53 protein-coding genes, 2 pseudogenes and 1 riboswitch (2 of these 56 only partly in view) are annotated in these 56,200 nt (G+C 70.8%); of the genes and pseudogenes, 18 read left to right on the top strand and 37 right to left on the bottom strand.

What is annotated here, in order from left to right:
* Together AB0J87_RS57025 and AB0J87_RS57020 are read right to left on the bottom strand one after the other, a co-directional pair.
* A protein-coding gene (locus AB0J87_RS57025; protein WP_363983145.1) for an NUDIX domain-containing protein crosses the window boundary here: on the bottom strand, positions 1–215 show its 5' end (the start). Its footprint begins 298 nt before the window's first position; the window shows 215 of its 513 coding nt (coding positions 1–215); it begins with the start codon at positions 213–215; its stop codon lies off the left edge, out of view.
* A gap of 667 nt (positions 216–882) precedes the next feature.
* A complete protein-coding gene (locus tag AB0J87_RS57020) occupies positions 883–1,968 on the bottom strand; it encodes a GRAS family protein (protein ID WP_363983142.1) in 1,086 nt (361 codons plus the stop codon).
* Between the two features lie 715 nt (positions 1,969–2,683).
* On the opposite strand from AB0J87_RS57020, the gene AB0J87_RS57015 reads away from it, so the two are divergent.
* From AB0J87_RS57015 to AB0J87_RS57005, 3 genes and pseudogenes are all read left to right on the top strand, one after another.
* Positions 2,684–3,736, top strand: a complete 1,053-nt coding sequence (locus tag AB0J87_RS57015) for a hypothetical protein (protein WP_363983139.1) — start codon at positions 2,684–2,686, stop codon at positions 3,734–3,736.
* 21 nt (positions 3,737–3,757) lie between these two features.
* A pseudogene (locus tag AB0J87_RS57010) lies at positions 3,758–3,897 on the top strand (IS630 family transposase); the annotation flags it as partial.
* A gap of 196 nt (positions 3,898–4,093) precedes the next feature.
* Positions 4,094–4,516 carry a hypothetical protein gene (locus tag AB0J87_RS57005; RefSeq protein WP_355211232.1) on the top strand — a complete coding sequence of 141 codons (423 nt, stop codon included), beginning with the start codon at positions 4,094–4,096 and terminating at the stop codon, positions 4,514–4,516.
* On the opposite strand, the gene AB0J87_RS57000 is transcribed toward AB0J87_RS57005, so the two are convergent.
* Genes AB0J87_RS57000 through AB0J87_RS56990 form a run of 3 tightly spaced genes read right to left on the bottom strand, consistent with a single transcriptional unit; the run spans position 4,495 to position 5,502 of the window.
* A complete protein-coding gene (locus AB0J87_RS57000; RefSeq protein ID WP_363983135.1) occupies positions 4,495–4,983 on the bottom strand; it encodes a hypothetical protein in 489 nt (162 codons plus the stop codon). The genes AB0J87_RS57005 and AB0J87_RS57000 overlap by 22 nt on opposite strands.
* A gap of 18 nt (positions 4,984–5,001) precedes the next feature.
* The gene (locus tag AB0J87_RS56995; protein ID WP_363983243.1) at positions 5,002–5,205 is read right to left on the bottom strand and encodes an LLM class flavin-dependent oxidoreductase; all 204 of its coding nucleotides are present in this window, start codon (positions 5,203–5,205) and stop codon (positions 5,002–5,004) included.
* Positions 5,206–5,262: 57 nt separating this feature from the next.
* A complete protein-coding gene (locus AB0J87_RS56990; RefSeq protein WP_363983132.1) occupies positions 5,263–5,502 on the bottom strand; it encodes a hypothetical protein in 240 nt (79 codons plus the stop codon).
* Between the two features lie 57 nt (positions 5,503–5,559).
* Here AB0J87_RS56990 and AB0J87_RS56985 point away from each other — a divergent pair, with 57 nt between their 5' ends.
* Positions 5,560–5,811, top strand: coding sequence for a hypothetical protein (locus AB0J87_RS56985; RefSeq protein ID WP_363983129.1), 252 nt, complete (start codon positions 5,560–5,562; stop codon positions 5,809–5,811).
* 445 nt (positions 5,812–6,256) lie between these two features.
* On the opposite strand, the gene AB0J87_RS56980 is transcribed toward AB0J87_RS56985, so the two are convergent.
* The 5 genes from AB0J87_RS56980 to AB0J87_RS56960 form a co-directional block, all read right to left on the bottom strand.
* On the bottom strand, positions 6,257–7,120 hold the full coding sequence (locus AB0J87_RS56980) for an NBR1-Ig-like domain-containing protein (protein ID WP_363983126.1): 864 nt from the start codon (positions 7,118–7,120) through the stop codon (positions 6,257–6,259).
* Between the two features lie 252 nt (positions 7,121–7,372).
* Positions 7,373–7,888, bottom strand: a complete 516-nt coding sequence (locus AB0J87_RS56975; protein WP_363983123.1) for a hypothetical protein — start codon at positions 7,886–7,888, stop codon at positions 7,373–7,375.
* 96 nt (positions 7,889–7,984) lie between these two features.
* Positions 7,985–8,506 (bottom strand): hypothetical protein, encoded by a 522-nt coding sequence (locus AB0J87_RS56970; RefSeq protein WP_363983120.1) that lies wholly within the window; start codon positions 8,504–8,506, stop codon positions 7,985–7,987.
* A 279-nt stretch (positions 8,507–8,785) separates the two neighbouring features.
* On the bottom strand, positions 8,786–9,106 hold the full coding sequence (locus AB0J87_RS56965) for a hypothetical protein (protein ID WP_363983117.1): 321 nt from the start codon (positions 9,104–9,106) through the stop codon (positions 8,786–8,788).
* 43 nt (positions 9,107–9,149) lie between these two features.
* Positions 9,150–10,841: a hypothetical protein gene (locus tag AB0J87_RS56960; protein WP_363983114.1), complete on the bottom strand. Its 1,692-nt coding sequence runs from the start codon at positions 10,839–10,841 to the stop codon at positions 9,150–9,152.
* Between the two features lie 620 nt (positions 10,842–11,461).
* On the opposite strand from AB0J87_RS56960, the gene AB0J87_RS56955 reads away from it, so the two are divergent.
* Positions 11,462–15,178, top strand: a complete 3,717-nt coding sequence (locus AB0J87_RS56955; RefSeq protein ID WP_363983111.1) for a helix-turn-helix domain-containing protein — start codon at positions 11,462–11,464, stop codon at positions 15,176–15,178.
* Between the two features lie 33 nt (positions 15,179–15,211).
* Here the strand turns inward: AB0J87_RS56955 and AB0J87_RS56950 are convergent, their stop codons facing one another.
* Positions 15,212–15,922, bottom strand: coding sequence for an alpha/beta hydrolase (locus tag AB0J87_RS56950; protein ID WP_363983108.1), 711 nt, complete (start codon positions 15,920–15,922; stop codon positions 15,212–15,214).
* Positions 15,923–15,959: 37 nt separating this feature from the next.
* Entirely contained in the window at positions 15,960–16,499 is a 540-nt protein-coding gene (locus AB0J87_RS56945) for a DinB family protein (RefSeq protein ID WP_363983105.1), read from the bottom strand.
* A 186-nt stretch (positions 16,500–16,685) separates the two neighbouring features.
* Between AB0J87_RS56945 and AB0J87_RS56940 the strand changes: the two genes are divergently transcribed.
* The 3 genes from AB0J87_RS56940 to AB0J87_RS56930 are packed head-to-tail and all read left to right on the top strand — an operon-like array spanning position 16,686 to position 18,021.
* Entirely contained in the window at positions 16,686–17,168 is a 483-nt protein-coding gene (locus tag AB0J87_RS56940; protein ID WP_363983102.1) for a phosphoheptose isomerase, read from the top strand.
* A complete protein-coding gene (locus tag AB0J87_RS56935) occupies positions 17,156–17,392 on the top strand; it encodes a HypC/HybG/HupF family hydrogenase formation chaperone (RefSeq protein WP_363983099.1) in 237 nt (78 codons plus the stop codon). Before AB0J87_RS56940 ends, AB0J87_RS56935 begins: the two co-directional genes overlap by 13 nt.
* On the top strand, positions 17,389–18,021 hold the full coding sequence (locus tag AB0J87_RS56930; RefSeq protein ID WP_363983096.1) for an SIS domain-containing protein: 633 nt from the start codon (positions 17,389–17,391) through the stop codon (positions 18,019–18,021). Before AB0J87_RS56935 ends, AB0J87_RS56930 begins: the two co-directional genes overlap by 4 nt.
* On the opposite strand, the gene hypE is transcribed toward AB0J87_RS56930, so the two are convergent.
* From hypE to AB0J87_RS56870, 12 genes are all read right to left on the bottom strand, one after another.
* A complete protein-coding gene (hypE, locus tag AB0J87_RS56925; RefSeq protein WP_363983093.1) occupies positions 18,004–19,077 on the bottom strand; it encodes a hydrogenase expression/formation protein HypE in 1,074 nt (357 codons plus the stop codon). The two genes, AB0J87_RS56930 and hypE, sit on opposite strands and share 18 nt — an antisense overlap.
* On the bottom strand, positions 19,074–20,231 hold the full coding sequence (gene hypD, locus AB0J87_RS56920; RefSeq protein WP_363983090.1) for a hydrogenase formation protein HypD: 1,158 nt from the start codon (positions 20,229–20,231) through the stop codon (positions 19,074–19,076). The genes hypE and hypD overlap by 4 nt, the downstream gene beginning before the upstream one ends.
* 12 nt (positions 20,232–20,243) lie before the next feature.
* The gene (locus AB0J87_RS56915; RefSeq protein ID WP_350737797.1) at positions 20,244–20,516 is read right to left on the bottom strand and encodes a HypC/HybG/HupF family hydrogenase formation chaperone; all 273 of its coding nucleotides are present in this window, start codon (positions 20,514–20,516) and stop codon (positions 20,244–20,246) included.
* Entirely contained in the window at positions 20,494–20,877 is a 384-nt protein-coding gene (locus AB0J87_RS56910; protein ID WP_350737794.1) for a hydrogenase maturation nickel metallochaperone HypA, read from the bottom strand. Before AB0J87_RS56910 ends, AB0J87_RS56915 begins: the two co-directional genes overlap by 23 nt.
* A 121-nt stretch (positions 20,878–20,998) precedes the next feature.
* Complete coding sequence (locus AB0J87_RS56905; protein WP_363983085.1) at positions 20,999–21,820, bottom strand: hydrogenase maturation protease; 822 nt, start codon at positions 21,818–21,820, stop codon at positions 20,999–21,001.
* Entirely contained in the window at positions 21,817–22,734 is a 918-nt protein-coding gene (locus tag AB0J87_RS56900) for a hypothetical protein (protein ID WP_363983082.1), read from the bottom strand. The genes AB0J87_RS56905 and AB0J87_RS56900 overlap by 4 nt, the downstream gene beginning before the upstream one ends.
* Before the next feature lie 6 nt (positions 22,735–22,740).
* Positions 22,741–23,379: a DUF6084 family protein gene (locus AB0J87_RS56895; RefSeq protein ID WP_363983240.1), complete on the bottom strand. Its 639-nt coding sequence runs from the start codon at positions 23,377–23,379 to the stop codon at positions 22,741–22,743.
* The gene (locus AB0J87_RS56890) at positions 23,379–23,597 is read right to left on the bottom strand and encodes a hypothetical protein (RefSeq protein ID WP_363983079.1); all 219 of its coding nucleotides are present in this window, start codon (positions 23,595–23,597) and stop codon (positions 23,379–23,381) included. The genes AB0J87_RS56895 and AB0J87_RS56890 overlap by 1 nt, the downstream gene beginning before the upstream one ends.
* Complete coding sequence (locus AB0J87_RS56885; RefSeq protein ID WP_350737779.1) at positions 23,594–24,229, bottom strand: DUF5947 family protein; 636 nt, start codon at positions 24,227–24,229, stop codon at positions 23,594–23,596. The genes AB0J87_RS56890 and AB0J87_RS56885 overlap by 4 nt, the downstream gene beginning before the upstream one ends.
* Positions 24,226–24,681, bottom strand: coding sequence for a hypothetical protein (locus AB0J87_RS56880; RefSeq protein WP_350737776.1), 456 nt, complete (start codon positions 24,679–24,681; stop codon positions 24,226–24,228). The genes AB0J87_RS56885 and AB0J87_RS56880 overlap by 4 nt, the downstream gene beginning before the upstream one ends.
* The gene (locus tag AB0J87_RS56875) at positions 24,681–26,486 is read right to left on the bottom strand and encodes a nickel-dependent hydrogenase large subunit (RefSeq protein ID WP_363983075.1); all 1,806 of its coding nucleotides are present in this window, start codon (positions 26,484–26,486) and stop codon (positions 24,681–24,683) included. The genes AB0J87_RS56880 and AB0J87_RS56875 overlap by 1 nt, the downstream gene beginning before the upstream one ends.
* 16 nt (positions 26,487–26,502) lie before the next feature.
* Entirely contained in the window at positions 26,503–27,549 is a 1,047-nt protein-coding gene (locus tag AB0J87_RS56870; RefSeq protein WP_350737770.1) for a hydrogenase expression protein HypE, read from the bottom strand.
* 110 nt (positions 27,550–27,659) lie between these two features.
* Here AB0J87_RS56870 and AB0J87_RS56865 point away from each other — a divergent pair, with 110 nt between their 5' ends.
* Positions 27,660–28,181, top strand: a complete 522-nt coding sequence (locus tag AB0J87_RS56865) for a hypothetical protein (protein ID WP_363983072.1) — start codon at positions 27,660–27,662, stop codon at positions 28,179–28,181.
* A gap of 1 nt (position 28,182) precedes the next feature.
* Here the strand turns inward: AB0J87_RS56865 and hypF are convergent, their stop codons facing one another.
* The 4 genes from hypF to AB0J87_RS56845 all read right to left on the bottom strand — a co-directional run bounded on the left by hypF (position 28,183) and on the right by AB0J87_RS56845 (position 34,520).
* Positions 28,183–30,531 (bottom strand): carbamoyltransferase HypF, encoded by a 2,349-nt coding sequence (gene hypF / locus AB0J87_RS56860; RefSeq protein ID WP_363983069.1) that lies wholly within the window; start codon positions 30,529–30,531, stop codon positions 28,183–28,185.
* Entirely contained in the window at positions 30,528–31,760 is a 1,233-nt protein-coding gene (locus tag AB0J87_RS56855; protein WP_363983066.1) for a cytochrome P450, read from the bottom strand. The genes hypF and AB0J87_RS56855 overlap by 4 nt, the downstream gene beginning before the upstream one ends.
* Positions 31,761–31,795: 35 nt before the next feature.
* Positions 31,796–33,403 carry an FAD-dependent oxidoreductase gene (locus tag AB0J87_RS56850; RefSeq protein ID WP_363983063.1) on the bottom strand — a complete coding sequence of 536 codons (1,608 nt, stop codon included), beginning with the start codon at positions 33,401–33,403 and terminating at the stop codon, positions 31,796–31,798.
* A gap of 97 nt (positions 33,404–33,500) precedes the next feature.
* Positions 33,501–34,520: an aminoglycoside phosphotransferase family protein gene (locus AB0J87_RS56845; RefSeq protein ID WP_363983060.1), complete on the bottom strand. Its 1,020-nt coding sequence runs from the start codon at positions 34,518–34,520 to the stop codon at positions 33,501–33,503.
* 116 nt (positions 34,521–34,636) lie between these two features.
* Here AB0J87_RS56845 and AB0J87_RS56840 point away from each other — a divergent pair, with 116 nt between their 5' ends.
* Complete coding sequence (locus AB0J87_RS56840; RefSeq protein WP_363983058.1) at positions 34,637–36,427, top strand: PA14 domain-containing protein; 1,791 nt, start codon at positions 34,637–34,639, stop codon at positions 36,425–36,427.
* A 25-nt stretch (positions 36,428–36,452) separates the two neighbouring features.
* Here AB0J87_RS56840 and AB0J87_RS56835 read toward each other — a convergent pair whose 3' ends face one another.
* Complete coding sequence (locus AB0J87_RS56835) at positions 36,453–37,025, bottom strand: TetR/AcrR family transcriptional regulator (protein ID WP_363983055.1); 573 nt, start codon at positions 37,023–37,025, stop codon at positions 36,453–36,455.
* 80 nt (positions 37,026–37,105) lie between these two features.
* Between AB0J87_RS56835 and AB0J87_RS56830 the strand changes: the two genes are divergently transcribed.
* The gene (locus tag AB0J87_RS56830; protein WP_363983052.1) at positions 37,106–37,516 is read left to right on the top strand and encodes an organic hydroperoxide resistance protein; all 411 of its coding nucleotides are present in this window, start codon (positions 37,106–37,108) and stop codon (positions 37,514–37,516) included.
* Here the strand turns inward: AB0J87_RS56830 and AB0J87_RS56825 are convergent.
* The gene (locus AB0J87_RS56825) at positions 37,506–38,219 is read right to left on the bottom strand and encodes a TetR family transcriptional regulator (RefSeq protein ID WP_363983049.1); all 714 of its coding nucleotides are present in this window, start codon (positions 38,217–38,219) and stop codon (positions 37,506–37,508) included. The genes AB0J87_RS56830 and AB0J87_RS56825 overlap by 11 nt on opposite strands.
* A gap of 113 nt (positions 38,220–38,332) precedes the next feature.
* On the opposite strand from AB0J87_RS56825, the gene AB0J87_RS56820 reads away from it, so the two are divergent.
* Positions 38,333–39,502, top strand: a complete 1,170-nt coding sequence (locus AB0J87_RS56820) for an acyl-CoA dehydrogenase family protein (protein ID WP_363983046.1) — start codon at positions 38,333–38,335, stop codon at positions 39,500–39,502.
* Between the two features lie 149 nt (positions 39,503–39,651).
* A pseudogene (locus AB0J87_RS56815) lies at positions 39,652–39,840 on the top strand (hypothetical protein); the annotation flags it as partial.
* A gap of 128 nt (positions 39,841–39,968) precedes the next feature.
* Here the strand turns inward: AB0J87_RS56815 and AB0J87_RS56810 are convergent.
* Complete coding sequence (locus AB0J87_RS56810; RefSeq protein WP_363983043.1) at positions 39,969–40,694, bottom strand: flavodoxin family protein; 726 nt, start codon at positions 40,692–40,694, stop codon at positions 39,969–39,971.
* 337 nt (positions 40,695–41,031) lie between these two features.
* The gene (locus AB0J87_RS56805; RefSeq protein ID WP_363983040.1) at positions 41,032–41,226 is read right to left on the bottom strand and encodes a hypothetical protein; all 195 of its coding nucleotides are present in this window, start codon (positions 41,224–41,226) and stop codon (positions 41,032–41,034) included.
* A gap of 125 nt (positions 41,227–41,351) precedes the next feature.
* Here AB0J87_RS56805 and AB0J87_RS56800 point away from each other — a divergent pair, with 125 nt between their 5' ends.
* The 3 genes from AB0J87_RS56800 (at position 41,352) to fdhF (ending at position 46,935) form a co-directional block, all read left to right on the top strand.
* Positions 41,352–42,197: a universal stress protein gene (locus AB0J87_RS56800; RefSeq protein ID WP_363983037.1), complete on the top strand. Its 846-nt coding sequence runs from the start codon at positions 41,352–41,354 to the stop codon at positions 42,195–42,197.
* 422 nt (positions 42,198–42,619) lie between these two features.
* Positions 42,620–44,263, top strand: coding sequence for an NAD(P)H-dependent oxidoreductase subunit E (locus AB0J87_RS56795; RefSeq protein ID WP_363983237.1), 1,644 nt, complete (start codon positions 42,620–42,622; stop codon positions 44,261–44,263).
* Positions 44,260–46,935, top strand: a complete 2,676-nt coding sequence (gene fdhF / locus AB0J87_RS56790; RefSeq protein ID WP_363983034.1) for a formate dehydrogenase subunit alpha — start codon at positions 44,260–44,262, stop codon at positions 46,933–46,935. Before AB0J87_RS56795 ends, fdhF begins: the two co-directional genes overlap by 4 nt.
* On the opposite strand, the gene AB0J87_RS56785 is transcribed toward fdhF, so the two are convergent.
* Both AB0J87_RS56785 and AB0J87_RS56780 read right to left on the bottom strand, forming a co-directional pair.
* Positions 46,930–47,772: a universal stress protein gene (locus AB0J87_RS56785; RefSeq protein ID WP_363983031.1), complete on the bottom strand. Its 843-nt coding sequence runs from the start codon at positions 47,770–47,772 to the stop codon at positions 46,930–46,932. The two genes, fdhF and AB0J87_RS56785, sit on opposite strands and share 6 nt — an antisense overlap.
* Before the next feature lie 61 nt (positions 47,773–47,833).
* Positions 47,834–48,571, bottom strand: coding sequence for a universal stress protein (locus AB0J87_RS56780; protein ID WP_363983028.1), 738 nt, complete (start codon positions 48,569–48,571; stop codon positions 47,834–47,836).
* 164 nt (positions 48,572–48,735) lie between these two features.
* Between AB0J87_RS56780 and AB0J87_RS56775 the strand changes: the two genes are divergently transcribed.
* Together AB0J87_RS56775 and AB0J87_RS56770 are read left to right on the top strand one after the other, a co-directional pair.
* Positions 48,736–51,327 (top strand): GNAT family N-acetyltransferase, encoded by a 2,592-nt coding sequence (locus AB0J87_RS56775; RefSeq protein ID WP_363983025.1) that lies wholly within the window; start codon positions 48,736–48,738, stop codon positions 51,325–51,327.
* A gap of 216 nt (positions 51,328–51,543) precedes the next feature.
* Complete coding sequence (locus AB0J87_RS56770; protein WP_363983022.1) at positions 51,544–52,188, top strand: hypothetical protein; 645 nt, start codon at positions 51,544–51,546, stop codon at positions 52,186–52,188.
* 272 nt (positions 52,189–52,460) lie between these two features.
* Here AB0J87_RS56770 and AB0J87_RS56765 read toward each other — a convergent pair whose 3' ends face one another.
* The 3 genes from AB0J87_RS56765 to AB0J87_RS56755 form a co-directional block, all read right to left on the bottom strand.
* Entirely contained in the window at positions 52,461–53,141 is a 681-nt protein-coding gene (locus AB0J87_RS56765; RefSeq protein WP_363983019.1) for a CBS domain-containing protein, read from the bottom strand.
* Between the two features lie 288 nt (positions 53,142–53,429).
* Complete coding sequence (locus AB0J87_RS56760) at positions 53,430–53,864, bottom strand: Hsp20/alpha crystallin family protein (protein WP_363983016.1); 435 nt, start codon at positions 53,862–53,864, stop codon at positions 53,430–53,432.
* Between the two features lie 288 nt (positions 53,865–54,152).
* Positions 54,153–55,004, bottom strand: coding sequence for a universal stress protein (locus AB0J87_RS56755; protein WP_363983013.1), 852 nt, complete (start codon positions 55,002–55,004; stop codon positions 54,153–54,155).
* A 1,061-nt stretch (positions 55,005–56,065) separates the two neighbouring features.
* A riboswitch (TPP riboswitch) is annotated at positions 56,066–56,200 on the top strand; it runs 10 nt beyond the window's last position.

Raw genomic sequence — 56,200 nt, 5'->3', positions numbered from 1 at the left:
TCGCCCACGTCCACGGCACCGCCGACCATCACGTCATAGTGGCCGGGAAAGCGAGTGAGCTGTTCAGCTCGGCGCAGCACGAGGATCCGCCGCATCGGATCGCGACAGATCGTCGTCGCGATCCGATGCATCCATCGCCGACGCTCCGCCTCTGCCCGGTCCGCGACCCCCAGCACGCGGTCCCGTTCATCCACCCGCTCGACCAGCTCGCCCACGCAGGACACGATCGCAGGCACCACCGACAATCTGCTCTACGAGCACCCCAAGCCAGTGATCTGCATCACATGACCTACTCGGAAACGCAACACGAGCGACGGCCCCCAGCGCGAACACCCCGATGGAAAGCCACCTGCTCGATCGCCACACGAACACAACCGCACACAGCGAGTGCGGGCAGAAGGCGCATGTCTGCCGCCAGCACGCTGGTACGCGGGATCAAGGCGGTCGCTCGGCGACATCAAGAGGCCATCTGGGCCCGTCAGCAGACGGTCAACCGGCTGCGCTCGCTGTTGCGTGAGTACTATCCGGCCGCGCTGACCGCGTTCCCCGTTCTGGCCCACCGGACAGCCCTGGCGGTGCTTCGGGCCGTACCCGACCCGCGAAGCGCGGCCAAGCTGACCGCCGGGGCGGGTAGAGGCATCGTTGCGCAGGGCCGGTCGACGAATCGACGCCGGTCTGCCTCAGCGCCTGACCACCCAACTCCGCCAACAGCAACTCCGTCAACCCGAGGAGGTAGAGCATTCCTTCGGAGTGTCATTAAGGCCATGAGCAGCGTCATCGATGCGCTCGAGGAAGAGCTGGCTGTCCTATGCGCCCGCCACGAGCAAGCTGCGATCATCACCAGCACGCCTGGCCTGGGCACGGTTCCCGCGAGGTCGCCGGCTACGTCCGCGCGGGCACCGCGTACAGGACGGAGACGAGTGACTCGCCCTCGAATCCGATGCGCACGCTGTCCGGATCCTGACGGATGGCGGCGGGAGTAGCGGCTTCCGGCACCGCGGACGGGGGCGCCGGCATCGGGTGGAACCCGGCCTCACGCAGCCGGGCGAGCCAGGTGGCGGTCGGCTCGTGACGTTCGTAGCGCTCCTTGTCGTCGGCTGTGCCGACGATGTCGGCCACCTCGCGGCGGAAGAACAGCTTCATCGCGTTGCGGTCGGCGGCCGTCACCTCCAGCGCGTCTATCAGCCGGAAGACGGCGTGGAAGTGCTCCCACGAGTTGTGGAAACGCTCGGGGAGCGACACCCGATGATGGTCGGAGTCCGGCTCGCACAGCACCACGACGTCCGGTTCGGCCGCGCGCAGGCTTTCGAAGAACGTGTTCCGCTCGTCCACGCCGGACGTACCGTCTCGGAGGTGGTGCAGCGCGAACGCGGCGTTCATGACCAGCGGACGTGGCGCACGGCGTACCAGGTCCCAGTCCTCGCCGGTCATGTGTTCGGCGAGTCGGGGCACTCCGTGGAAGTCCAGCGTGACACCGGTGTCGCGGATGGCTTGTTCGGCCTGGCGGAGGCTGGCCGACGCGGGGTCCACCCCGATGACCGTCAGCCGTCCGGGTGCCTGATCGCGGTCCGCGAGCGTCCGCAGCACCGCCGCCTCCTGGCCGCCTGAGCCGATCCCCACCGACAGCATGGTGGCCTCGTCCTGACCGGCGAGATGCCCGGCGAGGAGCGCTCCGCCGATGCGACCTGCCAGATTCACGATCGGCAGGTGTGCGGCCACCAGGTCGAACAGCTGGATCTGCGGACGCTCGAAGCTGCGGAGATAGAGATTGTCCCGCTCGTCTTGGCACGTTCCATGCCGGGCGGCCAAGGCGTCGTGATAAAGCAGATAGAGGAAGTCGTCGCCGCCTGCTTTCTCGGGGTTGATCACACTGCGGAGCTTTTCCAGCCAGCGCCCCGCCGTGTCGGCGCGGCCCGCGTCCGTCTCCTCGACGGCACGGCACAGCAGGTCGAATGCATGGGAATTCACGTTCAAGCCCTCCTTCGACGTCGGTAATGATCGATGATGCCGCGATGCTCTTGTCGTCAACTTGGGATGCGCTTGACGGTCAGGAATGGACGAGGACGCGCCCGCGCGACGACGTCGGCGTGGCCGGCGGGCACCGGTCTCGCCCTCCAGGCCCGTCAGCGGGACCGCGCACCGAGTTCGCGGGCGAGAGCGCGCAGCGCGATCGTGTACGCCTTCTTGGTGTTGGCACGCAGTCGCAGGTTTAGCCGACGGCACATCAAGAGAATCTGAGCTGATTTCCTGGGATGGCGAGTGTTATCCGAGGGATCCGTGTTGTGGACCGACAGGACGCCATGATGGACAGCCATCTCGGTGGAGGCCGGACCGGATAGGTCGAAGCGCACCAGTTCGTCGAGTCGTCATCCGTGGCGCGGCTGGTGGAACAGGAGTGATCGCGATCCCAATCGCCTGTCAGGCCGGGTACGCTTCATGACCCTAGCGAGGCCGCTCTCTGAGCGCTCGCCGCTGGTGTAGGGTGCAGGTGCTGGCGCTCCAGCCCCCGGTACGCGGGGACTCTGGGCCGCCCCTCCACGCGGGGGCGACACACCACCCCAGGGTAGTGGCGATGACGACGAGCGATTATCTCCGTCCCTTGAGTTTGGCGCCAACGCGCGTCTGCGGATCTCAACCAGGCGGGGTCAGGCGTGGACGGCCAGCCGCCGGACTGGAATGAGACATGCCGCACGACAACCGAGATCTCGGCCGCGAGGTCCGGGACCGTGTCAAGCGTACGGGCGAGAAGTACCAGGAGGCCCTCACCGCCATTCGTGATGGCCGACGCTACATCTTCGCCGATGACGTGGATCGATTTCTCGCGGGGGAGGGGCGGCGGGGTGTCCCGCACGAGGAGGCCGAGGACAAAGAGTTCTTGCTCGCTTCTATGCGCAACGGGGTATCCGAGTGCTACACGTGCGGGGACCCCAGTGACGCCAGCGCCGAGGACATCACCGTACAAATCGTCGTCACCAGCTACGACCCCGACCTCAGCCCAGCGACCAAGCTGCTCGAGCTCCGACGCAACCACGCCCGCTGCGCGCCGTCCCAGCTGCTCTGGGTGAACCGGAGAGACATCTCGCGCGCGCCTGCTCATACAACGATGTGTCTGCGCGACCAGTCTCTGTCGGAAGGCACGTTCGCCATCACTCCCCGGCCGGTCATGCTGCCGCCCGATTTCGGCCTCGACCCGCAAGGCGCCCCAGAACCGGCCCTGTTCATCACCGTCGCGGTGGCCGAGGATCGTGGTCGTGGTACGGCACCGTGGCTGTCGGAGCTGGAGCGAGTTTTCTGGCTCCCCGCCGGATTCGGCGAACGCTTCACGGAGGCAACCGTCAAACCTGGCTGGTCGGTGCGGCTCGTGCAGGGGTATCAGAGCAGCCTCGTTCCGAACTGGGTGGCCCTACGGGTCGCCGAACCGTTCGAGGAAGATGAGCCGCCCGGCCACCTCTACCTGGGAGCGCTCGATCTCCCGACGGCTTGGGCTGAAGCTCTGCCGGCAGCGGGCGCCCGTGGAAGGATCTTGGTGCTCGTCGGCCCCCGCGCCCTGAACCGTGAGGTCCCGCTCGTTTCGCCGGAATTCGAACCGGGACAACTCGGAGAACTGCTGGAAGACGGTGCGTTCTTGGGGGCCTACCTGCCCTTCATCCACGATCAGGTCAGCACCGGACAGGGGGCGCCGCTCCCGGGCGCCCTCGATCACGTCCACGAGCCTGACGGGCCGAAACGGGGATGACACCCAGCACAAGATCCGACTGCTGTTCACGCCTACCTGGCCTGGCGCGACACCCACGCTCGCCATCCCGCCGTGCTGGCCGCCCAACGCCGCGAACGCGCCCGCATCCGCATCCGAAGGGCATCCGCTGGGGCGGCCGACCTCTCAAATCCGCGGCCTGAAACCCTCACCCGACCCGTTGATCGTTTCCGGTCACCTCCGTGGTGTGCGTGCGAGGGTCCAAGGTGCCGGTTTCAGCCGCGGCGGTAGGCCAGGGTCGGCCGCGACTGAGCAAGATCTCAACGGTTCCTCAACACGCGCTCCCCTACCTTTCGATCATCAACTTCGGATCAGGGGAGGGACACCATGATCTCTACGATGAAGGTGTTGGTGGGGGCTGCGGTGCTGGCGGGTGGCCTGGCGGTGGCGAGCGTACCCGCCCAGGCAGCGGCGGGCCCGATCAACTACTCCTGCGGACCTCACATCGACACCCCGCGCTCCGGTCGGCAGGTCGACCGCGTCAGCGGCTACAACGTCAGGCTCTTCATGAAGGCCAACGCCTACGGCGGACGCGACATCTACTTCGTCAAGGGCTACGGCCTGCGCCCGGGCGACAAGGTCTCGCTCGACTGGTCCGACACCAAGGGCCGCACCTACCACGCCTGCCACGGTACGGTCCACCGAGGCCGCACCGGCGCCCAGACGTGGGCCATCGACGACCCGGGCGGCTACCGGAGCTTCCGCGCCTGCGTCAAGACGCGCGGCTCCTGGCACTGCACCTACTGGAACGTCGGCTCCTGACCTTCCCCGCGAAAGCCCCTGCGGAGGGATCGAGGAAGACCTGGATCGGTGGCCCCCGCGTGGCGGGCCTTGCGCCTGGGCCGGACGAGCAACGCCGGTGGCGTCCGCCAGGCGCCGGCGTTACGAGCGATAGAGGCATCGTAGGTAGCGGGCATGGGGGCCACGGCTGGGCCCGTGGCCCCCATGTTTACGATCGAAGGCGCTCGACAAGCCGGGCAGACGTCCTGGGGCGGGTTCTCCCCGCGTCGGACCGGTGAAGGTTCGTGGTCACCGCACCAGAGGCTGATCACGTCGGCACGGAGGTCCACCTGTGCGGGGTCGGGATCGTTGCCCATGAAGATCAGTTCGTCACAGCCGATCTGGTCGAAGGCGACGATCGCGGCGGTGAGCTGTTCTGGTTCGGTGTAGGCGATGGAGATGCCGTATTGCGCGTACTCGTCGCCGGGCGTAGTAAGCGCCGATGCCATCGGGTCCGAGCGCGTACATCACCGAGTGCCACGGGGCGGGGCGAGCCTCAGCCGCAGGCGGCCGGGCCCGGCGAACTGGTCCAGGGTGGCGAAGGCCTTGGCGAACAGTGCATGGTTGGCGTGCAGGGGCGCGAGAAGCACGCTGGTCAGGAGCTGGATGCGCGAGGTGGCGCCGGCTGCGGCGGCCGACGTCGTGAAAGGCTCCGGCGTCGACCAGGCCAGACGGTCACTGATTCCTTCAGAAAAGGGATGGTGCGATGGGCGTGACCGGATCGTCCGTCAGCCTGGCCGGTCAGGCTTGATCGGGACGCCGTGTGAGCCGGTCGGGTCGTACCGCAGGAGCGCTTGGAGATCGGCGACGGGCAGGACTCCGGAGACCGGCGGGCGGCCATGCGAGTTGATCGGCTCCTTGCTGGGCTGCTTCACCGCCTGCCGAAGGACAAGCTTCGGCGCCTTGTGCTGCTGGTCTGCCCGGACACCGTCCTGCGCCGGCACCGCGATCTGCTGCGGCGCCGTCATGCCGGAGCCGGTTCGCCTCGCCGGCGCGGACGTCCGCGTACCGTCCCGGCCATTTGATTGCTGGTGTTGCGGCTGGCACGGGAGAACGGCTCATGGGGTTACCGGCGCATTCACGGTGAGCCGGCCGCGCTTGGTATCAAGGTCGCGACTCCCGAGCGGACGGCTACGACCTGGGCCGCGTTCCTGCGCAGCCAGGCAGGTGTCTTGCCGGCATGCGACTTCTTCGAGGTCCGTACTCTCATCGGCGCTCGCCCGTACGTTCTGGCGGTCATCGAGCATGCCACCCGCCGTAACCTTGTCATGGACTAGAGGATGTGGGCACCACAGCCAGGTCCCTGCTGGACCGGACCTTGATCCGGAACGAGCGCCATCTTCTTCACGCGCTGCGGACCTTCTACGGCGAGCACCGGCCGCATCGTGCTCTCAGGATGCCGCCTGACCTGGCCGGTTGAATAATCGGCACCCGCAGCGTCGGTGCAAGATCGTGATGGTGCGCATCCATGAACGCAAGCCCGGACACCACGAGGTCATGATCTGGTGGGCCACCGTGCACCGGATGACCTGCCGCCTCACGCGCGAACTGGCAGGCCGGCCACCCCAGGGCCGCTGGAGCGACCCGCCACCGCTACCGGTCCTGACCAGCCCGACCGGCGCGGCAAGGTCCTGCAGCTGCCGGCCGCTCACCAGGGTTACATCAACAAGATCGGACCAGCCCTTTACGTCAGCAGGTTCCAAGACACGCTTCGAGAGCTGATCAGCCGACCACCACGTCCAGGAAGATCGGCTTCTTGGCGGACAGCAACTGGGTCCCGGTCTCGTCGGTCATCTTCCAGTAGATCTTGCATCTGCCGGGGGAGTCCGATGCGCGGACGCGTACCGCGATGTCGACGGGCTCGCCCGGCTGGACCGGGCTTATCTCGACCCGTTTGGGGGCGCGGCACGGGGTGTCGTTCAGCCGGGTGAGAAAGCGTCCCCGCCACGGGATGGTGCCGGTGTTCCTGATCCGCCAGATCTTCGTGAACTCCGTCCCCGTTTTCACCACCGTGCCGTCCGGATGGGTGACGTCCTGTTCGAAGGCGGAATCGTCGTAGGGGGAGGCGGCCCGTGCCGGGGTGTTCGGCGCGGTGGGCTCGTCCTTTCCGGAGAGCGGGGAGAACCAGGTGAAGAGGGCGGCACCGGCGGCGGCAGCGGCGGTCGCGACCGCCGCGATCATGGCCGGCCTCCTGGCAAGGGGAGGTCGGGTTCGGCGTTCGGGATGCTCCGCCATACGGACCTCTGTCTCGATGCGCCCGGCACGGGCCTCGGCGGGTCCGGCGCGGGTCTCGTCGTGACCCGTACGGCCCTCGGTGGTCTCGCTACGTGCGGCGGCGCTCGCGGCCCGCTCCCAGTGGGCTCGCCACTCGCGCCTGGCCTCCTCGGCGTCCTGCCTCAACCGGTCGACGGCGAGGACCCGGACGAACTCCCACGTCGTCTCCCAGGTCGGCAGGACCTGCCCCCGGGCGGCGGCTGCCAGCGAGGACTTCGAGGCCGCCGCGCCCATACGGGTCGACATCTCCGCGAAGGACGGGTCGCCCGCCTCCGCCTTGAGCTCCCACAGGCGGTACGCGAGGGCCGCCACCGGGCCCGCGGCCGGTTCAGGCCGGACCGGCTTTCGCCCGGGCCGAGCTCCTCTGCCCGTCCACTGCGGGTCAGGCTCGTCTCCCTGCGAGCCTGACGTCCCCGGTAATTCCGGCATCTTCACCTGCCCTATCCGGCGCCGTCATCCGGCCGTGCCGACGACCCGGCATGGCCTGTGACGCCTGAGAGCAAATGAGATTACCTGAATTGTCCGAATAAGTCCGGAAATCTGCGGGTTGCTTGGACGCCTCGGTCATTCACCCGCGCATGCCCGGAAGCCGTACCCCGCCGCGAAGGATCGCAATGCCTTCTCGTTCTCGTCCGGTTCCAAGGACTGTTCCACCGCCTTCTTCGCCTCGCCCTCCCTGCCCGCGCGCATCGCCGCCTCCGCGCGTCCGCTGAGCTCGCGCAGGCTCGCGGCCAGCGCCCTGGCGGGCACGAAGAACCTGTTCCGCACCTGCGGGACGTCACCATCGGGCGGCGCGATCGCTTCTATCGCGGCGATGGTGCCGGTCATCGACTCCGACGCGCGGCGCAGCTCGTCCACCTCCTCGGGCAGGTTCGCAGGTGGCTCCTCGCGGAGATCCGACTGCCGGGACGCTTCCTCACACACCGCGTCCACGGCGGCGATGTATTGCCTTTTGACGTCCTCGTACGGTTCCTCCTCCGCCACCGAGACCGTTGCCCACAGCACCATGGCAAGGGCCGGCACGACCCCGCCGACGATCACGCGCCACGCCGGGACATGCCTGCTCTCACGCGATCTCATCCGCCGCTCCCTCCTTCGGAAGAGAACGCCCTTGGCGCTCGCGCGAGCGCCAAGGGCCGAAGTCCGGCCGAGCTGTGTCCCCGTCCCAGCTCGGGATCAACACCGGATCCGGCGCTCCTGCGACCGCTTGTACAGGGTGGCCACTTCGCTGCCGCGCAGGACAGAGTAGAGATGCACCTTCGTCTGGTTGCGGTAGAGCTGACTGCCGCCGGAGCACTTCCACGAAGGGGTCGTCGTCACGGTGAACGCCGCCCTTCCCTTCTTCACCTCCGAGGTGGCCTTCGTCCGCCAGAAACCGAGCCCGCGATACTGCTGGAGGCTCGTCTTGACCACGGCCCGGCGGCCCCACTCGCCCTTCTCGCAGTGGACCTGCCTGCTGGTCGTGATGTAGGCGCCTGTCCTGTACGGGGTCTTTATCCGCTGCCAGCCCTTGCAGCGGTCGTGGTACCCGATCCCCAGGTAGGACTTCGCCGACCAGCCCGGCGCCAGGACGGCCGAGCTGTCCGAGGCGGCGGTGACGCCCAGCCCCGTCTGCGCCGACGCGGACGACCCCGCCATGAGCCCGGCCGTCAACCCGACGACGAGAGCCGCTCCTGTAATCCCTTTTCGTCCGATCATCGGATCTCCTTTCAAAGAAATCCTCTGCACTTTCCGACTCGGGAGTCCCCGATCAACCGCGCACAGAGATTCAGCGGAATATCCGAACACCTGCCAATGGCGTCGATACCGAACACTGTCGCCGGGAACGGCACCACTCTGACCGCCAATGCCCGGCACCGGCAAGCGATCTGCCCCGTCCAATCATCCAAACATTGTCCAGAGCTATTAGGACAATCGAATCCGCAGGTCAGGAACTTGCGACAGGGATTCAACGTGCCGGTGGAATCTTTCCCGGCCTCATACGATCAGTGCCCACATCGAGCCCGCCTCGGAGTGTCGCAGCAATTGCGGCACTCCAACAATTCGCAGGGCGGCAAGGCATCGGTTGTCACCGGCATCGAGCGGCGGGTCGACGGTCAGCCGGATGAGGCGGCGGCCCGGGGGGAGCGACTGTGGTGAGTAAGCGAGGAGGGCTCGGGTGAGAACTTCACCCGTGCGGCGGGACACGTCGGCGGCCGCCGCGATCCAGTCGATGGACGGTGTCGTTCCGCCGACGCTCAGGCGGACCTCCACCATGGCTGTCTTGGCGATCTGTAGTCCCTTGGCGTGGGCAAGCATGGGTGACGGCGAGCCGGGTCGCCGTCACCCGGGCGTCGGGATGCTACGCGGGCGGCTGGAGGACGGTGACCACGTGGGTGGTGCTCGCTGACTCGATGGTCGAGTTGCCGAGCAAGTTGACGGTGTACGTGTGTTCGCCGGCCGTGGTCGGCGTATCGGAGAAGCTGAACGACCCGTCGGCGGCGGGGGCCAGCTTCACCAGGCCCTTCGAGGTGACGGTGCCATCCGGGCTGACGACCTTGCGCGAGACGGTGACGATCGTCCGCGGGAAGGTGATGCCGTCGGCGCCGAAGGTCCCGCTGAATTCGAGTCGCTCGCCGACGTTGCCCGTCGCCGGTCCGGTCACGGTGAGCGTCGGCTCGTACAAGGCCGCCGTGACGGTCACCGAGGAGCCGCTACCCCGGAACCATGAGTTGCCCGGCCAGTACACCTGATACTTGAACGCCCCGATGGACGGCGGGGCGTCGGTGAATCGGTAGGTCCCGTCCGCCGCCGTGGTGATCTCCTGGAACGGCCTGGAGGTGCCGTCGGGGAGCCAGCGGTACAGTTCGAGCGTCTGTACGCCGGGTGGCAGTCCGCTGCTCAGCGTGAGTCGTCCGCTGAGGGTCGACTGCTTGAGCGCGGTCACCTTGGAGGGAGCCGTCAAGGTCAGCGTGGAGGAGTGGTAGGGCGAGGGCGGCAGCCGCCAGAGGTGCATCCGCCCGGTGCCGGGCTCTTTCAGAACCGCGAAGGTGAGTGTGCCGTAGAACTCGATGCTGCCCGCCACCACCGCCTTCCCCTGGTGGGCGGCTGTGTAGATGACCTCCGCGTTGGTCGCGTCGTACACCACGAGCTCCGCCGCGTCGCCCGCGGAGGAGTTCCAGCCGCCCACGACGTAGGCGCCGTCCGGGCTGGCCGCGACAGCGGTGGGGAGACCGTGCTCGCCGAATCCGCTGCTGTCGTAGGCGCGGCCCCGCGTCAGGGCTGTCGTGTCCCAGGCGTCGAACCGGCGGGTACCGTCCAACGCCGACAGCGCCGCCGACCCGTACTCGGCGAGTGCGAGATCCCGCAGGGCCGGCAGCCCGTTCGCGTCGCCGCGGATCTCGCCGCGCGAAGTGGCAGGCGTGGTGCTGATGTCGTACACCTTGACTGTGGCGGGGCTGACTCCCGGCTCCCCGGCCACCAGCGTGCTCCCGGCGACGGCGACGAGCGGAGCCCGGGTCGTGGCCGGCCCGACCCGGACGGGGGTGGGTGTCGCCGCCGCCGGAATGAGGCCGAGAACGCCTCCCCCTCCCGCTTCGCCGCAACCGAATCCGATCCACAGCCGATCGTACGACTGCGCCAGGCTCGACGGGCACGGGTACGCGGTGAGGTCGATGCGCTTGGTGATGGCGAGCGTGGTGGTGTCGATCTCGATCACTTCATGCGAATCGCGTAGCGCCGCGTACACCTTCCTGCCGGTCTCCGGCGAGGCCAGGGCGACAGCACCGGACAGGCCGGGGATCGTGTTGATGACCTTGCCGTCGATGGACGTGACCACGATCTGGTCGCCGGCGGCGACGAAGACCTTGCTGCTGCGCGCGACCACGTCTCCGCCCTTCCCGGCGACGCCGAGGTCGGTGACGGTCGCGGCGGCCGCGGCGGTCGCGGCGACGGGCGCCTGGGTGACGAGCAGGGCCGCCGTCAGGAGCAGGGTCCCGGCCCAGGCGACTAATCGGCGGGACAGGGGAGCACGGGCAGAGGTTGGTGGGCGCACAGGCACTCCGTTCTGGAGGAGAAGGGGAGAGTCGAGCACCCGGCATGACTACGGGACCCGCTCCCGCTGACGATCTTCGTTAATCGAACACATATTCGCATAGTGTGAGATTGCCGTCCAGGGCATCGGTCATGGGATCCGGGCAAGAAAGGTGTCACGAGCCTCAGGCGGCGTTGACTCGCCTGGTCGATGTAGGCCTCCGATTCGCGCCGGCCGTACGCGAGCCGCTGCCGCACGAACTCGACGTCCAGCCCCCTGCGCCCGGGAGCCGTGCCTGCCGTGGGTGTGCCCGGCCCAGAGCGCGTCGATCCCGCCCAGCAGCCGGTACGGCAGGGCCGCGCCGTCGCGCTCGGCCGGCCGGCCCTCCTCCAGCCGGTCGGCCGCCTCCAGCAGGATCAACGTCGTCAGCAGGCCGTCCGTCTCCAGTGGCCGCCCGGCCGCGTGCGCCCGGTGCAGGCGCCGCAGGATCGCCGGCTGTCCCGCTCGGGAGGGATCAGCGGGCGAGTACGTCGATCAACGTCAGCGCCTTCGACCAGCGCCGGGGAGTGGTCCGCGATTATCCGTACAAGTCCGTACGCAGCCCGTTACCATGACGGCGAGCCGGGCCTGAGGAGGCGCTCGTGCAGGAGCAGGCACTCATCACGACCCGCGAGGAGTTCGGCCAGGCGTTGACCCGGCTGCGCGAATCGGCCGGGGTGTCGGTGCGCCAGGTGGCGGCCAAGGTGGGGGCCGACATCGCCTCCAGCACGCTGGGCGACTGGTTCGCCGGGCGCGGCCTGCCCTCCCTCTCCTCCCGCGACCTGCTGGTCGAGGTCCTGCGGGTGTGCGGGGTGAGCGACGACGCGGCCGTGGAAGAGTGGCTCAACGCCTGGCACCGGGTACGCCGCGCGCCCGGCCGGCGGCCGGCGGGGCCGGAGCCGTACCGGGGGCTGGCGGCTTTCGAGACCGAGCACGCCGAGTGGTTCTTCGGCCGTGCGGCGCTGACCGGGCAGCTCGTCGCCCGCCTGACCGAGCCGGGCCTCCGGCTCGTGGTGGGCGCCTCGGGCTCGGGCAAGTCCTCGCTGCTGCGCGCGGGGGTGGTCCCCGCGCTGGGCAGGAGCGCCGCCGTGTTCACGCCGGGGCCGCACCCGATGGCCGCGCTGGCGCGGCAGCGGGGTGAGGTGCTGATCGTGGACCAGTTCGAGGAGGTCTTCACGGTCTGCGAGGACCAGGACGAGCGTACGAGGTTCGTCGCGGCGCTGAGCGAGGCGGCGGAGCGGACGGTGGTCGTGGCCGGCCTGCGCGCCGACTTCTACGGCCAGGCCATGCGCCACCCCGAGCTGCTCGCGGCGATGCGCTCCGGCCAGCTCGTGGTCGGCCCGATGCGCGAGGACGAACTGCGCGCCGCCGTCGTCGAGCCCGCCCGCAAGGCCGGCATAGAGATCGAGAACGGCCTGGTCGAACTGCTGCTGCGCGAGGTCGCCCCGGCAGGCGCCGACGGCGAGGCGCACGAGGCCGGTACGCTGCCGCTGGTCTCCCACGCCCTCTACGCGATGTGGCGCGAGAGCCAGGGCAGGCGGCTGACCATCGCCGACTACCGCAAGGTCGGCGGCATCGGCAGGGCCGTGGCCGACAGCGCGGAGAAGGTCTACCTGGGCCTGAGCGAGCACCGCCAGGAGCTGGCCAGGAGGCTGTTCCTGACGCTCGTCCACGTGGCGTCCGACACCGCCGCCACCCGCAGGAGCATGACGATCGCCGAGGTCCTCGCCGACCACGACCCCGCCGTGGCGGCCGAGGCGGAGGACGTGCTCGACGGCTTCGTGGCCGAGCGCCTGATCACCGTCGACCTCGACAAGGTGCAGATCAGCCATGAGGCCCTGCTCACCGCCTGGCCCCGGCTGGCCGGCTGGCTGGAGAGCGACCGGGCGGGGCTGGTCGTCGGCCGCGACCTGGCCGAGGCCGCGGCGCGGTGGGCGAAGGAAGGGGACGACCCCGGCGCGCTCTACCGCGGCTCGCGGCTGGCCGTGGCCCGCCTCTGGGCCGAGGGCGCCGGACCGCACGCCGCTCCCGGACCGCAGGCCAGGCGGTTCCTGGCGGCGTCCGTCGAACGCCAGGAGGCGGAGGCCGCCGCGCGGCGGCGCGGCACCCGGCGGCTGCGCCGGCTGGTGGCCGTGCTGGCGGCGCTGCTGCTGCTGACCACGGTGGCGGTGGTGGTCGCCGTACGCGGGCAGCGCGACATCCGCGATCAGCGCAACGCGGCGCTGTCCGGCAAGGTCGCCAACGAGTCGGTCGCGCTGCGGGCGGGCAACCCGGCGCTGGCCGCGCAGCTCGCCCTGGCCGCCCAGCGGCTCCGGCCGAGCACAGAGTCGCGCGGCGCGGTCCTCAGCACGCCGGCCAACCCGTACGCCAACGTGCTGACCGCCCACGCCGGCGCGGTCTACGCGGTGAACTACAGCCCCGACGGCAGGCGGCTGGCCACGGTGGCGCTCGACGGCACGCTGCGGATGTGGGACGTGACCGATCCGCTGCGGCCGGGCGCGCTGTCGTCGGTGATGGGCGACGCGAAGGGCCTCGCCGCGGCCGCGTTCGCGCCGAGTGGAGAGTTGGTGGCCACCGCCGGCAACGACAACACGGCCGACCTGTGGGACGTGCGCGACCCCCGGCACCCCGTGGCGCTGGCCACGATGGGCGGGCACAGCATGGGGATCATCGGGGTGGCCTTCAGCCCCGACGGGACGATGCTGGCGACCGCCTCCTACGACGCCACCACGCTGTTATGGAACGTTACGAATCCCAGCAAACCGTACCTGCAGAGCACGCTCAAAGGCGCTCCCAAGGAGCTGTCGGACGTCGCCTTCAGCCCGGACGGCAGGACGCTGGTCGTCACCGCCTTCTCCAACGACGTCATGCTCTGGGACGTCGGCGACCCGCGCCACCCCGAACGCCTGCCCGACCTGCGCGGTCACACCGGGGCCGTGCTGGCGGCAGCCTTCCACGGCGACACCCTGGCCACGGGCGGCTTCGACAACACGGTACGGCTGTGGGACCTGCGCGATCCCCGGCACGGCAGGCCCCTGGCCACGCTCTCCGGGCACGAGAACGGCGTGGTCGCCATCGACTTCAGCCCCGACGGCCGCTCCCTGGCCACCGGCAGCTACGACCGCACGATCCGGCTGTGGGACCTGACCGATTTCCGCGCCGACCCGATCGTGATGACGGGGCACTCGAACACCGTCTACACCGTCCGCTACAGCCCCGACGGCCGCGTCCTCGCGTCCGGCGGGCGCGACGACACCGTACGCGTGTGGGACCTGGGCCGGCCCCTGCTCGGCGGCCACCGCGGCACGGTCTACGCGCTCGCCTACAGCCCCGACGGCCGCCTGCTCGCCACGGCCGGCCATCCGGTGATCAAGATCTGGGACGTGTCGGCCGATCCCCGCCCGCTGGCCACGCTCACCGGGCACGCCAACGGCGTCACCGCCGTCGCCTTCGCCCGCAACGGCACGCTCCTGGCCAGTGCCGACCTGGACAGCTCGGTGCGCCTGTGGGACCTCACCGACCCGGCCCGCCCCCGGCTCCTGTCCGAGACGGCGGCCGGCATCGGCAACATCTTCGCCGCGGCCATCAGCCCCGACGGAAGGAGCCTGGTGGTGGCGGGCGAGAAGTTCGACGTGTACGTCTGGGACATCTCCGACCCCGCGCATCCGGTACGCCGGGCCGTCGCCAAGGGCCACGAGGCCGCCGTCAACGCCGTGGCCTTCAGCCCCGACGGCCTGCTGCTGGCCACCGGCGGCGGCGACCGGACCATCCGCCTGTGGCGCACCGCCGACCTGGCCCCGCTCGGCGTCGCCACAGGCCACGGCGGCACGGTCTACTACCTCGCCTTCGACCGCACGGGCACGCTGCTGGCCAGCGGCAGCGGCGACCGCACGGCCCGGCTCTGGAACGTGCGCTCCCTCGACCGGCCGATCGCCGTCCTGCGGGGCCACGCCGACAGCGTGCAGTCGGTGGCCTTCAGCCGCGACGGCCGCACGCTGGCCACCGCCAGTGACGACCGGACCGCGATGCTCTGGGACATCGCCGACCCGGCCGGAGCGACCGCGCTGGCCACCCTGACCGGCCATCTCGGGCAGGTCAACAAGGCGGTCTTCAGCCCGGACGGCGCCACCCTGGCCACGGTGTCCGGCGACTCGACCGCCCGCCTGTGGCCGGTCGACCCCGGCGCCGCCGCCCGGCAGATCTGCGCGCTGGCCTTCCCGCCGATCACCCCGGCGGAGTGGCGCCAGTATCTGCCCGACGTGCCCTACGACCCGCCCTGCCCAAAGGACGCCGCCACCGGCCGCGCCCCGGCGGGCTGACCCCCCCACCCGCCGGGCACCACGACCGCGCCGTCAGGCGGGGCCGACGCTGGTCGCGATCGCGCGTCCCAGCTCCTCCGGACGGGTGAACTGCGGCCAGTGGCCCGTGGGCAGGTCGACGTAGTCGACGTGGCGGATCTGGGCGAGCTCCCGCGTGAACGCGAGCGACTGCTCCATCCACTTCTGGATCGTCGCGGTCGAGAACTCGCAGGCGATGACGGTGGCGGGCACCTCGTAGCGGCGCTCGTCGGACAGCCGCACCCGGTCGCTCGCGACCCGCGCCGGCGAGGGGATCGCCCGCTCGCGGAAGGCCGCGCGCAGCTCGTCGTCGAGGTCGACGAGGTCCTCCGCCTCGAAGAGCCCCCAGTCGGGCAGCGGGATCTCGCCGTTCTCGACCGGGAGCTCGTCGTTGATGAGGCCGCCCTCGCCGGGAGGCACGCTGTCGACGTAGACGACCCGGGCCACCCGGTCGGGGCGCGCGTCGGTGGCGACGTGCGCGATGGCGCCCCCGCCGGAGTGGCCGACCAGCACCACCTTGCCGCCGGCGGGGTCGAAGGAGTCGATCACCTTGACGACCGCGTCGACGTGGTCGCGCAGGGTGATCTGGGAGCGGTCGGCGTCTTTCGACTCCATGCCGGGCAGCGTGAGCGCGTGGGGCCGGTGGCCGACCTGCTCGAGCGCGGGGACGACCTCGTCCCAGGACGAGCCGTCGAGCCAGAGGCCGGGAATCAGGATGATGTCCATCGCCCCGAGGTTAGAGCAGCTCACCGACAATATTCGATTACTCCCCGGTCAGCCCGTCCACCGACTCCCGGATGAGGTCCGCGTGGCCGTTGTGCCGCGCGTACTCCTCGATCATGTGGCACAGGATCCACCGCAGGCTGGGCGTCTGGCCGTCGGGCCAGGTGCGCTTGGCCGGCTGGCCGAGGTCGCCGTCGGCCAGCGCCTCCGCCACCGCGGACCGCGAGCGGGACACCGCCTCCTGCCAGAGCGCGAAGAGCTGCTCGGGGGAGTCGCCGGCGGCCGAGCGCCAGTCCCAGTCGCGGTCGGACTTCCAGTCCACCGTGTCCCACGGAGGCGGCCACTCTCCGCCGCGCAGCGCCCGGCTGAACCAGTAGCTCTCGACGTAGGCCAGGTGCTTGAGCATCCCGCCCAACGTCATCGACGACACGCCGACGGTCGCCTTCAGCCCGCCCGCGTCCAGGTCCGAGCACTTCCATGCCAAAGTCTCGCGCTGATAGTCGAGGAAGCCCAGGAGGGTCGCGGTCTCGTCGGCAGCCAGAGGGGGCTCGTGGCGGCCCTGCTCGTCCAGTTGAGTCACGAGCGCTGAGTCTAGGGGTTCGGCCGCCGCCTCGGGTGGGTGAATCCTGTCGGGAGCCTATGCCGCCTCGGGTGGGCGAATCTTGCCGGGACCTTGCCGAATCGGTGGCGGGGAAAGCCGCGCCGTTCGTGGTGGACCACGGTGGAATGGGCGATGTCGTGCAGCGCAGGAAGACGGGATGCCGAAGTGCTCGATCGGGTCCGTGAGGCCGCCGGAACGGCGCTGGTGGAAGACGTCGGCGCGGTCGTCGCGGCGGCGGCCGCCATGTCCGGGCGGTTCCGGCGCGGTGGCAGGCTGCTGGCTTTCGGCCGGGGCGAGGCCGCCTCGGACGCGGCGCACGTCGCCGTGGAGTTCACCCACCCGGTGATCGTGGGCAAGCGCGCCCTTCCGGCGCTCAGCCTGGGCGCCGAGCCCACTTCACTGCCGGTTCTGGGACGCCCCCAGGACATCGCCGTGGGGATCCGGCCGCTCGACGGCGACCTGGCCGCCGCCCGCGGGCTCGGCATGCTGACCGTCGCCCTGACGGCGGACGAGGAGTGCGCGCAGGCGGAGCACGTGCTGACCGCGCGGAGCACGGATCCGCTGGTCGCGAGGGAGATCCACATCACGATGTACCACCTGCTGTGGGAGCTGGTCCACGTGTTCCAGGAATCGGAGTGCCCCGCGTGAACGGCGAGTCGGCGGACGAGGAGGTCTGCGACTCCTGCGTGACGTGTGGCGATGTGGCCGTGGCCGTGCGGGTCGTGGGGCTGCTCCCCGACGGGCTGGCGCGTGCCGACACCGGCGCCGGGACCGAGGAGATCAGCGTGGCGCTGGTGGAGGCACAGGTCGGGGACACCGTGCTGGTGCACGCGGGCGAGGCGATCGCCGTACTCGGAAAGGACGCCCGATGACCGAGACGCTCTACCCGTTCCTGCGGCGCGACCCGCTCGACGTGACCGCGTCCACCGCGGAGAAGGCCCGCGAGAGCCTGGAGCTGCGGCGGCGGGTGCTCGACGAGATGGAGGGCCCGCTGGTGGCGTGCGCGGCGGCGCTGGCCGCCGCCTTCCGCGGCGGCGGGCGGCTGTTCACGTTCGGGAACGGCGGCAGCAGCACCGACGCGCAGTCGGTGGCGGACCTGTTCACCGGACGTGGCCTGCCCGCGGTGTCACTGGCGGCCGACACGGCGCTCGTGACGGCGCTCGGCAACGACGTCGGCTTCGAGGTGGTGTTCGCCCGCCAGCTCGCCGCGCTCGGCGGCGAGGGCGACATCGCCTGCGCCCTGTCCACCAGCGGCGGCTCGGCCAACGTGCTGCGCGGCCTGGAGCGGGCCGCGGGCCTGCGGATGGTGACCGTCGGGTTCGCCGGCTCCGGAGGCGGCCGCATGGCGGAGGAACGGCTGGCCGAGCACCTGTTCGTGATCCCGTCGTCGTCGGTGCACCGCATCCAGGAGGCGCAGGCGACCCTCTACCACGTGCTGGCCGAGCTGGTGCCGGCCGCCCGCGAGACCTCCTCACACCGGGGTTCAGCAGATGCGGGGTAGCGGGTCGCCCACCAGGACGTCGACCACCCGGGTGCCGCCGAAGGCGGTGCGGAGCAGGACCAGCCCGGCCGGTGCCGCGGCGACGGTCCCGATGATCGCGGCCTCGGCGCCCAGCGGATGGGAGCGCAGCACCTCGAGGGCCCGCCCGGCGTGCTCGCCGTCGACCACCGTGACGAACCGGCCCTCGCAGGCGACGTAGAGAGGGTCGAGGCCGAGCAGCTCGCAGACGCCGGTGACCTCCGCCCGTACCGGGATGTCGTCCTCCCGCAGGACGACGGCCACCTCCGACGCGTTGGCCACCTCGTTGACGACGGTGGCCACCCCTCCCCGGGTGGCGTCCCTCAGCGTACGGACGTGCTGCGGCAGCGCGGCCAGCAGTTCGGCGACGATGGCGTGCAGCGGCGCCGTGTCGGAGACGATCGGCGCTTCGATGCCGAAGTCGTCCCTGGCCAGCATGATGGCGGCGCCGTGCTCCCCGATCGGGCCCGAGACGATGACCGCGTCCCCCGGCCGCGCGTGCGAGGCCGACAGCGTGACCGGCAGCTCGACGAGCCCGACCCCGGCCGTGGTGATGAAGCAGCCGTCGGCCTTGCCGCGCTGGACGACCTTGGTGTCGCCGGTCACGATCGTGACGTCGGCCGCCGCCGCGGCGGCGGCCATCGAGTCGGTGATGCGCCGCAGGTCGGCGACGGGGAAGCCCTCCTCCAGGACGAAGCCGGCCGACAGGTGGGCCGGTCGGGCCCCGCACATGGCCAGGTCGTTCACGGTGCCGTTGACGGCCAGGTCACCGATGTCCCCGCCGGGGAAGAACAGCGGCGAGACCACGAAGGAGTCGGTGGTGAAGGCCAGGCGCTCGCCGCCCACCCGCAGGAGCGCGCCGTCGTCCAGCGGCGCGAGCAGCGGGTTGCGGAACGCCTCCAGGAAGACGGCCTCGATCAACGTGTGGGTGGCCTTGCCCCCGGCGCCGTGGGCGAGCGTGATGCGCTCCTCCCTGACGACGGGCTTGCGCCGCCGGATCCGCTCGATGCGGGCGAGCACCTGCTGTTCGCGGTTCATGCCCGGCTCGCCTCCTCCGCCGGCGGCCGGCCGGAGGAGGTCGCGCGCATCTCCTCCCGGCTGAAGCGCCCGAAGTTGTAGTACGCGGCACACGCGCCCTCCGAGGAGACCATGCAGGTGCCGATCGGCGTCTCCGGGGTGCACGCGGTGCCGAACACCTTGCACTCCCACGGCTTGAGCACGCCCTTGAGCACCTCGCCGCACTGGCACGACCGCGGGTCGGCGACGCGGACCCCGGGCAGGTCGAAGACGCGTTCGGCGTCGAAGCGGGCGTACTCGTCCGACATGGCGAGGGCGGAGTGCGCGATGAACCCCAGCCCGCGCCACTCGAAGTGCGGCCGCAGCCGCATCACCCGGCCCATGGCCGACAGCGCGATGCGGTTGCCCTGCCACGGCACGACGCGGGAGTACTGGTTCTCCACCTCGCAGCGGCCCTCGGCGAGCTGCGTCAGCAGGCGGTGCACCGCGTCAAGGATGTCCAGCGGCTCGAACCCGGCGACCACCAGCGGCTTGCCGTGGTCGCGGGCGATGAACTCGTACGGCTGGCAGCCGATCACCGCCGACACGTGGCCGGGCCCGATGAACCCGTCGAGCCGCAGGTCCGGCGAGTCGAGGATGGCCTTGATCGCCGGAATGATCATGACGTGGTTGCAGAAGACGGAGAAGTTGGCCAGCCCTTCGGCCTCCGCGCGCAGCACGGTCATGGCCGTGGACGGCGCCGTGGTCTCGAAGCCGATGGCCATGAAGACGACCTTGCGGTCCGGGTTGGCCCGCGCGATCTTGAGCGCGTCCAGCGGCGAGTACACCATCCGGATGTCGGCCCCGGCCGCCTTGGCGTCCAGGAACGAGCCCTGCCCACCGGGCACCCGCATCATGTCGCCGAACGACGTCATGATTACGTCCGGCCGGCGGGCGATGTGGATGGCGTCGTCCACGCGGCCCATCGGGATCACGCAGACCGGGCAGCCTGGGCCGTGCACGAGGTTCACCTCGGCCGGCAGGTGGTCCTCCAGGCCGTGCTTGTAGATGGTGTGCGTATGACCGCCGCACACCTCCATGAACGTGTATCGGCGCCCCGGCCGGCAGCGGGCGGCGATCTGCGCGGCGAGCGCCCGCGCCGTGCCCGCGTCGCGGTACTCATCGACGAACCGCATCAGAGGTCCTTCCTAGGCGATGTCCGAGGTGCGCAGCGCGTCGAGTTCGTCCTCGTACGCCTGCCCGAGCCCGTTGAGGTAGTCGAGCACCGCCTGCGCCTCCAGCTCGGAGATCTTGGACAGCGCGAACCCGACGTGCACGAGCACCCAGTCGCCGGGCGCGAGCGCCTCGTCGGCGAGCAGGCCGACGTTGATGCGCCGGCGCACGCCGCTGACGTCCACCACGGCGAGGTCCTCGTGTTCGGGCAGGCGCTCGACGAGCTCACCTGGAATGCCAAGGCACACCGGACACCTCCCCGCCGGAAGCGCCTGACGTGGCGAAGGTGAGCGACTCCAGGACCAGCTCCTCGCCGCCGCTGATGTCGACGCCGTCGTCGCCGCAGCCCGGGCAGACCGCCAGCGTGTCGACCGACTCCGAGCGCTCGCCGCAGTTGCGGCAGCCGACCGTCATCGGCGTGATGACGAGCTCCACCACCGCGTCCTGCACGGCCGTGCCGGCCGCGGCCAGCGTGAACGCCTGCCCGAAGGCCTCGTCGACGACGGCGTGCCGGGCGCCGACGCGTACCCGGGCGGCCGCGACCGCCCTGCCTCCCGCCTGCTGCTCGATCAGCTCGACGAGCCCCTCGCACATCCCGATCTCATGCATGCTGCCCCTACATTCGCTCCATCTTGATGTATCGCCGGATGTCCGGCCACAGGCGGATGACGACCAGCGCCATCCCGCAGAGCACGACCAGCTTCACCGTGCGCGACTTCCACATCTCACATCACCTCACCGTGGGTGCCGGATCGCGGGCGTCCGGAGTGGCACTTTCCGCAATCATGTCCATAACCAGGGACTTCACTAGGCCGGCCGCCTCGCCGATCATCGCGCGCACCGGCGCGCTCAGCTCGAACGGGTCCTCCTCGACCGACGCCGGCTCGCAGCAGACGACCCGCACCCGCGCGGGGAGCCGGCCGAGCTGCCGGGCCAGCCGCAGGACCCGGACCGGGTCCATGCCGTGCGTCTCCACCGACGCGTCGTCCCCGTCCGGCAGCTCGGGTTCGAGGACGGTGAGCGTGCCGGGAGCCAGGCCGCGCGGGGCGGCGTCCACGAAGACCACGCCCGTGTAGTCCCGCTGCAGGGCATAGGCCAGGTCCATGCCGCGGATGCCGAAGTCGACGACCTCCATGCCCGGCACGCCCGCCTGCCCGGCCAGGTGGCGGGCCACCTCGACGCCGAACCCGTCGTCCCCCAGGAACACGTTGCCGATCCCGGCCACCAGGACGCGGCCGGGGGCCGGGCGGCCGTCCTGCTCCCCGAGGGGCTCGATCTCCTCGGCGGAGTAGAAGAACCGGTGCCCGGGCAGCCGGGCCTCGCCCAGGTCACGCCCGGGATCGTCGTCGAGCGTGACCGCGATGTGGAAGGAGCCCTCGTCGTCCTGCTCCACGCTCTCCACGACGGCCACGCGGCCGTCGAGCACGAGGTCGAAGACGTCGGCCTGCGCGCGGGGCCGCAGCCGTACCCGGCTGCCCGGTCCGATCGGCACGCCGGCGATGACGATCTCGGCCGGGCCGCGGTCCGCCATCCGGGTCCAGAATCCAGTCATTCGTGTGGCTCCGTCCTGCGCATGATGCCGTGCAACCGCATCAGCTCGTCGGGTGTGAGGGAGTCGCAGCGGTCGAGGATCGCGCGGGCGCGCGGGTCCCCGTGGCGGATCTCCTCGCGTTCCCGGTCGCTGAGGGCGAGCACGCTCAGCGTGAGAAGCTGGTCGATCTCGGTCGCGTCGAAGAGGTCGCCGGGGCTCTCCGGCGAGATCCGCGGGTGGTCGTAGAGGATGATCGGCGCGGACAGCACGGTGTGCCGGTCGCCCTCCGGCCCGGCGAGCACCGGCCAGACGCCGGCGTTGTCGCAGTCCGCCGCCTCCGCCCGCAACTCCTCCGGCGGGTCCATGAGGGAGACGAACCTCGCCCGCGGCGCGCGCAGCACGGTGTGCGCGGAGACCAGCGTGCGCCGCATGGCCTCCTCGCGGCCGCCCCCGGGCCAGGGCGTGGTGTTGACCACCTCGACCGTGATCCGGAACAGGTCCGGGCGCAGCCGCCGCGCGCACGCCTCGATCCGGCCGTTCAGCTCCCGCCAGCCGCCTTCGGGAGACTGATCTCGTGCCGGGATGTCGATCTTCTCGATGACCGGGCCGTGCAGCAGGTCCTCCAGGACCAGGCCCGGCATGCTCACCTCACGCTCCTGGGCCTCCTCGCCGGTCGCCTCCGGCTCCCCGGCGCGGAGCCGGGTGACGACGTGCAGGAAGCGCACGGACACGTCGACGAGGTCGCGGGGCCCGGCTTCGAGCAGGCACTCGGTACGCGTCAGCCACGGGTTGCCGTCGTTGGCCCGCCCGTACGCCTCGGGGTGGACGCCGCCGATCGTCCAGCGGTGCCGGTTCTTCAGCGACGACTCCCGGTACGGCCACAGCAGGTAGCCCTCGTACAGCACGGCCTGCGCGATCTGCCTGACAGGGTCCATGTGGGATCAGCCTCCGCCCGTCTCCAGCAGCGACCGCACCGCGTCGTCCCAGCCGGGCAGGGTGTGCCGGACCCGGTGCGCGTACAGGCGGTCGAACGTGCCGCGCTCCAGCCGGATCCAGGCGGTGTCCGGGAAGTGGCGGTCCATGAGGTCCTTCCAGACCGTCACCGGCATGCGGAAGTCCGCCTCGGTGTCCCACGGCAGGCAGGCCGCCTGAAGACGCCCGTCGTCGAGGTAGAACACGGTCCCGGTGAACAGGAACCGCAGCGGCACCTCGCCGTCCGGCAGGCCGTGCAGGTACTTGGCCGCGGCCACGTCGAAGTCGTAGGTGCACGCGACCGTGACCGGCGTGGTCGTGCCGCCGGTGAAGGCCGGGACGTGGGTGACGGTCTGCGTCCACAGCAGGCTGGACAGGTTGCGTCCCCAGTCCTCGGGCGGGCCGAACAGCTCCTTGAGCCGCTCCGGCGCCTGCCCGTCGTAGCCGCGGGCGGTGGCGTCGATGCGGATCTGCGTGGCCAGCGTGATCGCCTGGACCGGAGCGTCCGACCGCAGGTCGAGCCGGAAACACAGAGCGGGCGCGACGGCGGGCGTGGCGGGCTCGACGTCGCGCACCTCGATCCGCAGAACCGGTGTAGTCGGCGGCATCACGCGGGCGACAGGTTGGGCATGTCGGGGTCGATCGGGTCGTGCATGCGCGGGTTGACGCCGGTCGAGCGCCGGGCCGTGGAGCGGCCGTCGGGCAGGTGGCCCTTCTGCCTGCCGTAGCCGCCCAGCGCGTTGCCCTCGGCCACGCCCTTGACGTGGGAGGGGGCGTCGGGGCGCACGTCGCGCCGCCCGGTCTTGATCGTCGACTTCTTGTTCACGCGGGACTCCTGTCGTTGCCGGTGGCCGGTACGGTGACGGACCGGCCGCCGAGGTCGGTGAAGAATCGGGTGATGTGCTCGCGTACGTCCTTGCCACCCGTCAGGCCCCGCCAGTGCGCGCGGATGGCTCCGACGAGCGCGTAGCAGTCGTCCACCGGCACGATCCAGGCCTCGCGGTCGACGAGCAGGGCCTCGACGTCCGGCTCCAGCCGCCGCAGCACCGGGTTGTCGCGCCGCAGCAGCTCCCAGGCGGTCCGGTCGGCGGGCGCCCGCACGGCCCCGGCCGGGCTCGGGTAGTACAGGACCGGGTCGCCGGTGTCCGAGTCGTGGATCAGGAACACCGTGCGCACCGGGGCCCGCAGCCGGGCCCAGGCCCCCTCCTCCAGGCGGAAGCCGCTCAGCCGCCAGCGGCGCTCGGGCACCAGCCGGTAGTGCCCGCCGCCGGCCGCCGCGTGGTCGAACAGCACCTGGCACGCGCGGCACGCGCAGCGCAGCTCGCGCCCGGCCAGCTCCAGCAGGTGGCGGTGGACGGCCGGCAGCGGCTCGGCGCACAGCTCGCAGCGCTGCGTGCGCGGTTCACGCCGGGCGGGCTCCACCGACTGCGCGGCGAGCCGGCGCAGCAGGCCCGTCATGGCACCGGGGCCCGCGAGGCGGGGCGGACGGTCAGGCTCTCGACCGGGATCAGGGCCGCGTCCGCGACCTCGATCTCGACCCGCTCGATCTCCGGGGCCGCCTCGCGTACCGCGTCCCGGAGGGCCGAGGCCGCCCCGGCCGCCGAGGAGCGGCAGCCGGTCGGGCGGAAGCGTAGCCGTACCAGGTCGCCCTCGACGGAGAGCAGGTCGGCGGCGCCGGCCAGCGCCTGCTCCACCCGGGTCCGGGTGTCCAGCGGGTGCAGATCGTGCAGCAGGAGCAGGGGCGAGACCAGCTCGTCGGCGCCCAGGCGGGCCGCCGCCTCGTCGCCCACGAGTGTCATGACCCGTGCCAGGCCCTCGCCGTACAGGCCGAGCACCTCCGCGACGAGCTCCGTGGCGGCCCCGTCGGCCTTGTCGAGCAGGGATTCGATCCTGCGGACGCGCTCGTTCATCAGCCGGAGACGCTCGCGCCGAACGTGGGCGAGTGCACCTGCTTGAGCACCTTGCCGCCGCCCAGGTACATGTGCACCCCGCAGGGCAGGCACGGGTCGAAGCTGCGCACGGTACGCATGATGTCGATGCCCTTGAACGAGTCGGCGCCGTTCTCCTCGAAGATCGGCAACCCCTGCACCGCGTCCTCGTACGGGCCCGGCGTGCCGTACCTGTCGCGCGGGCTGGCGTTCCACGGCGTCGGCGGGTACGGGTGGTAGTTGGCGATCTTCCCGTCGCGGATCACCACGTGGTGCGACAGCACGCCGCGCACCGCCTCGTGGAAACCGCAGCCGATCGCCTCGTCCGGCACCTCGAAGTCGGTGAACACCTGCGTGCGCCCGGCCCTGACCTCACCCATCGCCTGCTCGTAGAAGTGGACGGCCATCGCCGCCGCGTACGCCACGAAGTAGACGCGGGCGCGGTTGCGCTCGATGGTGTTCGCCCAGCGCGGGATCTTCCACTCCAGCCGCGTCTCCGGGAAGGCGGCGCTCTTGGGCAGGTTGATCTCCACGCTCTGGCCGGTGGCCCGCACCGTGCCGGTGTCGACGAGCCCGGCCAGCGCCGTGGTCCACAGCCGGGCCAGCGGGCCGCCGCCGGTGTCGAGCGCCAGGTGGTCGCCGGTGCGCTTGTCGTACCAGCGCGGGCTCATCACCCAGCTGTAGTTGCCGTTCTCCAGGTCGCGCTTCTGCGGCTTGGGCAGGGTCGTCTGGTTCCACGGGTGGCGCTGGTCCACCGGGTTGCCCAGCGGGTCGTGGGTGACGAACGTCTCCTCGGCCTGCCAGTCGTCATAGTACGAGCTGCCCAGCAGGATCCTGATGCCGAGGTTGATGTCCACCAGGTTCGTCGTGACCAGCTCGTTGTCCACCACGATGCCCGGCGTGACGAACATCCGGCGGCCCCAGTCGTTCATGTTCCGGTAGTCGTAGTCGACGACCGCCGGGTCCTGGAACGCGCCCCAGCAGCCGAGCATCACGCGCCGGCGGCCGACCTCCTCGTAGCCGGGCATGGCCTCGTAGAAGAAGTCGAAGAGGTCGTCGTTCATCGGGACGGACCGCTTGACGAAGTCGAGGACGCGCAGCAGCCGCACCATGTAGTCGGTGAACACCTGAGGGGTGGCAACCGTGCCCACGCCGCCGGGGTACAGCGTGGACGGGTGCACGTGCCGGCCCTCCATCAGGCAGCACATCTCCCTGGTGACCCGGCTCACCTGCAGCGCCTCGCGGTACAGGTCACCGGTGAACGGGTTGCACGCGCGCATGATGTCGGCGATCGTCCGGTAGCCGTGGATCGCGGAGTTGGGCGCCTGGGTCGTCTCGGCCCGGCGCAGCAGGCTCGGGTTCGTCTCCTTGACCATCTGCTCGCAGTAGTCGACGAAGACGAGGTTGTCCTGGAAGAGCGTGTGGTCGAACATGTACTCGGCGGCTTCGCCCAGGTTGATGATCCAGTCACCGAGTGGAGGGGGCTTGATGCCGTACGCCATGTTCTGCGCGTAGATTGAGCAGACCGCGTGGTTGTCACCGCAGATGCCGCAGATGCGGCTGGTGATGAAGTGGGCGTCGCGCGGGTCCTTGCCCCTCATGAACACGCTGTAGCCGCGGAACAGCGACGAGGTGCTCTTGCACTCGACGACCTCGCGGTTCTTGAAATCGATCTTCGTGTAGATGCCCAGGTTCCCGATGATCCTGGTGATCGGGTCCCAGGACATCTCCACCAGCTCGCGGGCCTCGCCCTTGAGCTTCTTCTCACCTGCCGTACGGATGGCCACCTCGCCGCTCTCCCTCTCAGCCGTTTCCCCAGCGCGGGTCGAACCCGCTCGTCAGCCGGCGGCGGTTGTGGCGCCACTTCGGCTCCTTGTTCGCTGCCTTGTTCGTGATCGCGCGAAGCCTGCGGATCATCGCGCCGTACGCGCCGCTCATCGCGACCGAGACGGACGCTCCCGGAGGCTCGTCCATGAAGGGCATGAACTTGTCGGGGAAGCCGGGCATGGTGCAGGCGATGCAGATGCCGCCCACGTTCGGGCAGCCGCCGACGCCGTCCATCCAGCCGCGCTTGGTGACGTTGCAGTTGACCACCGGCCCCCAGCAGCCGACGCGCACGAGGCACTTGGGGGAGTTGTAGTCGAGGGCGAAGTCGCCCTGCTCGTAGTAGCCGGCCCGGTCGCAGCCCTCGTGCACGGTCTTGCCGAACAGCCAGGTGGGGCGCAGCATGTCGTCGAGCGGGATCGTCGGCGCCATGCCCGCAGCCTGGTACAGCAGCCAGGTCAGCGTCTCGGTGAAGTTGTCCGGCTGGACGGGACAGCCGGGCACGTTGACGATGGGCAGCCCGCCCGCGGAGCGGAAGTCACGGCCCAGGTAGTCGGCCAGCCCCATGCATCCGGTCGGGTTGCCGGCCATGGCGTGGATGCCGCCGTACGCCGCGCAGGTGCCGATCGCGACCACGGCCCAGGCCTTGGGCGCGAGCCGGTCGATCCACTGGTTGACCGTGATGGGCTGGCCGGTGGCCGGGTCGTTGCCCATGGACGTCCAGTAGCCGTCGCCGTTGATCTTCTCGTTCGGGATGGAACCCTCGACCACGAAGATGAACGGGCCGAGCTCACCCTCGTGGGCCCGGTGGAACGGGGCCATGAAGGCGTCACCCGTCTCCGCGGCCAGCACCTTGTTGTGCAGGTGCACCTTGGGCAGTCCCGGTACGAGCCCGAGCAGGACGTCCTCCAGGCTCGGCAGCGTGGCGGCGGTGACCGAGACCGTGTCGCCGTCGCAGCTCATGCCCTCCGAGGTCCACAGGATGTGCACCTCGTCCAGAGCTTTCGGTGTTTGTGTGGTTGTCATGGCCCAAGCCCCCTTCTTGGCCCGCGTAGAGGTTTAGGCCCCCATATCATTTGGTATCCGACCTGCGACTCTACGTAGCGGACATACCGTGATGACGGAGGTTGTAAACCATGACGCAGACCCTGCCGACCCGTACCGGCACCCGCGATGAGCTGCGCGAACGCGTCTCGACCCGGCCTGCGCAGGCCCTCGTGCGGGCCGCCGCGCGGGGAGCGATCGGCTCCATGGCGATGTCCGGGTTGCGGCAGTTCACGACGGCGATCGGCCTCGTGGCGAAGGTGCCGCCCGAGGCCGTGCTGGAGCGCACCGTCCCGCGGTTGTTCCACCGGGTGCACCACCGGCGGCGACCCGCGATGGTAGAGCTGACGCACTGGGGGTACGGTACGGCCGGAGGGGCGCTGTACGGGCTGCTGCCGCACCGGCTGCGCCGCCGAGCCTGGGCCGGGCCGGCCTACGGCGTGGCGTTCTGGCTCGCCTTCGAGGCGGCCATCGCGCCCGCCCTCGGCCTGCCGCGCCATCCCCGCACCACGACGGAGCGCCTGGCGCTGCTGGCCGACCACCTGCTGTACGGGGTCGTGGTCGGCGCCTCCCCGTGGCCTCACCGGGACGTGCCGGAAAGCCCTGTCGACTGACCTATGGACCGACCGGGCCGAGCCGGTCCCTGGCGGCGGCGACGGCCACCTGGCCGAGGCTGATGCCGCCGTCGTTGGCCGGCACGCCGGAGTGGGTGAGCACCCGGAACCCGGCCCCGCGCAGCCGGTCCACCGTGCGCCGCAGCAGCAGCAGGTTCTGGAAGACGCCGCCGGACAGCGCGACCGTCGTCAGCCCCGTCCCGTCGCGCAGCATCCGGCAGCAGCGCACGATGAGATCGCTCACGCCGTTGTGGAAGCGGGCGGAGATGACCGGCACGCCGACGCCCGCGGCCAGATCCGCCAGGGCGGCCCGTACCAGGTCCGAGCCCACCACCACCAGCACGCCGCCGTCACGGGAGACGGCCGCCGGGTAGCCGCCGCGCTCGGCGGGGTCGGCGAGCTGCTCCAGCTCGATCGCGGCCTGCCCCTCGTACGTGATGGCGTCGCGCACGCCGAGCAGCGCCGCCACCGCGTCGAACAGCCGGCCCGCGCTGGACGTCAGCGGCGCGGCCGTCCCGCCGCGCCGGGCCAGCGCGCTCACCTGCCCCCACCGCCGCTCGTTGCGCCGGGCCACGGCCGACGCCTCGCCCTCGCCGTCCAGGTAGGCGGCGGCCATCCGCCACGGCTGCCTGATCGCCGCGCTGCCGCCCGGCATCGGCACGGGCGCCAGATGCCCGGCCCGCTCGAACGCGACCAGGTCGGCCAGCAGGAACTCGCCGCCCCACAGGGTCCCGTCGAGCCCGTAGCCGAGCCCGTCGAACGCGACACCGATCACCCGGCCGTGCTCGCCGTTGTCGGCCAGGCAGGCGGCGACGTGCGCGTGGTGGTGCTGGACGGCGACCAGCTCCACGTCCGGCAGGCCCAGGGCGTGCTTGGTGGACAGGTACTCCGGGTGCAGGTCGTGGGCCACCACCTCGGGACGCACGTCGAACAGCGCGGCGAAATGCTCGATCCCCTCCACGTACGACCGGAAGGTCTCGTAGTCCTCCAGGTCGCCGATGTGCGGGGAGACGAACGCGTGCCGCCCCTTCACCAGGCAGAAGGTGTTCTTCAGCTCGGCGCCGCAGCCGAGGATCCGCCGGGACGCCTCCCAGGCCAGCGGGAACGGGCGCGGGGCGTGGCCGCGCGAGCGCCGCACGGCCATCCCCTTCCCCCGGAAGGGCCGCACCACCGAGTCGTCGGCGCGCAGGCGGATCGGGCGGTCATGCGTGAGGAACGCGTCCGCGATGCCGCCGAGCCGCTCCAGGGCGTCGCGGTCGTCGTACGCGATCGGCTCGTCCGAGCGGTTGCCGCTGGTCAGCACGATCGGGGCGCCCAGGTCGGCGAGCAGCAGGTGGTGCAGCGGCGTGTACGGCAGCATCAGCCCGAGCTCGCGGCTCCCCGGCGCGACCGCCCCGGCCACCGCCGCGTCCGGGCGGCGCGGCAGCAGGACGACCGGCCGCGCGCGGTCGGTCAGGAGCGCGGCGCCGGCCTCGTCCACCTCGCACAGCCGCCGGGCCGCGGCCAGGTCGGCGACCATAACCGCGAACGGCTTGTCCTCGCGCCGCTTGCGCCGCCGCAGCTCGGCGGCGGCGTCCTCGTCGGCGGCCGGCACCGACAGGTGGTAGCCGCCGAGCCCCTTCACCGCCAGCACCCCGCCCCGCCGCAGCACCCGCACGGCCCCGGCCAGCGGGTCGCCCGCCGCGCCGACGAGTTCTGCCGGCGGCTCGCCCGTCGCACCGACGAGCCTGAGCGCGGGGCCGCAGGCCGGGCAGCAGATGGGCTGCGCGTGGAAGCGCCGGTCGGCCGGATCGTGGTACTCGGCCAGGCAGCCGTCGCACATGGCGAACCCCGCCATCGTGGTCAGGGGCCGGTCGTACGGCATCGCCCGCACGATCGTCAGCCGCGGCCCGCAGTTGACGCAGTTGACGAACGGGTAGCGGTAGCGCCGGTCGGCGGGGTCGGCCAGCTCCGCCAGGCAGTCGGCGCAGGTGGCGATGTCGGGCGACACCAGCGTGCGTGAGGCCCCCGACGGGTCGCTCGCGACGATCCGGAACCGGCCGTCGGCGCGCACCGCACGCGAGGTGACCGTCACCCGCTCGATCGCGGCCAGCGGGGGCGCGTCGCGCTCCAGCCGTACCAGGAACTCCGCGATCTGGCCGTGCCCGCCCTCCAGCTCGACGAAGACGCCGTGCGCGTCGTTGCCCACCCGGCCCGCCAGCCCGAGCCGCGTGGCCAGCCCGTGCACGAACGGCCGGAACCCCACCCCCTGAACGACGCCCTCGACCCGGACCCGCACCCCCATCGGGCCAGTCTGCAACGAGAACGGCCCCGACTGAATCACCCCGTCGGCGAGGCGCGGATCGCTCATGCGGGAAGGACGTCGTCGAACTCCACGTAGAGGTGCCGGGGCCCGCGCAGCCCCGGGTTCGGCCGGTACGGCGGCGGGTCGGCGACCAGGCGCGGATTGACCAGCCGCCGCGCGAGCTCGCCCAGCGCGAGCTGCGTCTCCAGCCGCGCCAGCGGGGCCCCGAAGCAGTAGTGGATGCCGCTGCCGAAGCCGAGGTGCTGGTTGTCCTGCCGGTCGGGGTCGAAACGGTCGGGATCGGGGAAACGCGCGGGATCACGGCTGCCGGCGGCGAGCACGAGGCTGATGATGGCGCCTTTCGGGATCGTCGTGCCCGCGATGTCGATGTCGGCCAGCGCGGAGCGGCGCAGGCTGAGCAGCTGCACCGGCGGCTCGAAGCGGAGCAGCTCCTCGACCGTGCCGACGACCAGGTCGGGCTCGTGGCGCAGCCGGTCCAGCACGCGGGGGTTGCGCAGCAGCGTGAGCATGCCGTTGGCGACGAGGTTGACGGTGGTCTCGTGGCCGGCGACGAGCAGCGTCGCGGCGGCGCTCAGCAGCTCCTCCAGCCGCAGGTCGATGGCCGGGTCGGTGACGATGGCCGAGAGCAGGTCGTCGCCCGGCCGCCGCCGGTGGGCGTCCATCAGCTCCTTCATGTACGTGCCGAGCTCCGTCCTGACCTCCATGTTCCGCCGCTCCCGCTCGGCGACGGTCCCGGTCGTCGGGTCGATGGTCTCGATGATGGCCTGCGACCACCGGTGGAAGCGGGGCTCGTCCTCGCGGGGCACGCCCAGCAGGTCGCAGATCACCGTGACCGGCAACGGATAGGCGAAGTCCTCGACGATGTCGACCCGGGCCTTTCCGGCGAACCGGTCGATCAGGTCCGTGACGATCCGCATCATCCGGGGTTCCATGCCGTCGACCCGGCCGGGGGAGTGGGGCGGCCCGAAGTGCCGCATCATCATGGAGCGGATCCGGTCGTGGTCCGGCGGGTCGGTCCTGATGAAGGACGACGGCAGCGCCGTCCCCGACTCCTGCTCGGCGGCGATGTCGGGAATGTTGCGGACGTCGGAGCTGACGCGCGGGTCGTGCAGCAGCGCGACGATCTCCCGGTAGCCGCTGACCGCATAGCTGCCGTCAGCCTGCCGCGCCACCGGGGTCCGGCGGAGCTCGGCGTAGAGCGGGTACGGATCGGCGCGGTTGGCGTAGTCGAGGATCTGCTCGTAGACGCTTGCTCCTGCCAATTCCTCTGCCACTATGACGGCTCCCTGATGTGCTCGCTCGGTGTGGTTCACTGCCGCCGCTGCAGCGTCACGCGGCGCTCGTCCGGGTTGTGGCCGGTCAGCACCACGGTCGCGCCGTAGGTGGGGGAGATCCGCTGCGGTACGTCGGCCGGCATGACCTGGAGGCCGTCGGGCTGCCCGACCATGCCAGGGCCAGGCGGGAACGGCGCGGCCCGCTCGATCTGCGCCTGGTAGAAGTCGAGCCACATCGCCTGGTCGAAGGCGACGGCGGCCGTCATGCGGCCCCGGTTGCCGTAGACGGCGACGAACCGGCGATCGGCGACCGAGCCCTGCGCGATGACGACCTCGTCGGCGAAGGTCGGCACCCCGACGGACTTGATGTTGACGCCGAACTGGGCGGACCAGAAGACCGGCAGGGACACGTGCGGCCAGCGGTCGCTCTCGGCGCTGATCATGTTGTGCGCCGCGACCTGGGCCTGGGTCACCGCGTTGCCCCAGTGTTCGAGGGACAGGAACTGGTACTCGTACACCGGGTGCGGGAAGCGCGCCACGTCGCCGGCGACGAAGACGTTGTCGGTGACCAGGGCGTTGACGTCGAACGCGCGGCAGCCCGCGTCACAGGCGACGCCCCACACCCCGGCGGCCAGCCCCGAGCCCTCCAGCCATTCGACGTTGCGCTCCGCGCCGAGCGCGGCCACCGCCACGTCCACGTCGAGCGTGGTGCCGTCGGACAGGCGGGCGCGGCGCAGGCGACCGTCGCCGTCCCCTTCGAGCGCCTCGACGGTGACCCCGCAGCGCAGGTCCACGCCGTGGTCGCGCTGCATGTCCGCCGCGATCGCCCCGATCGTCCCGCCCAGCGCGCCCGACAGCGGCGCCTTCCCGCGCTCGGTGACGGTGACGTCCAGGCCCAGTTCGCGGCAGACGGAGGCGATCTCCGACCCGGTGAAGCCGGCGCCGATGATCAGCACGCGTCCGGGGCCCGCGGTCAGCCGCTCCCGCAGCCGGGCCGCGTCCTCGTTGGTACGCAGCACGAACACCCCGTCGAGGGCGGCCTCCTCCGCGTTCGGCCAGGGCCGGGCGCGTGCTCCCGTGGCGATCAGCAGGCGGTCGAAGTCCACCTTCCGGCCGTCCGCGAGGTGGACCTGCCTGGCCGCCAGGTCCAGCCCGGTCGCCGCCTGCCCCAGCAGCCATTCGGCCTCGAACTCGGCCCGCCGGGGCAGCGCGGTGTCGTCGGCGGCCACCTGCCCGGTCAGGACCTGCTTGGACAGCGGCGGCCGGTCGTACGGCTCGTACGGCTCCGCGCTGATCAGGGTCAGCGACCCGGCGTAGCCCTCCCTGCGCAACGTCGTCGCCGCCCGCAGCCCGGCCAGCGAGGCGCCCACGATGACGATGCGGCCGACCTCCACGGGCCTCTTCCCGTTCACCGGCCTGGGCGGGGCGGCCTTGGCGGGCCTTCCGAGCGTGTGGACCTGGTCGACCACCAGGGCCTGGACCGGGCAGGCCGCGGCGGCGCGCAGGACGCGGGTGCGCTCGGAGTCGTCCGGGTGGAGTTCGTACATGAGGGCTTCGGAACGGCGCATCGCGAAGACATCCGGCGCGAGGAAGGCGCACTGCCCGTAGCCCTCGCAACGGGTGAGATCAACGACGACTCTCATCTGGTTCGCCCTCTTCGACACGTAGTGTGGCGATTACTGTGAGTAATCATGGGTGGCATACCCATTGCGGTCATAGCCACACCAACCGCCCCGCGGGTCAGCGGGAGGCTGCCAGCGCCAGCACGTCCGCGAGCTGGCGCGGCGTCGGCAGGATGCGCAGGGACTCGTCGATCTCGCGTTCCGCCCACTCGCGGTGCCGCCGCTCGGTCCCCGGGTCCAGCGCGACGCGGGTCTGGACCAGCAGGAAGTTCAGCCGGGTCGCCAGCAGCATCGAGAAGTCGGCCGCCTTCGTGATGCGCCCCGGCCCGCCGTCGCGCACGTAGGCCTCGTACATGGCCCGCATGGCGTCGAGGTCCGCGTCCGGGCCGTCGCAGAACCAGTCGAACAGCGCCCTGGCCAGCTCCCGCCCCGGCGCGGCCGGGCCGAGGTTGTCCCAGTCGACGACCACCAGGGCGCCCGCGGGGTCGGCCAGGACGTTCTCCGGGTGCAGGTCGCGGTGGCAGACGATCAGCTCGGCGGGATCGGCCGGCGCGACCGCCGCGCACAGCTCGGGCAGCGTGGCCAGCCGCTCGGCCAGCCGCCCGGCCCAGGCCGGGCCCCCTCGCACCCATTCCTGTTCGGCGGGGACCCGGTGATACTCCGCCCGCGCCCATTCCCGCTCGGCGGGGACCTGGTGGTACCAGGCGGCGGGTGGCCCGCCGTCCGCCTCCGCCGTCGCGGCGGGAGCGCATCGGTGCAGGCGCGCCAGCAGCGTTCCGAGCTCCTGCGGCGTGGCCCGCGCCGCGAGATCGACCGGGCGCAGGTCGATCCAGTCGTAAAGGCGCAGCCACGGCCCGCCGCCGGGCGCGCTGAGCAGATGGTGGCCCGCGCGGTCGGGGTAGCCGGCCGGCAGCCGCACTCCCGCCTCGGCCGCCCGCCTCGCGAACGCCAGCTCCGCCTCGATCAACGCCTCCGACGGCGGCTCGCCGAAGATCTCCTTCAGCGCGTAGCGCGCCGGGCCCACCTCCAGCCGCCAGATCTGCCCCAGCGCGCCGCGCGGCCCGGCCGACACCACGACGTCGTCATCCCACCCGAACGCCTCGCGCACGTACGCGACCAGCTCCGTGACCACGCTCATCCCTCCGCGGTGAGATCCACGCGTTCGAGTATGAACCGCCACAGCGGCGTTCACTCGGCTGTCATTCGTATATGTCATGATCCACGGGTTCTCACGGATCTTGTGACAGGAGAAGGATGACTGCATTAGCGCGCCGCGCGCTCCGCGCCGCTCTCGCGGGCGGCCTGGCCGCGGCCGTGGCGATCTGGCCGGTGGCGGCACCCGCGGAGGCGGCCGTGCCCGCCGCTGTGTCCGCCGCCGTGTCGGTGGACTTCACCAAGCCGGTTCGTACGCTGTCCGCCGGCGACTACGGCGTCGGCATCACCGGGTACGGCGAGGGCTCGTACATCACGAACGACTCCCGGCACCGCGAAAACCTGCGCAACCTCAAAGCGGGCCGGATGCGCATAGAGCTGCACTACCAGGAGCCGGGCAACCACTCCAGCACGATCGTGTGCGGCGGGTACAAATGCGACACGACCATCACGGGCGACGCCTGGATCGCGGCCATCCGCGACCTGGGTGCCGAGCCGGTCGTCATCCTCCAGGTGGACGGCCGCCAGACCGCCGAGGTGAACCGGGACGACGCGGTCGCCCTCTACCGGCACTTCGCCGCCTCGGGCACGCCGGTGCGCCGCTTCATTCTGGGCAACGAACTCAACTGCACCTGTACCCCAGAAAAGCCGGAAATGTCGGCATCTGAGTACAGCCGGCGCTTCAACCTGATCACCGACGCCCTCGATGCCGTGGACTCCGCGGTCCGCGTCGGCGGCCCCGCCACGGCCTGGAACGACCTGTCGTACATCAGGACGTTCCTGGAGGGCTCGCGGGACCGGGTCGACTTCCTCGACTACCACGACTACGGCAACGGCACGGACCCGATCAGCGACGAGGACCTCCTGGGCGCCGCCATCCGCAGCTACGAGAAGGACCTGAAGGAGGTCGGCGCGCTGGCCGAGTCCGTGCTCGGCCGCAAGATCGACCTCCAGATCGGCGAGTTCAACTCCGACTTCGACGACCCCGACGGCCACCGTACGCTGACCCACTTCAACACGCTCTGGGGCGCGGCGGCGCTGGGCCGGATCCTGCACGCCGGAGCCGCCGCCTACCAGTACGGCGACAAGAACGGCCAGCTCGGCCTGACCAGCACGAAGGGTGAGGGCGGCATCCCGCGCAGCGAGCCGCTGCCCATCTACCACGGCATCGGCATGTTCACCGGCGAGGGCCTGTTCCGCCCGTTCGGCACGACCATGGTGCAGGCGACGGCCGACACCGACCAGCTGTACGCGTTCGCCTCGGACGGGTCCAAGAACGTCGTCCTGGTCAACGTCGGCGCCCAGCCGCTGGAGACCAGGCTCGCGTTCACCGGCCTGACGGCGGGCACGGCCGCGATCTGGCAGAGCACCGCCGACGCGTGGGCCCCGCACCGCACCGGCACGGCCGCCGTCGCGGGCGGCGCCGCGACGCTCACGCTCCCCGCGCGCTCGGCCACGACCCTGGTCATCGACCAGCAGGGCCTGTCGGCGACCTACTTCGACAACGCCGACCTGACCGCGCCCAAGCTGACCCGGATCGACCCGGCGGTGGACTTCGACTGGGGCGCGAACGCCCCCGACCCGGCCGTGTCCGCCGACACGTTCAGCGTGCGGTGGACCGGCAAGGTGATCGCCGAGCGCGCCGAGACGTACACGTTCATCACCACGAGCGACGACGGCGTGCGGCTCTGGGTGGACGGCACGCTCCTCGTGGACAACTGGACGGACCACTCCAAGCGCGACGACAGCGGCCAGATCGCGCTGAGCGCCGGGGCGCACGACATCAAGATGGAGTTCTACGACAGCGGCTACGACGCCATCGCCCAGCTCCACTGGTCCAGCCCCACCGTACAGCGGCAGATCATCCCCACGGCGAACCTGCTCGCCGCCTGAGCCCTGAGCCCGCCGGCCGGGAGGCTCAGGTGGCCAGCACCCTGGTGAGAGCCTCCTGGACGGCGGCGCGGACCGTGGCGGGATCGTCGAGGTCGAAGCCGACCACGAGCCCGTCCCTGAGCAGCAGGACGATGTCGGCGGTCCGCTCCGGGTCGGGGTGGCCGTCGGCGGCCAGGAGGTCGCGGTAGAGGTCGCGGACCCAGCGGCGATATTCGCTGATGGCCTGCCGTACGGGGTGGGCGGGGTCGGGATACTCGGCCGCCGTGTTGACGAACGGGCAGCCGCGATAGCTGGTGCCCGCGCCGAACTCGCACATGTAGGCGAAGATCTCCAGCAGCTTCTCGCGCGGCGAGGTGGCCCGCAGGGTCGTGACCAGGGTGCGCTGCAGCGCGGTCTGCTGGACCACGTAGGCGCGGACGAGGTCGTCCTTGCCCGGGAAGTGGTGGTAGAAGGTCGCCTTGGCGACGCCCGCCTCGGCGATGATCCGGTCGATCCCGACCGAGTGGACGCCGTCCGTGTAGAACAGGCGCGTCGCGGTCTCGAGGACGCGCTCGCGCGCCGGGCTGGGGCGACGGCCCTCCAACGTTTCTGCGCTCACGAGTTGACGGTACCAGACAGACCTGTCTATTCTCATGCCTAGCGGCAGACAGACAGGTCTGTCTAACGAAGGGCAACGACATGAGCATCTACACCGCCATCGCCACCTCCGCCGGACGCGACGCCCGCGCGGTCTCCTCGGACGGAAAGCTGGACGTCAAGCTGGCCCTGCAGAAGGAGCTGGGCGGCGACGGCGAGGGCACCAACCCCGAGCAGCTCTTCGCCGCCGGCTACGCCGCCTGCTTCGCGTCGGCGATGCGGCTGGTGGGCGCGCAGCAGAAGCTCGACGTCTCGGACGCGTCGGTCACGGCCGAGATCGGCCTGTCGCCCAACGGCAAGGGCGGCTTCCAGCTCGAGGCCACGCTCCGGGTCGAGCTGCCCGACTCCATCGCGCCGGAGGCGGCCAGGGAGCTCGTCGAGGCCACCCACCAGGTGTGCCCCTACTCCAACGCCACCCGCGGCAACATCCCCGTCAACCTGGTCATCGAGTAGCGGGGTCGTCGGGGCGGCCGGTGGCGGCCTCGATCTCCTCGGCGATCTTCCACAGCGGCGTGCGGCGGGTGGTGAGGACGACCATGACCTCGTCCGCGGCAGCCTCGGCCTCGAGGCCGTCCACCCAGGGGCCGAGGGCCTTGGTCACCTCCGAGATCGCCGCCGAGAGCCGCGCGCGTACGTCCCCGTGGCCGGCGGAGCGCAGCCAGCCGCGCAGCACGTGGTTGTGCGCGGCCACCACGGCGGCGGAGGCGACCTCGTGGCGCAGCCGGAACTCCGGCCTTTCGTCCTTCGCGCGGCGGCCGTTCATGTAGCCGACGAAGGCCCGCTGGTAGCGGCTGGTGGCGGCGATCTCCCACTCGCGCAGCGCCGGCACCCGACGCGTCAGCTCGTACCGCTTGACGGCGGTCTCCGGGTCCTCGGCGTACATGTCCAGGACGATCCCGGCGGCGTCCGCGATCACGAGAAGCGGCGAGCGCAGCGGGGAGGCCGACTCCAGGAACTCCGTCACCCGCCCCAGGCACGCGTCGTGGTCGGGGAGGATCGCGTCCTCCTTCGTGCGGAAGTGCCGGAAGAACGTCCGCCTGGCCACTCCGGCGGCCTTGGCGATCTCGTCCACCGTGGTCGCGTCGAACCCGGCCTCGAGCGACATGCTGATGGCCGCGGACATCAACTCCCGGCGCGCGTCTCGCCTCGCGGACATCTGCTCCCTTCCATCCGCCAACGGGGGCTTCACCGTACACCTGCTCTGGCGTCATGTCACTCAGTGCCTTATCTTAAGTCACTGAGTGCCTGTCCTTGAGTTGGGAGAAGCGTATGAGCCTGGCCGGCCACCTGCACGACGTGGCGGAGGAGTACCCCATGCTCCGCGAGGCGATCAGGGCCCTCGCCGAGGAGAAGATCGCCCCGCAGGCCGCCGCCGCGGACGAGAGCGAGGAGTTCCCCTGGGAGGTCTACAAGGACCTCGTGGCGGCCGACTTCCACGCCGTACACATCCCTGAGCAGTACGGGGGCGCGGGGGCGGACGCGCTGGCCACGGTGATCGTCATCGAGGAGGTGGCGCGGGCGTGCGCCTCGTCCTCGCTCATCCCGGCCGTCAACAAGCTCGGCACGGTCCCGCTCCTGCTGTCGGCGTCGGAGGAGCTCAAGTCCCGCTACCTGTCCTCGGTGGCCAGTGGCGAGGCCATGTTCTCGTACGCGCTGAGCGAGCCGGAGGCGGGCTCGGACGCGGCGTCGATGAAGACCCAGGCGGTCCGGGACGGCGACGACTACGTCCTCAACGGCACCAAGATGTGGATCACCAACGCCGGCGTGTCCGAGTACTACACGGTGATGGCGGTGACGGACCCCTCGGCCGGCGCGCGCGGCATCTCCGCCTTCGTCGTGGAGAAGTCCGACGAGGGCGTCTCCTTCGGCCCCAAGGAGAAGAAGCTCGGCATCAAGGCCTCACCGACTCGCCAGGTGATCCTGGAGGACGTCCGCATCCCGGCCTGGCGCATGATCGGCGAGCCGGGCACCGGCTTCAAGACCGCCCTTGCCACCCTCGACCACACCCGCGTCACCATCGCCGCCCAGGCCCTCGGCATCGCCCAGGGCGCCCTCGACTACGCGATCGGCTACGTCAAGGAGCGCCGCCAGTTCGGCCGCCCGATCGCCGACTTCCAGGGTCTGCAGTTCATGATCGCCGACATGGCCATGAAACTGGAGGCGGCCCGGCAGCTCACGTACACGGCCGCGGGCATGTCCGAGACGGCCATGCGCGGGACTCCGGTGAAGGAGCTGACCTTCTTCTCCAGCGCGGCCAAGTGCGCGGCCTCGGACGCCGCCATGGAGATCACCACGGATGCCGTCCAACTGCTCGGGGGGTACGGCTACACGCGGGACTACCCGGTCGAGCGGATGATGCGCGACGCCAAGATCACCCAGATCTACGAGGGCACCAACCAGATCCAGCGCCTGGTGATGGCCCGCCAGCTCCTCAAGTAGGCAGTTGACGTGCGGGAACCCGGTTAAGTGATCATACGCGAAGCCGGGTCGCGCACGTAGGCGGTGCCGCTCGGAAGAGCGGTTCGGGGTCACGGGGGCAGGGCGTCCGGAGAGGGCTGGACAGGGCTTGTGTGGGTAGCGTCCTGGATATGGGCGGCATCGGCCCCGCCTGGGAGATCGCGTACGACGGCTTCGATCTCGGTCGAGAGGGACTGAGGGAGGCGTTGTGCACGCTCGGCAACGGCAGGTTCGCCACCCGGGGCGCCACCCCGGACGGCGAGTCGCGCACGCCGGGCACGTACGTGGCGGGCTGCTACGACCGCCTCGACTCCGAGGTGCCACCAACGTCGGCGGACTGGCCGGGCTGAACGGTGGGCCCAGCCGGAGGTGTCGGTCGTTTGCGGGACCTACGGCCCAACCGCCGTTGAGCGCCTCCACCGGAGCATGCGTGCCAGCCGAATCGCCTCTATCGGTGCTCGGGGTTGTCGAAGTCGAAGCGGCATCCGGCGTCCCATTCCGAGCGCTGGTTGCCGTGGGCCGGGATGCCGCCGGCGTCCTTGAGCATGCGTGCCAGGTGCAGCAGGTTCCAGGTCATGAAGGTGGTGTTGCGGTTGGTGAAGTCGTTCTCCGGCCCACCCGAGCCCGGGTCGAGGTAGGACGGTCCGGGTCCGGCGGCGCCCACCCAGCCGGCATCGGCCTGCGGCGGGATGGTGTAGCCCAGATGCTGCAGGCTGTAGAGCACGTTCATGGCGCAGTGCTTGACGCCGTCCTCGTTGCCCGTGATCAGGCAGCCGCCCACCCGCCCGTAGTAGGCGTACTGGCCGGCCTGGTTGAGCAGGCTGGAGCAGGCGTACAGCCGTTCGATGATCTTCTTGGTCACCGAACTGTTGTCGCCCAGCCAGATCGGCCCGGCGATGACCAGGATGTCGGCGGCGAGTACCCGCTGGTAGAGGGCGGGCCACTCGTCACTCTCCCAGCCGTGCTCGGTCATGTCCGGCCACACACCGGTGGCGATGTCGTGGTCGATCGCCCGCAACTGCGCGACGCTTACACCCCGCGTGTCCATGATGTGCGCGCTGAGATCGATCAGCCCCTGGGTATGGCTGCGCTCGGGGCTCTTCTTGAGGGTGCAGTTGATGAACAGCGCCCGCAGATCGTCATACCGGGCAGGCGCTCCGTTGACTGTCATCATGACGGTTCCCTTCGATGCGGTCCAGGTGCCTCCGTGGGCAGTTTCGGACCGTACGTGCTCTTCGGCCAGCAGGCTCGCCGCGTTGCGGCAGCCACGGGACGAGGCGACGGACGGCTGCGCCGTCTGGCTCACCCGGTCGCCCACCCGAACCAGTCACCGAGGTGCGGGCCACGGCGAACTGGAACCGGCTCAGCTCCCGTAGCGTTGTCGAACCGCTGCCGCCAAGCACCTGATAGCGGTCACGAGCCGCCGTTCATGGCGTGGGGACCTGATGCGTCACGCCGGCCCTCGGCGTTCCGGGGCCGTTGAAGGGCCGCCGAAGTGACTACGGGTCTCCTCAGAGACCGTGGATGCGGCGGCCCGTGATCCGGTGCGCGTCGGCCGAGCCGGATCCGGGGCCGGGCGGGCGATCGCGCCCACCGCCCAGCAGGTCCTCGGCCGTCGTTTCGAGGGCGGTGGCCAGGCGGGTCACCGTACCTGTGTCGGGAGTGCCCAGATGGCTTTCGAGGTGCTGGACGTATCCGGCGGACATGTCCACGAAGCCAGCCAGCCACCCGCTCGGCGGCCAGGGTCCTTCGGCCCTTGCGGGACCGACCTCCGGCCCTGCTGTGGACGGGCGCGAGCGGGTCAGATGGAGGATGACGGAGGAGGCACGCAATGATCGTCGTAGGAACGGACGGCTCCGTGAACTCCCGTGCCGCGCTGGAGTGGGCGGCCGACGACGCGTTCCGCATGCGGGAACCGCTACGGATCGTCCATGCCGTGGACCGCTCGCCGTACCAGATCCGCAAATTCCCCAATGACACCTTCCTGGATGTGCTGCAGCGAGAGGGGCAGAGGATCCTGCGTGAGGCGGAGGAACTCGTGCGCGAGCGCCAGCCCACTGTCGAGGTCACGACCGAGGACCTAGAGGGCAGGCCCGCCGAGGTCCTGCGGGAGCAGGCCAAGGACGCCACCGAGGTCGTGGTCGGCAGCCAAGGGCTCGGCGGGTTCGCCCGCGCGCTGCTGGGCTCGGTGAGCATGCACGTGGCCGGCCACGTGCACTGCCCCGTCGTGGTCGTGCGCGGTAAGCAACAGCCGACATATCTGGAGGTCGTGGCCGGGGTCGACGACTCACCGGAGTGCGAGCCTGCGCTCGCCTATGCCTTCGAACAGGCGAAGCTGCGCGGGAGCACGCTGCGGGTGGCGCACGCCTGGCAGCTGCCGGTGCACGCCTTCACACCAGGGCTCAGCAGTTACGACACGGACGAGGTCCGTACGGCGCAGCATCAAATCGTGCGCGACCCGGTGAAGATCTTCAGCGCGGACTACCCGGAGGTGAAGCTGGTCGAAGATGTGCACTGCGCGCATCCGGTCAACGCGCTCATCGACGCGTCCGAGCGGGCGGACCTGCTGGTGGTGGGCTCGCATGGGCGCGATGCCGTGGGTTCGATGCTGCTCGGCTCGGTCAGCCGGGGTGTCCTGTGCCACGCTCACTGCCCGGTGGCGGTGGTCCGCGCATAGTAATGGCTGGTCAGGGCCTTGGTCACGCGGCATCGGGGACGTTCGCCGCTGCCGGCAGAGGCCGCGCCGGCGGATTGTGAGCTGATCGAGGGAGTCGTGGACGTGAGGTCCGAGGTGACCTTCGACAAGGACGACCTCCTCATCGTTCATGGCGGCGTTGTGGAGACTGGCCCGGCATCTCCGAGCACGCAGGCGTGCTGTGGGGCTCGTCGGTCCGCTGGCCAGGCTCAGGGGTCATTGGTCTTGGGTCCTGGGCAGGGCCAGGGCGGTGGTTACGCTGCCGCGGCCCCTGCTGCGGTTGATTCCTGACGCACGCGGTCGGTGAAGAGATCCGCAGGTAGGAGCGGGTGCGCGTGTGTCTGTTATCCGGGAAACGGGCAGGAAGAAATTCGTGATGCGACCCTTTCGATGCATTTCGCGCCCTGGCTGAGCGACGCGGGCGGCCAGGTGCTCGCCTGATCGAGGCTCTTGCCGAAGGTGCCGAGGAGCATGGGGGAGCGCCTGGGAGCTGGGCGCCGGAGGTGGCCAGGCGGTTCGGGCTGCCCGCGGCGGCAGGGCTGGGCCCGGCCAGCTTCTACGCGGACCTGGCGATTCCGCACGGGCACCGTCACGTGCGGGTCTGCGCCGCGACCGCGTGCTTCGCGGCGCAGGCGGGCCGGCATCTGCCTGCCGTCCAGGACGTACTCGGCGTCACGGCTGATGACGATCTCGATCGGTACGCCGGGGTCTCCCTGCAGACGGTCCGCTGCCTCGGTTACTGCTACGCCGGGCCCGCCTGCCTGGACGGCGAGACACCCTGTGTCGGCCCGGACGTCGTCGACCAGGTGGCCGGACGTGCGCAGCCGCAGGCACCGCCGATCCCGGTGGCCGACGCCACCGGGGACCCGGTCGTGCTGGCCGGGATCGTGGCAGGTGAAGCCGCGTGGCGGACCTGGATGGAAACCGTCGGTCGGCGCTCGCCGGAGCTGGTCCGGTCGCAGGTCGCGGCCTCCGGGCTGCGCGGCCGGGGCGGCGCGGGCTTCCCCGTGGCGGCCAAGTGGGCGGCGGCGGGCGGCTCGCCGGACACGGTGGTCATCGCCAACGGCGATGAGGGCGACCCAGGCTCGTACGCCGACCGGCTGCTGATGGAGGCCGATCCGGCGCGGGTGCTGGAAGGGCTGGCGCTGGCCTGCTTCGCCTGCGGGGCGCGCCGTGGTCTGGTGCTGGTGCGTTCGGAGTATCCGCGGGCGCTGGCGGCGATGCGTCAGGCCGTGGAGCAGGCGCGTGCGGAGGGCCACCTTGGCCGAGGGGTGCACGGCAGCGACGTGGACCTGGAGATGGAGGTGGTGGCGGGCGCCGGTTCCTACGTCGCGGGCGAGGAGACGGCGCTGATCGCGGGGCTGGAAGGCGGTCGTGGCTGCGCGCGGGCCCGACCGCCGTACCCGACCAGCCAGGGTCTGTGGGATGCGCCGACGGTGGTCAACAACGTCGAGACCCTGGCCGCGGTGCCGTGGATCGTCAGCCGCGGTGGCGAGGCCTACGCCCGCCGGGGCACGCCTGGCGAGACCGGTACGAAGCTGGTCTGCCTGTCGGAGCGGTTCGCCCGGCCCGGTTGTTATGAGGTCGAGCTCGGCGTGCCGGTGCGGTGGATCGTCACTGAGTTGGGCGGTGGCCTGCGGGAGGGGGCCGAGCTCGGTGTGCTGCAGGTCGGTGGCCCGCTGGGTGGGTTCCTGTCAGAAGAGGATCTTGATGTGCCACTCACGGAGGCGGGGCTGGCGGGTTACGGCGCCGCGCTGGGTCATGCCGGGTTGGTGGCCGTCGACCGTGGGCTGGAGCCGCTGGATGTGCTGCGGCATGTGTGGGCGTTCGCCGCGGCGGAGAGCTGTGGCGCCTGCTCGCCGTGCCGGGTCGGCTCCCGTCGCGGGCTCGAACAGGCCAGGTCCGGGCTTCCGCCCGGCGACGCGTACGCCCGCATGTTGAACGTGATGAGGGAGGCCAGTTTGTGTGCGTTCGGCCGTCGGCTGCCGCATGCGGTGCGGAGCCTGGCCCGCGCCTACAAGGACCGTCTGCGGGGGTGGGGCGGATGAGGGTCACGGTGGAGGACGCGGTCGTCGATCTTCCGCAGGATGCCACGGTGCTGCAGGCGGTACGAGCCGCAGGCCGTGATCTGCCCACCCTCTGCCATGACGACCGGCTGACGCCCGTCGGCTCCTGCCGCGCCTGCCTGGTACGGCTCGATGGGCGGGTCGTAGCCGCATGCGTGACCCCTGCGGTGGACGGCGCCCAGGTGAGCGTCGAGGAAGAAGACCTGCGCCGGTTGCGCCATGACGCCGTGGAAGTGATCGTCTCAGCACTTCCGCCTCGGGCGCTGGAGGGGGATGGGGAACTGGCCCGGGTGTGCCGGGCCCTGGGCATCGGAGCGGAAGCCGCTCAAGGCGGTGCCGGCAGGGGTCTGGACCGCTCCCATCGGTTCGTCCGGCTCGACCGGGATCTGTGCATCGCCTGCGGCCGCTGCGTGCGCATGTGCGCCGAGGTCCAGGGCACCTTCGCGCTCACGCTGGTGGGGCGCGGCTCGGAGACGGTGGTCGCGCCCGGCACCGGTGGCCCCTGGGCGGAATCGGATTGCGTCGCGTGCGGTGGATGCGTGGATACGTGCCCCACCGGCGCTCTCACCGAGCCGGGGCTGCCGCTCGGGACTCAGGTGGCCACGCTCACCCGTACGCGTACCACCTGCGGATACTGCGGCGTCGGCTGCGCCCTGGACGTGCTGACCCGGGACGGCGAGGTCGCCGGAGTGCGGCCGGCCAAGGACGGCCCGGTCAATCGAGGGCACGCGTGCGTCAAGGGCCGTTTCGCCCACGGGTTCCTGCGCTCTCCGGAACGGCTCACGCAGCCGCTGCTGCGCCGCCGTTCCGGCCTGGAGCCCGTGAGCTGGGACGAGGCGCTCGCCCACATCGCTCGCGGGCTGCGGACCGCGGTGACCGAGGCGGGCCCCGACGCGGTGGCGGCGATCACCTCGGCCCGGGCCACCAACGAGGAGAATTACCTGATCCAGAAGTTCATGCGAGTCGTCATCGGCACCAACAGCGTCGACAACTGCTCGCGGCTGTGCCACTCCCCGTCCGCCGCCGGACTGACCGCCGCGTTCGGCCTGTCCGGCGGCACCGACGCCTTCGAGGACGTGGAGCGCGCCGACTGCCTGCTCGTCGTGGGCGCGAATCCGGTCGAAGCGCACCCGGTCGTCGGGGCGCGGCTGCTCCAGCGGGCGCTGCACGGCGCGCGGCTGGTCGTGGCCGACCCGCGGGCCGTCGGGCTCGCGGGCTACGCCGACGTGCACCTGCGGCCCCGCCCGGGGACCAACGTCGCCTTGTTCAACGGCCTGGCCAACGTGCTGCTCACGCAGGGCCTGGTCGATGAGGAGTTCCTGCGGCACCGCGCCAGCGGGCTGCCGGAGTTGACCGGGGTACTCGCCGACTACACGCCCGATCGGGTGGCCGAGATCACCGGCGTGCCCGCGGAGGATCTGGTCGCCGCGGCGCGCCTGTACGGGGTGGCCAAGCGGCCGGCCATCGTCTACGGGCTCGGCGTGACCGAGCACCTGCACGGCACCGACGGCGTTCGTACACTTGCGAACCTGGCGATCCTGCGCGGCGCGGTCGGCACCGGCCACGGGTTCGGCGTGAACCCCCTCAGGGGGCAGAACAACGTCCAAGGGGCCTCCGACATGGGCGCCCTGCCCGACCTGCTCCCCGGCTACGGCCGGATCACCGACCGCGTCGCGCGCGGGCGGGCCGAGCAGGTGTGGGGCACCCGGCTGCCGGACCACGACGGCCTGCGTATCCCGCAGATGTTCGCGGCGGCACGCTCAGGAGCCCTGCGAGCCCTGTGGATCATCGGAGAGGACGTGTGCGCCACCGACCCCGACACCAACCGGGTCATCGAAGCGCTGGAGTGCTGCCCGTTGGTCATCAGCCAGGAGCTGTTCCTGTCCGAGACCGCCCGCCACGCCGACGTGGTCCTGCCCGCCGCGTCCTGGCTGGAGAAGGACGGCACCTTCGTCAACTTCGACCGCAGATTCCAGCGCGTACGGCCCGCTCTCGTCCCGCCCGGCCAGGCACGCACGGACTTCGCCATCGTGCACGCGATCGCCGCCGCCTACGGCGCCGACCTGGGCTGCCCGACCCCCGCCGAGGCGCTGGCCGAATGCGGCCGGGTGGCGCCGGTGTTCGCCGGGATCTCCCACCGGCGGCTGGATCGCGAAGGCGCCATCCCCTGGCCGTGCCCCGATCCCGAACAGCCCGGAGAGGCCAAGCTCTACCTGGACGGATTCGCCACGTCGGACGGGCTGGCGCATCTCGCCGCCCGCCCCTACCTGCCGCCGGGCGAGAGCCCTGACGATGACTATCCCCTGATCCTGATCACGGGTCGCCGGTGGGCGCACTACAACTCCGGCAACATGACCCGGCGGTCCGGCACCATCGAACTCGACCCTTCGGACCACGTCGACCTGCATCCCGCCGACGCCGCCCGTCACGCCGTCCGCGACGGCGACACGGTGCTGGTCGAAAGCCGGCACGGGCAGGCCACGTTTCCGGCACGGATCACCGAGGAGGTCACGCCGGGCCAGGTCTTCTGCACCTTCCACTTCGCGTCCAGCCGGGCGAACGCCCTCACCTCCGACCATGCCGACACCGTGACCTCATGCCCGGAGTACAAGGTCACCGCCGTGCGCCTGCGCATCGCGCAGGAGTACTCATGACTCCTTGCCGCGTGGCCGTACCACGCCGACCGGGCAGTGAGCGCGGTGCAGCACGCCGTGGCTGACCGAGCCGAGCACTGCGGAGGCGAACCCGCCCAGCCCGCGCGAGCCGACCACGACCAGGTCCGCCGTGCCGGAGGCTTTGATGAGCGCGGGCACCGGGTGCTCGCGCACCTGCCGGTCTGTGATCTCGATGTCAGGGTGGTCCTTCCGCCATCGGATCATCCGCTCGCGAGCAGTGCGGGCCGCCTCCTGGAACGAGTCCTCCAGCAGATCGCCGTAGTCCGGGGCGTAGGCCGAGACGATCGGCGCCTGCCAGGCGTACACGGCGAGCAGCTGTGCGCGGCGGGCGCGAGCCTGCTCGATGGCGTACGCCACGGCTTCCTGCGCGGCTTCCGAGCCATCGTCGCCGACCACGATCTGGCCCTGCTCGGCGGCTACGGGTGCGCGGACGATGACGACCGGCCCGGCGGCATGGCCCGCGACCCCCAGGCCCACCGAGCCGAGCATCAGTCCGGCGAATCCCCTCAATCCTCGGCTCCCCAGCACCAGGGAATCTGCCGACGCCGACTGGCCGATGAGCGCTTCGACCACGTTGCCTTCGAGCAGCTCCGTGGTTGTCTCGACCTCCCCGCCCACCGCGTGAGCGCTGTCGGCGGCGGCTTCCAGCGTGCCGAGGCAGTACTTCCTGCCGTCGAAGCCCTCCGGCCATGGTTCGCACACGTGCACGATCTTCAGAGGCAGCCGTCTGCGTCGGGCGTCGGCCGCAGCCCACTCGACCGCCGCGCTCGATGGCGTGGAGCCGTCCACGCCGACCACGATTGATCCGGCCATCATCCGCCTCCTTCCCAGAGCTCCACCTCCTGCTTCCCGAAACGGACATCCGCGCACACGGCGCTCACCTTTCGGGCACCACCGCCACAGGGCAGGGAGCGTGCTGGAGGAGGGAGTCTGCCGCGCCGACCCAGGCGGCGCGCCTGCGCCCGACGACCATGAGCGTCGCGTGATCATGAGCCTCGCCGGGCTGGACGCGGACTTCCGGGCGGTGTTCCGCCCATTCGGTCAGGTCCACCGAGGCGGACACCGGCACCTGACGCAGGGCGGCCTCCCCGAACGCGAATTCCAGGACGGAGGCATCCGGCTCCCTGTCGACTACGACGATCGGTCCCGGATCCGTCGGGGCGGGCAGGGGACCCGGGCCGCGTACCACGATCACGGGGCACTCGGCATGAGCGGCGACATATCCGGCCACCGAGCCCACGACGGCCCTGGGCAGCGCGCTCAACCCGCGGGAGCCCACCACGACGAGCACGGCATCGCCGGAAAGCTCGACGAGGCGCTGAGCCGCAGGGCCCTCGTAGAGATCGGTCTCGACCTGTACCCCCGAACTGGTCGAGCGGGCGCACTCGGCGCCGTGCCACAGCACGTGATCGGCCGCCTTACGCAGGTGGGACTTGGCCTCCTCCTCCGCATCGCCGTACGGCCACTGCCAGGCGTGGGCGAGCGTCAACGGCAGCTTGCGGAGCTCCGCCTCGTCCAGCGCCCAGTCCAGGGCCTGCATCGAGAAGTCCGAGCCGTCGTAGCCGAGCACGATGTGGTCCATGTCCTCGGGCCCCTTTCCCGGGCAGGAAGTCATCACCTTCAGTGTCGGAGCATTCCCGGAACCCGCCGTAGAGTCGGGCGACCCGGCCCGCCGGGACCTTGGTCCCCGGCCAGAAGGTCGTCCGGCACTGCCGAGCACACCCGTCGTGCGGAAACGTCAGGTTCAAGGGCCAAAACTCGGCTGAACGGGAGCCCGGCATGCCTGACGGATACGACGTACTGCTGCGTGATGGCGGCATCGCTCATGTACGCCCGCTGCGTCCCGCCGATCGCGAGGCTCTGCACGAGCTGGTGGACCGCTCGTCGGAGCGCTCGGCCTATCTGCGGTTCTTCACCGGCGGACGCAACACCGCGCACGCCTACATCGATCGCATCACCAGTGACAAGTACGACGGCCGCGCGCGAGTGGCCGGTCTGCACGGCCGGCTGGTCGCGATAGCCGAGTACATCCCCATCGAGGACGGCCGTGCCGACCTGGGCATCCTTCTGGACGACGCCGTGCACGGGCACGGCCTGGGCACGCTCCTGCTGGAGCACGTCGCCGTGGACGCCGCCGAGCACGGCGTGCGCGAGCTGGTGGCCGACGTGCTGGCCGAGAACCGGCCGATGATCCGGGTGCTGCGCGACCTGGGCCTGAAGGTGGAGCAACGCTTCGGGGGCGGCACGCTGCACGTCAGCATCGCCGCCGAACCCACGCCCAGGCTGCTGACGGCCATCGAGGCCCGCGACCACGAGGCCGAGCGGGCTTCGCTCGCGCGTGTCCTGGCGCCGCGCTCGGTGGCGGTGATCGGTGCGAGCAGGAGCGAGCACGCGGTCGGTCACAAGGTGCTGCGTAACCTCATCGACGGCGGCTTCTGCGGGCCGATCCATCCCGTCAACCCGAACGCGAGCGAGATCGCCGGGCTGGCCTGCCACTCCAAGGTGCCCGATGGCGTGGACCTGGCGGTGGTGGCGGTGCCCGCCCGGCAGGTGCTGGAGGTGGCGCGTGACTGCGCCGCGGCGGGAGTGGCGGGGCTGGTGGTGCTGACGTCGGGGTTCGCCGAGGCCGGGCAGCGCGCGGCGGAGTCGGAGCTGCTGCAGCTGTGCCGTACGGCCGGGATGCGGCTGATCGGCCCGAACTGCCTGGGTGTGGTGAACACCGGAGCCTGGCTGAATGCCAGCTTTCTGCCGCACCGGCCCGCCCGCGGGCGGGTGGCGTTGATGTCGCAGTCCGGCGCCGTGGGCGCGGCCCTGTTGGATCGGCTGGAGGTGTCGTCGTTCGTGTCGGTCGGCAACAAGGCCGATGTCAGCGGCAACGACCTGCTGGAGTACTGGGAGGACGACGACGACACCGGCGTGATCGCGTTGTATCTGGAGTCGTTCGGCAACCCGCGCAGGTTCGCCCGTATCGCCCGCCGGGTCGGCAGGCGCAAGCCGGTGCTGCTGGTCAAGAGCGGTCGCGGCGAGGCCGGTGGCCGGGCGGTGCGCTCGCACACGGCTGCCGCGGCCACCCCGGACGTGGCGGTGGACGCGCTCACCCGGGCCGCCGGTGTGATCCGGCTCGACAGCGTGCACGAGCTGATCGACACTGCCAAGCTGCTGGCCGGTCAGCCGTTGCCGGCCGGTCGCCGGGTGGCCGTCGTGGGCAATTCGGGCGGGCCGCAGGCGATGGCCGCCGACGCCTGCGAGGCCCACGGCCTGATCGTTCCGGAGCTGCCGCCCGGACTGCTGGAGGCCCGTGCCGCCGCCGCGCTGGGCAACCCGGTCGACCTGACCGCCGATGCCACCGCCGCCGAGATCGGCGCCGCCGTCGAGGTCCTTGCCGCTTCGCCCGCGGTAGACGTGGTCCTTGTCGTTTACACCCCACCGTTCGGTGATGGCCTGGAGGCGACTCGTCAGGCCATCGCGGATGCCACCAAGACGGCGGCCAAGACCGTGCTGGCCTGCGTCGTCGGCCACGACGGCCTGATCGACGGCCGCGTCCCCAGCTATGCCTTCCCCGAGCAGGCCGTCCAGGCCCTGGCCCACGCGGTGCGCTACGCCGAATGGCGCAGCCGGCCCGTCGAACCCGTTCCAGTGCCTCCGCCCGCCGACGAGAAGACCGCCCGGGAGATCGTCCACGCGGAGTTGGAGACGCACCCGGACGGTGGCTGGCTATCACCCGCCGAGGCCGCCCGGCTGCTCGGCTGCTACGGCGTGACGCCGGTGGAGTCCCTCGACGTGGACGGCCCTGAGGCCGCCGCCGCGGCGGCCTTGCGCGTGGGGCTGCCCGCCGTGCTCAAGGCCACAGGTCCCGTGCACAAGAGCGAGGTCGGCGGGGTGCGGCTCAACCTTCAGACCCCCGACGAGGTACGGCAGGCGTATCACGACATGTCAGCGCGCATAGGCACGGAGATGACCGGCGCGATCGTCCAGCGCATGCTGCCCAGCGGCGTGGAGATCATCGTCGGCGGCGTGAACTACCCGGTGTTCGGCCCGCTGGTCATGGTCGGCATGGGCGGGGTGATGGCCGATCTGCTGGCCGACCGCGCCTTCCGGGTGCCTCCCGTCACCGACGCCCTCGAGATGATCGGCGAGCTGCGCTGCGCCCCGGTGCTGCACGGCTACCGCGGTTCACCACCCGTCGACGTCCCCGCCCTGGCCGATCAGGTCGTCCGGATCGGCAGGCTGCTCGAAGACCTGCCCGAGGTGGCCGAGCTCGACCTCAACCCGGTCATCGTCACTCCGGAGGGCGCGGTCACCGTGGACGCCCGGATCCGGGTGGCGCCCTGCGAAAAGCCGCCCTCACAGCTGCTGCGGCGGATGCGCTGACCAAAGGTCAGGCCATCCCCCGGGCCATGTCGACCAGCCGGTTGGCATGGCCCCATTCGTTGTCGTACCAGCCGAAGACCTCGCCCAGGTCCTCGCGCGCCTGGGTGAGGGAGGAGTCGAACACGCAGGAGGCGGCATTGCCGATGATGTCGCGTGAGACGAGCGGGGCGGTGCTGTAGCCCAGGAGGCCTGCCCCACCTGGAGCTCGCCGCCCAGGTGGCAGCCCAGGCCCACGCCGGTGGCGAGCCGTTCAGCGTCATCTTCGCCGCCATGGGGCTGACTCACGGTGACGTGGGGACGGTGCGCGACATCCTGGAGAGACGTTCGTCGGCCGCGGAGCTGACGCTGCTGCTCAACCTCGCCGACGACCCCGTGATCGAACGGCTGCTCACGCCGCGGACAGCGCTGACCGTCGCCGAGCATCTGGCGTTCGTCCTGCGGCGTCACGTTCTCGTCGTGCTGGCCGACATGACGAGCTACTGCGAAGCCCTGCGCGAGGTCTCCGCCGCCCGCGGCGAAATTCCGGCCCGCCGGGCCTACCCCGGCTACCTCTACAGCGACCTGGCCTCCATCTACGAGCGGTGCGGCCGCATCCGGGGACGACCCGGCTCCATCACTGTGCTGCCGGTGCTGAGCATGCCCGCCGGATACATCACCGAAGGCCAGATCCTGCTGAGCCGCGAGGTGACCTCGTACCCGCACATCGACCCGCTGTCGTCCCTCTCCCGCATGATGCGCGCGGGGGTCGGCGCGGGACGGACCCGGCCCGAGCATCTGGATCTGGTCGCGCAGATCCAGGCGGGACTGTCTCGCGCCCGGCAGGCCGGTGAGCTCGCCGACCTGGTGGGGAGAGCGCGCTGAGTCCGGCCGATCGCCGCTACCTGGCCATGGCGAAGGCATTCCGAAGACGCCTGCTGGCCCAGCGGCCCGACGAGGCCCGGACCTTGTCGTCCGAACAGCGACCAGCGATGATGCGGCGTCGGCATCGACCACGATGTGGTGGTCCCGGCTTCCCGGCGCCCAGGCCGTCAGCGACGGCGCCGTCAGCCGGTCTCGTCCAGTCGGTCACGGCCCGCGCGTCCCACCGTGGCGGCCGAGCTGTTCCGTACCGGGACATCGCGTACCGGGCACGGCTATCCGGCCTGCCACGCGGAGTCGTCGATCTTCCAGGCCAGTTCGTCGACCACGCTGACGACGCCGTTGACGTTTCCGACCACGCGGACGGCAATGGCGGCCTCGGCGCGGTGTTCCATCCGGCCGGACAACGTGACCACACCGTCGTTCACCGAGACGGTCATGCCGGAGGTGTCGAACCACAGGGTGCGGCCGAGGATGTCGTCGCGAACCTCGGCGGCGATCTCCTCGTCGCCACGCAGGAACAGCTTGACGAGGTCGCAGCGGCTGACGATGCCCTGCAGTCGGCCGTTGTAATCGATGACCGGCAGTCGTTTGACACCGTGAGTCTCCATGAGGCGGGCCGCCGCGACCGCCGGCGCCTCAAGAGGGACGGTGATGGCGGGACTGGTCATCAGGTTGGCGGCGGTGTCGCCCCGTGCCTTCTGGCGGCTCTTGGGATGGCGCAGCCGGGTACGCAGCGGCGGACGGTAGCCCTCCAGGTAGAACTGCTCGCGAAACTCCTCTTTGCACAGCAGGTCGGCTTCGGAGACCACGCCGATCACGTGGTTGTCGTCGTCCAGGACCGGTACGGCGCTGACGCCGTTGCTGACGAGCGTTTCGGCGAGTGCCTTGAACGGGGTGTTGGCGGTGACGGAGACGACCTTGCTCGTCATCACGTCCTCAACGGTCATGCCCATGGCCGGTCAGCTCCTTCCTGCTTCTTTCCCGGTGCTTTCATCACAGCTCCAGGCGACGTCGGGAAGTAGGGCCGGAAGTCCCGAGGGGTGGTGACGAGCGTCTGTGACCATCGCGACACTCTGAGCCCCATCCGAGACTTTCGACCCGCCTGAGCAGGGCGATCGGCCGCCGTTCACACCTTCCGCCGGAGAGATGCCTGCGCTATGAGCGGTGACACTGCTGACGGATCGGTACGAGCTCAAGACGCGGCTGCACGGCGACTCCGTCGGCCCGGTCGTTCGTCGTCCCTAGGCTGATCGCTCCTTCGGCTGGGTGGCGCCCTCGATGGGGATGTGCCGTCCCTCTGGCCTCTTTTCGGCCAGCTTCACGCTCACTTCGAGGATCCCCTGGTCGTAGACGGCCTTGACGTCGTTCTCATCTGCTCCTTGGGGCAGCGAGATGGAGCGGGTGAAGGACCCGTACCGGAATTCGGTGCGGTACTGCTCCCGGTGCTCCTCACGCCGCTCCGCGTGGATGGTGAGAACCCCGTCGGTCAGGTCGATCTCGACGTCCTTCTCGGGATCGATGCCTGGCAGTTCGACGCGGAGGACGTACCTGCCGTCCTTGATGTAGTCCTCGAACCGCATGGACTGCCATGTGCCTGACCGCACAGCGGCCAGCGGCTCTTCGAACCAGTCGAGCAGATCGGGTAGGAAGCGCTCCCTGCGCATCAGCGTGTCCATGGATACCTCCATATCTTTTCGGGCGGTATATGGGTATTAATCACATTTGTAGAGGCTTCGATGCAGGGGCGGAGGTCCTGGGTGCCGAGGTCTTTCGGTCCGCCGTTGGGAAGGAATGCCGCACGTTTGCCCGGGAGACGGCTCAGCGAGCCTTCCTCGGTGGGCTGCCGGGCGGCCGAGGGGGGACCAGCGGGTGACCGTCTGGTACACCGCCCCGATGCCCTGCCTACGATCTGTCCCGGTTTGCGGTTCATCGCCGACGTCGGCGAACCACTCAACGAAAGAGGGTCAGCGGCCAGGTTGATCATCACCACGGCGGCGGACCACGGCGACCGGGCACTGAGCGTGGTGCAGTACGCCGTGGCTGACGGAGCCGAGCACCGCTATCCCACGCCCGCGATTGCCCACCACGAGCAGGTCCGCGTCTTTGGACGCCTCAGTGAGCGCCGCGACCGGATGTACGGAGGTGATATCCGCGATCGCGTCGACGTCAGGGTGTTTGGCCCGCCAAGGGGTGAGCCGATCGTGGACGAAGTCGTACTGGGCTCGTTGCAGCCGGTCCAGGTCGAGCGAGACCGCGTGAAGGGGGACGGCGTAGGCGTAGAGGACGTGCAGCGGCACTCCGCGCAGGGACGCTTCGTTGAAGGCGTGGGCCAGGGCGGGCTCCGAGGAGTCGGTCTCGTCCAGACCTACCACGAGCCGCCCATGGTCAGCCGCGATCGAGCGTACGACGACGATCGTGCCGTGGGCGTGGCCCGCCAATCGCAGGCTGACCGAGCCGAGCAACGCGCTGGCGAATCTACTCCGGCCGCGCGAGCCGACCACCAGTTCGGCGGCCGGCTCCGCCTGCGCCCGCAGCTCGGCCACCGGCGATCCGATCTTCACCTTGGTGGCGACCTCGATGCCGGGCCAGCGGGCCATGACAGCCTGGGCCTTCTTCTCCAGCATGGCCTCGGCGGCCTCCCTGAGGCCATCCAGCAGGCCAGGGATCGGGAAACGCGGAAGTTCGTAGGAGCCGTGTTCGATCACATGTACGAGCTCAAGCCGGAGCCTTTTGCGCGTGGCATCGGCAGCAGCCCAAGCGATGGCGGTGTCGGCGCCCGGCGAGTCGTCAGTCCCCACGACGATGACGTCGTTCATGGTTGCGCCTTTCGCTAGCCGTTGAGGACGTCGTACGGGCCCTCTGCCCGAAGCGTGGCAAAACCACGGCAAAGATCCTCAAGGCCGGCCGTTCACCCGGAGCCGTCCGCCTTCGGTGAGCTGAGGCCTGATCTCTCTTGCGAACAGGAGGTCCAAGGGCCCGCTGAGGTCGGGTCATATGCCCCTGTCGTGAACCGTTGCCTCCGCCGGAGGCTGAAGGATAGGGGGAGGTGCGTGATGAGGCGCGCGAGTCAGTGGGTGTTGCTTCGAGTGCGCCGGTACTGGCTGGGACGGAATCCGCTGCGTCGTCGCTCCGATCGGCTGGAAGCGGCAGCTGTGGCTGCCGCGTTGATTATGCTGCTGTTCAGCGTCTGGCCGGCCGTCGTCGTGGGGCGGTCGGTCTATGAGAGAGGACTGCAGGCCGAGCGAGCCGGCCAGGGCATCCGCCAGTCAGTGACGGCGACTCTGGCCCGGGATGCGCCGTACACCCTTCCTACCGGAAGTGGCGAGGATGGCGCGGAGCCGGGATCACACGCTCCCGCGCGGTGGATGGCTCCGTCCGGTCACTGGAAGATGGGCGAGGTGGCCGTGCCCGCGGGCACCAGAGCGGGTACGTCCGTAAAGGTATGGATCGACGGTCACGGCGAGTTGACCACTCCTCCGACGAGCCACGCGGACACACTGACGGGCGCCACGGTCGCGGCCTTCCTGGTCGTCGTGGGATCAGCGGCTACCCTGTCGTTGGCCTTCCGGGCCTTCAGAGGGTTGCTCGACAGAGGGCGGTACGCGGCGTGGGACGCCTCCTGGGCGGAGGCGTGCGCGCGGTGGCGCCGCCGTAAACCTGACGGCTAGCTCATTACATCTCAAGAGCCGACGATCAGATTTTGTCCGCCACGGCGATCACGACCAGCGCGCCCGGATCGGCGGGTGCCTTACCGTCCCTGAGGCGTTCCCGGCCGCCCCGGGCTTGGGCCGCGGCGCCAGGGCCATTGGTCCTCAAAGAGAAGGACTTCCGTCCCTAGCGAGACGAACCGGACGGCGGGAGGTTGGTTTTAGGCCTGTGAGACGAGCGAGGGAGTCCGACCTGAGAGCCTCGATGGAGGATCAATGGAAGGGCTGAGAGGTCGGAAAGCCGAAAGACTGACCGGCGACCCCTAGCCACCTGATCCGGACCATACCGGCGAAGGGAGAGCGCC

It is taken from the genome of Nonomuraea sp. NPDC049625, from assembly GCF_040675285.1.
Lineage (GTDB): Bacteria > Actinomycetota > Actinomycetes > Streptosporangiales > Streptosporangiaceae > Nonomuraea > Nonomuraea angiospora_A.
This window is presented reverse-complemented; position numbering and strand designations above follow the sequence as displayed.

Coding starts and splice junctions, on each gene's coding strand:
- AB0J87_RS56800 (WP_363983037.1), top strand. CDS start 41,352: ATGATCGTCGTAGGAACGGACGGCTCCGTGAACTCCCGTGCCGCGCTG.
- AB0J87_RS56880 (WP_350737776.1), bottom strand. CDS start 24,681: ATGAACGAGCGCGTCCGCAGGATCGAATCCCTGCTCGACAAGGCCGAC.
- hypD (WP_363983090.1), bottom strand. CDS start 20,231: ATGCGGTTCGTCGATGAGTACCGCGACGCGGGCACGGCGCGGGCGCTC.
- AB0J87_RS56930 (WP_363983096.1), top strand. CDS start 17,389: ATGACCGAGACGCTCTACCCGTTCCTGCGGCGCGACCCGCTCGACGTG.
- hypF (WP_363983069.1), bottom strand. CDS start 30,531: ATGAGCGATCCGCGCCTCGCCGACGGGGTGATTCAGTCGGGGCCGTTC.
- AB0J87_RS57015 (WP_363983139.1), top strand. CDS start 2,684: ATGCCGCACGACAACCGAGATCTCGGCCGCGAGGTCCGGGACCGTGTC.
- AB0J87_RS57000 (WP_363983135.1), bottom strand. CDS start 4,983: ATGGCATCGGCGCTTACTACGCCCGGCGACGAGTACGCGCAATACGGC.
- AB0J87_RS56990 (WP_363983132.1), bottom strand. CDS start 5,502: ATGACGGCGCCGCAGCAGATCGCGGTGCCGGCGCAGGACGGTGTCCGG.
- AB0J87_RS56780 (WP_363983028.1), bottom strand. CDS start 48,571: ATGACTTCCTGCCCGGGAAAGGGGCCCGAGGACATGGACCACATCGTG.
- AB0J87_RS56850 (WP_363983063.1), bottom strand. CDS start 33,403: ATGAGAGTCGTCGTTGATCTCACCCGTTGCGAGGGCTACGGGCAGTGC.
- AB0J87_RS56965 (WP_363983117.1), bottom strand. CDS start 9,106: ATGCTTGCCCACGCCAAGGGACTACAGATCGCCAAGACAGCCATGGTG.
- AB0J87_RS56970 (WP_363983120.1), bottom strand. CDS start 8,506: ATGATCGGACGAAAAGGGATTACAGGAGCGGCTCTCGTCGTCGGGTTG.
- AB0J87_RS56870 (WP_350737770.1), bottom strand. CDS start 27,549: ATGACAACCACACAAACACCGAAAGCTCTGGACGAGGTGCACATCCTG.
- AB0J87_RS56825 (WP_363983049.1), bottom strand. CDS start 38,219: ATGTCCGCGAGGCGAGACGCGCGCCGGGAGTTGATGTCCGCGGCCATC.
- AB0J87_RS56840 (WP_363983058.1), top strand. CDS start 34,637: ATGACTGCATTAGCGCGCCGCGCGCTCCGCGCCGCTCTCGCGGGCGGC.
- AB0J87_RS56785 (WP_363983031.1), bottom strand. CDS start 47,772: ATGATGGCCGGATCAATCGTGGTCGGCGTGGACGGCTCCACGCCATCG.
- AB0J87_RS56885 (WP_350737779.1), bottom strand. CDS start 24,229: ATGACGGGCCTGCTGCGCCGGCTCGCCGCGCAGTCGGTGGAGCCCGCC.
- AB0J87_RS56975 (WP_363983123.1), bottom strand. CDS start 7,888: ATGAGATCGCGTGAGAGCAGGCATGTCCCGGCGTGGCGCGTGATCGTC.
- AB0J87_RS56810 (WP_363983043.1), bottom strand. CDS start 40,694: ATGATGACAGTCAACGGAGCGCCTGCCCGGTATGACGATCTGCGGGCG.
- AB0J87_RS56765 (WP_363983019.1), bottom strand. CDS start 53,141: ATGGGCATGACCGTTGAGGACGTGATGACGAGCAAGGTCGTCTCCGTC.
- AB0J87_RS57005 (WP_355211232.1), top strand. CDS start 4,094: ATGAAGGTGTTGGTGGGGGCTGCGGTGCTGGCGGGTGGCCTGGCGGTG.
- AB0J87_RS56900 (WP_363983082.1), bottom strand. CDS start 22,734: ATGGACCCTGTCAGGCAGATCGCGCAGGCCGTGCTGTACGAGGGCTAC.
- AB0J87_RS56820 (WP_363983046.1), top strand. CDS start 38,333: ATGAGCCTGGCCGGCCACCTGCACGACGTGGCGGAGGAGTACCCCATG.
- AB0J87_RS56755 (WP_363983013.1), bottom strand. CDS start 55,004: ATGAACGACGTCATCGTCGTGGGGACTGACGACTCGCCGGGCGCCGAC.
- AB0J87_RS56905 (WP_363983085.1), bottom strand. CDS start 21,820: ATGACTGGATTCTGGACCCGGATGGCGGACCGCGGCCCGGCCGAGATC.
- hypE (WP_363983093.1), bottom strand. CDS start 19,077: ATGAACCGCGAACAGCAGGTGCTCGCCCGCATCGAGCGGATCCGGCGG.
- AB0J87_RS56760 (WP_363983016.1), bottom strand. CDS start 53,864: ATGGACACGCTGATGCGCAGGGAGCGCTTCCTACCCGATCTGCTCGAC.
- AB0J87_RS56895 (WP_363983240.1), bottom strand. CDS start 23,379: ATGCCGCCGACTACACCGGTTCTGCGGATCGAGGTGCGCGACGTCGAG.
- AB0J87_RS56950 (WP_363983108.1), bottom strand. CDS start 15,922: ATGGACATCATCCTGATTCCCGGCCTCTGGCTCGACGGCTCGTCCTGG.
- AB0J87_RS56865 (WP_363983072.1), top strand. CDS start 27,660: ATGACGCAGACCCTGCCGACCCGTACCGGCACCCGCGATGAGCTGCGC.
- AB0J87_RS56805 (WP_363983040.1), bottom strand. CDS start 41,226: ATGTCCGCCGGATACGTCCAGCACCTCGAAAGCCATCTGGGCACTCCC.
- AB0J87_RS56775 (WP_363983025.1), top strand. CDS start 48,736: ATGCCTGACGGATACGACGTACTGCTGCGTGATGGCGGCATCGCTCAT.
- AB0J87_RS56910 (WP_350737794.1), bottom strand. CDS start 20,877: ATGCATGAGATCGGGATGTGCGAGGGGCTCGTCGAGCTGATCGAGCAG.
- AB0J87_RS56845 (WP_363983060.1), bottom strand. CDS start 34,520: ATGAGCGTGGTCACGGAGCTGGTCGCGTACGTGCGCGAGGCGTTCGGG.
- AB0J87_RS56830 (WP_363983052.1), top strand. CDS start 37,106: ATGAGCATCTACACCGCCATCGCCACCTCCGCCGGACGCGACGCCCGC.
- fdhF (WP_363983034.1), top strand. CDS start 44,260: ATGAGGGTCACGGTGGAGGACGCGGTCGTCGATCTTCCGCAGGATGCC.